This is a genomic window from Actinomycetospora chiangmaiensis DSM 45062 (assembly GCF_000379625.1).
GTDB classification, from domain to species: domain Bacteria; phylum Actinomycetota; class Actinomycetes; order Mycobacteriales; family Pseudonocardiaceae; genus Actinomycetospora; species Actinomycetospora chiangmaiensis.
Window position 1 is genome coordinate 114,533 of record NZ_KB903248.1, and the last position, 56,137, is coordinate 170,669.

The window sequence follows — 56,137 nt, forward strand, 5'->3', positions numbered from 1 at the left end:
GAGCACACTGTGCCAGAGCGCACGCGCCGCGACATCAGTCTCTCGGGAAACCGGGCTCCGCGCGTCGTCACCGACGCGCCGCCGTCCGCGCGCCTAGCATCCGACCATGCCGCGCGACACCGCCCCGGGGACCGCCCGCACGGTGCTCGACGGCCGCTACCGCGTCGGCGAGGTGATCGCCCGCGGCGGGATGTCCACCGTCCACCGCGGCACCGACCTGCGCCTCGACCGTCCGGTGGCGGTCAAGATCATGGACCCGTCGCTCGCGCAGGACCCGGTGTTCGTCCGCCGCTTCGAGCGGGAGGCCCGCGCCGCGGCCCGCCTCTCCCACCCCGGGATCGTCGCGGTGCACGACCAGGGCCGTCACGCCGACGGCACGATCTTCCTGGTCCTCGAGCTGGTCGAGGGCGGCACGCTGCGCGACGTCATCCGGGAGCAGGTCCGCCTCGCGCCCGCGACCGCCCTGACCGTGGTGGAGCAGGTGCTCGCGGCGCTGTCGGTGGCGCACCGGATGGGCATGGTGCACCGGGACGTCAAGCCGGAGAACGTGCTCGTGTCGAGCACCGGGGCGCTCAAGGTCGCCGACTTCGGGCTGGTGGCGGCCGCCTGGGACGGCGCCGCCGACGGCTCGCTCGACACCGGCGGCTCCACCTCCGACGACCTCATCCTCGGCACCGCCGCCTACCTCGCGCCCGAACAGGTCCAGCACGGCCGCACCGACGAGCGCAGCGACGTCTACGCAGCCGGGGTCGTGCTGTTCGAACTGCTCACGGGCGTCCCGCCGCACGGCGGGGACACCGCCCTGGCCGTCGCGTACCGCCACGTGAACGTCGACGTCCCCGCGCCGTCCACCCGCGCCCCGGGCATACCCCGGGCGCTCGACCGGCTCGTCGTCGCGGCCACCCGGCGCGACCCCGACGACCGGCTCGACAGTGCGGCGGCGTTCCTGGAGCAGGCCCGCCGGGTGCGGCAGGAGGAGTCGCTGCCCTTCGCTCCGGTGGGCGCGCCGCGCAGACGCCGGACCGCGGCCGCGCCGCCCCCGCACACCGGGACCCGCGTGTTCACCGGACCCACGCCGCGGGCCCCGGTCGACGACCCGCCGCCCCCGGCCCGGGAGCCGGAGCCCGACCCGGACGACGAGCCGGACCCGCCGTCGCGAACGGAGACCCGCAACGCGGACGTCGTCGACCGCGTGGAGCGGCACGCCCGCCGCCGGGACCGCATCCGGTCCCGACGCATCTTCGTCGCGTGGGTGTTCGCCGTGACCGCCGTCAGCGTCGCGTCGGGCATCGTCGGCTGGGGGCTCGGCACCCCCTGACCGCCGGCACGCCCTAGTTGCGCAGCATCTCCGCGATGAGGAAGGCGAGCTCGAGGGACTGCTGGGTGTTCAGGCGGGGGTCGCAGGCGGTCTCGTAGCGGCCGGCGAGGTCGGTGTCGGAGATCTCCTGGGCGCCGCCGAGGCACTCGGTGACGTCCTCGCCGGTCAGCTCGACGTGGATGCCGCCGGGGTGGGTGCCCAGCCGGTGGTGGACCTCGAAGAAGCCCTGCACCTCGTCGACGACCTGGTCGAAGTGGCGGGTCTTGAACCCGGTGGTGGCCTCGTAGGTGTTGCCGTGCATCGGGTCGCACTGCCAGATCACCTGGTGCCCGGAGGCGGTGACCTTCTCCACGATGCCCGGCAGCACGTCGCGGACCTTCCCCGCACCCATCCGGGAGATCAGGGTGAGCCGGCCGGGCTCGTGGTTCGGGTCGAGCCGCTCGACGTACTCCACGGCCTGCTCCGGGGTGGTGCCCGGCCCGATCTTCAGCCCGATCGGGTTGGCCAGCAGCTCCGCGAACGCGATGTGGGCGCCGTCCAGGGCCCGGGTGCGTTCCCCGACCCACAGGAAGTGCGCGCCGAGGGAGAACAGCCGCGGGTCGTCACGGCGGGTCGAGTCCAGGCGCAGCATGGCCCGCTCGTAGTCCAGCACCAGCGCCTCGTGGCTGGCGTAGATCTCGGTGGCGTGCAGGGAGTGGTCGGTGACCCCGCACGCGGACATGAACCGCAACGCCCGGTCGATCTCGGCGGCGACGGCCTCGTAGCGCTCGCCGGCGGCGGAGTTCGCGACGAACTCCCGGTTCCAGTCGTGGACCTCGTGCAGGTCGGCCATCCCACCCGAGGTCAGCGCCCGGGTCAGGTTCATCGCCGCGGAGGCGTTGGCGTAGGCCCGGATCATCCGGCCCGGGTCGGGGATCCGCAGCTCGGCGTTCGCGGCCAGCGAGTTGACCATGTCGCCGCGGTAGGACGGCAGGCCGAACGCGTCGACCTCGCTCGAGCGGGGCTTGGCGTACTGCCCGGCGATCCGCCCGATCTTGACCACGGGGGTGGAGGCGCCGTAGGTCAGCACCACCGCCATCTGCAGCAGCGTGCGGATGTTGCCGCGCAGGTGCGGCTCGGTGTTGTCGGCGAAGGTCTCCGCGCAGTCCCCGCCCTGCAGCAGGAACGCCTCACCCCGCGCGACCGCCGCGAGCTGGCCGCGCAGCCGGTCGATCTCGGCGGGCACCGTGATCGGCGGGACGTGCTCGAGCACGGTCCGCGCGTCGGTCACCGCCGAGGCGTCCGGCCACGCCGGCTGCTGCGCCGCCGGCTTCGACAACGCCGCGTCCAACCGCTCCCGCATCTCGGCGGGCAGGGGCGGCAGGCCGGGCAGGGCATCCACGGGCAGGTCGACGGACCACACGAGACATCACCCTACTGTCACGCGACGCGGTGCCGGATCGGTTCCCCTCGGACGAAGCGGCCGACGTTCGTCACGAACTCCCGGGCCATGCCGGCGTAGGACTGCTCGGTGATGCCCCCGACGTGCGGGGTGACCAGCACGTTGTGGTCGAGCAGCTCGTCGTGCGGGTCGATCGGCTCGACCCACGTCACGTCCAGGCCCGCGCCGGCGAGGCGTCCTCCGGCCAGGGCGGCCAGCAGCGCCTCGCGGTCGACGACGGGGCCACGGGCCACGTTGACCAGGTGGCCACCCGGATTGAGGGCGGCGAGTGCGGCGTCGGACACGACGCCGCGGGTCTCCTCGGTGAGCGGGCACGCCACGACGAGGTCGTCGCAGCCCGCGAGCGCCGCCGCGAGGTCGCCGCGGCGGTACTCGTCGATCACGGCGGCGGCCGCCGGGTAGTCCGCCGCCTCCCGGCGCCCGATGCCGACGACGTGCACCCCGAAGGCCCGCAGCCGGACGGCCACCTCGACGCCGATGTCGCCGGTGCCCAGCACGGCCACCGTGCGGCCGCGGAGCATGACGCCCATCGGCGAGCCGACCGCCTTCTCGGCGACCCCGGCCCGCGCCTCCTCGTAGCGGCGCAGCAGGGCCAGCAGCAGGAGCAGGGCGATCTCGGCGACGGCCGTGGCGTTGCCCGAGCCGCCGCCGGGCACGTTGGCCACCGGGACGCCCCGCTCCCGGGCCGCGGCCAGGTCGACCCCGGACACGCCGACGCCGAACTGCTGGACCAGCCGTGCCCCGCACGCGTCGATCAGCGGGCCGTCGACGGTGCTGCCCAGCGGGGCGAGCACGTCGGCCGGGGCGGGCGCGGCGTGCGGCACGTCGACGAGTTCCGCCCCGTCCAGCTCGGGGATCGCGAGCTCGGCCAGGGCCGCGGTGAGGCACCGCCGGACCTCCGGGAAGCCGCCGCCGACCAGTCCGATGCGCAAGGTGCCTCCGGCCCGTGAGTGCGGCGGTGATCGCCACCCAACGTACTCACGGGCCGCGGCGACCTACACGGGCTCGGCCACGAACACCGGGATCTCGCGGTCGGTGGCCTTCTGGTAGTCGGCGTAGGGCGGGTACGCGGCGACCGACCGCTCCCACCACGTGGCGCGCTCCTCGCCCTCGACGATGCGGGCGCGGTAGGTCTTCGTCTCGCGTCCGTCCTGGATGGGGAACTCCGGGTTCGCGACGATGTTGTGGTACCAGGTCGGGTGCTCGTCCGCCCCGCCCTTGGACGCGACGATGGCGTAGTCGCCGTCGTGCTCGACGCGCATCACCGGGGTGTGGCGCAGCTTCCCGGTCTTCGCGCCGCGCAGCGTCATGAGGACGATCGGCGACCCCTTGACAGTGATGCCCTCCGTGGTGCCGGTGCGCTCGATCTGCTCGATCTGCTCGCGCACCCAGTCGGTCGGGTTGGTCTCCACCTGCTCGCTCATACCGCGAGGGAACCCGCCCCCGCGGGCGATCATTCCGGCGCGCCCATCCGTGCGCGCCAGATCTCGTCGATGACCTTCCACTTGACGAGGTTGTGTCGGGCGTCGGCGAGCGCGTCGTGGGCGTCCGGCGGCGCCGGCGGGAGCTCGGGGCGCCCGACGTCGTCCCACCGCTGGCGCAGGTCCCGGGTGAAGCGCGGGAGGTTCCGCGGCAGGTCGGGCATGGCGCCCCACAGCTGCGCGACGACCACGTGGTCGTACGGCGCGTTCCACGCCCAGAGCTCCACCGGACCCGGACCCGCCGTCACGAAGGCGTGGAAGTCCTCCCGCAGCTGCAGGCGGCTGCGCCAGGCCGGGTCCGACGACGGCGGGAGCTTGTCCAGCACGTGCTTGCGGACCCAGGGGCCCGCCTTCATGGGGTCGAACGCCCGCGAGATCGCGTAGAACTCGCGGCCGTCCTCGTCGACCGCCCCGAGGGAGACGAGGTCGATCGTCGTCCCGTCCTCGATGAACTCGCAGTCGTAGAAGATCCGGGCCACGACGCCCGATTCTGTCAGGCCGCGGTGGCGTCGCCCGCGCTCTCCTTCGCCTTCGACGCGTAGACGTCCACGTACTCCTGGCCCGAGAGCTCCAGGATGGCGTCCATCACCTCGTCGGTGATGGCGCGCTCGACCTGGCGGTCGTCGGGGATCCCGGCGTAGCGCGAGAAGTCCAGGGGCCGGCCGATGACGATCGTGATCTTCACCGGACGCCACAGCCGGGAGCCGACCGGGTTGGCGCGGTCGGTCCCGATCATCGCCACCGGGACGACGGGCACCCCGGCCTCGAGCGCCATGCGGGCCACGCCGGTGCGCCCCTTGTAGAGCCGGCCGTCGGGCGAGCGGGTGCCCTCGGGGTAGATGCCGAACAGCCGTCCCTCGCGCAGCACGCCGATGCCGGTGTCGAGGGCGGCGCGGGCGGCGCGGCCGTTGCCGCGCTCGATCGGGACCTGGCCCATCCCGGTGAAGAACCAGCGCTGCAGGGTCCCGACCGGACCCGGCGTCGTGAAGTACTCCGCCTTGGCCGGGAACGCCATCCGCCGGGGCACCATCAACGGCAGCACGAAGGAGTCCAGCACCGCGAGGTGGTTCGACGCGACGAGCGCACCCCCGGTGCGGGGCAGGTTGTCCGCGCCCCGCACCTCCGGCCGGAACGCCATGCGCATGAGCGGGCCCATGAAGACCCACTTCATCAACCAGTAGAGCACCGCTCCCCTTCCGGAGGACCCCTCGGATGTCGCAGCCTAGGCAGCGGCGTGTCGGGCGACAACGACAGCGCGTCAGGACCGTCCACCGACCGGCCACCGACGACACCACCGGATCGGGCACCTGCACGTACCGCCGAGGTGTGGGACGTGCCACGATGGGAGCCGGGCGTCGCCGCGCCCGAGATCCCCGTCGTGGAGGCACGTGTGCCGGTGATGCCCGGGGCGGAGCCCTTCTCCGCCGACCCCGAGGGTGCCGAGATCGGCGTCGTGCTCTCGCACGGTTTCACGGGCAGCCCGCAGAGCATGCGGCCCTGGGGCGAGTACCTCGCCGCCGAGGGGATCGCGGTGCGCGGCCCGCGCCTGCCCGGGCACGGCACCCGGTGGCGCGACATGCAGGCCACCCGCTGGCCGGACTGGTACGGCGAGATCTCACGCGCGGTCGACGACCTGCTCGGCCGGTACCGCTCCGTGTTCGTCTTCGGGCTCTCGATGGGTGGCACGCTCACGCTGCGCGTCGCGGAGGAGTACGGCGACCGGATCGCCGGCATCTGCCTGGTCAACCCCTCGGTCACCACGCTGCGCCGCGACGCGGCCTTCGCCCGCTACCTCGCCCGGCTCTGGCCGTGGGCGCCCGGCGTGGCCAACGACGTCGCCAAGCCCGGCGTCACCGAGCTCGGCTACGACCGGGTGCCGCTCAAGGCGTTCGTCTCCCTCACCGAGCTCTGGGCCGTCGTCCGCGAGGACCTCCCGCGCGTGACGAGCCCGGTGCTGCTCTACCGCTCGACCTCGGACCACGTGGTGGAACCGGTGAACGCCCGCCTCGTCCTCGACGGGGTCTCGGCCACCGACGTCTCCGAGGTCGTGCTCCACGACAGCTTCCACGTGGCGACGCTCGACCACGACGCCCCCACGATCTTCGCCGGCAGCACCGAGTTCACCCGCCGGCTCGATGCCGCCAGAGCCGCCCGCGCCGAAGCAGGGAACCCCGCATGAGCACTCCCGACCCCGAGGACGCCGCCCGCCGGGACGAGACCGCCTCCGGCCGACCGGCGGACGCCCGACAGTTCTCCGAGCCGGCCGACGTCGACGCCGCCTTCGCCGCCATCGTCGCGGACTGGGCCGCCTCCGACGCGCCCCGCTGGCCCGTCGTGCCCGACGACGGGCCCTCGTCCGGGATCGGGCTCGCCACGCCCCCGCAGGGTCAGCCCTCCGCTCACCCCGAGCGGCCCGCCGACGAGCTCTTCACGCCCGCCGCCGAGCCGGAGCCGGTGCGCCCGACGCCGCCGGCCGCGCACCGTCCGCACCCGACGCCCGCCGAGGACGACCACTTCGTCCCGCCGGAACCGCCGCCGCTCCCCCGGATCGGCCTCTCCAGCCTGTTCGGGCTGCTGCTCCTCGTCGCGGGTGTCGTGCTGCTCGCCCTGCCGGCGCTCGTCGGCGGAATCGCCGGCCTGGGCATCGTGCCGGGCCTGCTCGCGATGGCCGCCGGACTGGGCTGGCTCGTCGTCGGGATGCGGCGGCCCTCGGAGCGCGACGACGACGGAATGCTCTGACCCCGGTCGTCGCGCCCGACCGGTGCCGCTGCCGGCGCGGCCGCTACCGACCGGTGGCCGTCCGAGCGGTGGCAGTCCGAGCGGTGGTCGTCAGAGTGCCCGCTCCCCCGCGTCCAGCGCGGCGCCGATCATGCCGGCGTCCCCGCCCAGGACCGCGGCGCGCAGGTCGGCCAACCGGCGGTGGCCACGACCCGTGACCTCCTCGGCGTAGACCCGGCGCGCGTCGTCGAGGTACAGCGCGGACGACGCCGAGACCTCGCCGCCGATGACCACGACGTCGGGGTCGAACGTGTCCGCCACGAGCGCGAGCCCCCGGCCCAGCCATGCCGCGAAGCCGGCGACGACCCGCCGGGCGAGGGCGTCCCCGCCCTCGGCGGCGTGCGCGACGTCGCGGCCGGAGAGCGGCAACCCCCGCTCCCACGTCGCGCGCAGGATCGAGAAGTCCTCGCTCGCCGCGACCAGCTCGTCGGCGCTCGCCCCGAGCGCGGTGCCGCTGCAGTAGCGCTCCAGGCACCCGCGCTTGCCGCACGGGCACGGCCGGCCGTCGGGCACGACGATGACGTGCCCGAGCTCCGGAGCGACACCGAAGGCCCCGCGGAACACGTGGCCGTCGATCACCAGCGCGGCGCCGATGCCGGTCCCCAACGCCACCAGGACCGCGACCCGCGCATCCCGGGCCGCCCCCACCCGGTGCTCGGCGAGGCCCGCGGCGTTGGCGTCGTGCTCCAGGGTCACCGGCAGCCCGAGCCGCTCGGTCATCCGGTCGACGACGGGCTCGTCCCGCCACGGCAGGTGGGCGCCGAAGGACACCGCACGGCGGTCCGGGTCGACGAACCCGGCGACCGCGAGTCCCACCGCGGCCACCTCGCGGCCGGTGGCGCGGGCCTCGTCGGACAGGTGGCCGACGAGCTTCGCCACGGTCTCGTCCAGCTCCGCGGACTGCCGCGGTGTCGCGGCGACCCGGCTCGCGAGCAGCGTCCCGTCGCCGTCGACGAGGCCCGCCTTGACCGTCGTGCCGCCGATGTCGACCCCGACCGTCAGCACGGGCGCGGCCGGCGGCGGACGGTGATGCGCTGCACGCCGCGGCGGGTACCGCTGCGGGTCGCGTTCCCGTTCCCGACGACGGGTGCGGTCGCCGCGGCCGGGACCGGGGGCTCGGGGGCGACGTCGTCGGCCGCGGCACTCGGGGCAGCGGCGGTCGAGCCAGCGGCGGTCGAGCCAGCGGCGGTCGAGCCAGCGGCGGTCGAGGCAGCGGCGGTCGAGGCAGCGGCGGGAGCGGCCGCCGGGGCGACGTTGTGGCGGGGGCTGGGGCGCGGGCCCCGGCGACCGGTGGGCCGCTCGGCGGGCCGGGGGTCGGCGTCCGGGACGGGTTCGGGGGACGGACCGGCAGGGACATCCGGGGCCGGCCCGGCGACGGTCGTGGTCGGGCTCATGGACCGACCCGTGGTCCGGCTCGCGGGGGCCGGGTCGAACGTCGCGTGGGGCGCGACGTCCCAGGGGACGTCGGCCGGCCAGGTCGGCGCACCCCACTCGGCCGGCCAGGCCGGCGCGGCCGACGAGCTGGTCGGTGCGGGTTCCGGGGCCGGCGCATGGTGGTCGTGACTGCCGGACGCGTGTGCCTGAACGAGCATGCGCAGCAGCACCAGCAGGCCGGAAGCCTGCTCGGCGAGCGTGGCCGTCAGCTCGGGCTGCTCGCCGCGCAACGCGGCGACCAGCGCGCACACCGGGCACCAGGAGCAGGGACCGGCGCTCTGCCGGGGCCGCCCGGCGCCGTCGGCCCGGGTGCCCTCGACACGCGTGCCGACCCAGTCGAGCAGCGTGGTCGCGGTCTCGCGGGCCTCGCGGGCGAGGCGCTCGCGAGCCGCCCGGTCGGCGTCCGTCGTCATCGTGGCGTGCCCCCGATCCCCCGCGCCGTCATCGCATCCAGACCGCGGGGTCCGGGCGGAAGGCGACCGAGAGGACGTCGTCGTCGAGCTCGGCCCCGATGACCTCGCACCGGCGCAGCACCGGCGGCAGGGCCACCGTGCGCCGACGGCCCCCGACGGTCACCGCGAGCTCGTCCCCGATCCGCGCGAGGTCGACCTCGCCGTCGCCGATGCCGGGGACCTGCAGGTCCAGGGCGTACTCGCTGTCGACCGAGGTGCCCTCCCCCGCGGTCCGGCGCAGCTCCATCAACGGGCGGGCGCAGACGCCCTCGAGCGGGTCGTCGTCGCCGTAGAGGTCGTCGGCGAGCTCGCCGAGCTCCGCGACGCCGACCGGTTCCCCGGCCCGGTGACCGACCGTCCGCACGCCGACGCCGGTACCCGCGGTGAGCTCCGCGAGCTCGGCGAGCACCTCGTCCTGCTCCTGCCGGCGGACCCGCAGCCACTGCACGGCCGCGCTGCGCCCGGCGCCGGGGTCGGGCACCAGCCGGTTGGCGATGAGGCCGTCGACGTGGAGCTCGTGCAGCGCCAGGGCCGTCACCGTGCGGCGGGTCTCCGCCGCGACGACCCGCTCCGGGGTGAGGACGAGCCGGATCGTGGTGGTGCGCCGGTCGGCGAGCATCGCGCGTAGCCCGGAGAGCTGCTCGGCCAGGCGGGACAGCGACGCCGCGGCGGCGTCCCACTTCGCCACCGTCGCCCCGCTGCCCGCGAGACCCGCGAGGACACCGCGGACCGCGCGGCGGTGGGCCGGGAACAGCCGCTCGAGATAGCCGCCCAGGGCCTCGGGCAGGCTCAGCAGCCGCAGCGTCTCCGCCGTGGGGCCGCAGTCGACGACGACGACCTCCCACGGCCCGTCCTCGGTCGCGCGGCGGACCTGCTCGAGGGCCAGCAGGTCCTCGACCCCGGGCAGCACGGTCAGTTCGTCGGCGACGATGTCGTCGACGCCCGCGCCGGACAGGAGCGTGCGCAGCTGGGCCCGCAGCGGCTCCCAGGCCTCGTCGACCAGGGCGCGGGTGTCGACGTGCGCCGCGAACAGGCCGGGCAGGGCCACGCCGTCGATCTCGGTGGGCTCACCGCCCAGCGGGACGTCGAACGCGTCGCCGAGCGAGTGCGCCGGGTCGGTCGAGAGCACCAGGACCTTGCGACCCGAGCGTGCGAGCGCGACCGCCGTGGCCGCCGCGGTCGTCGTCTTGCCGACCCCGCCCTTGCCGGTGAAGAGCAGGACCCGCACTAGCCCTCCACGCGCCGCTTGAGGCCGGACAGCGCGGTGTCCATGATCCTCTTCTCGGCGCGGCGCTTGATGAGGCCGGGCATGGGGACCGCCAGGTCCACCGACAGCGTGTAGGTCACGGTCGTCTCCCTCTCGGAGCCCTCGAGCCGGTAGCGCCCGCGCTGGCCGCGTTGCATCTGCCCGGACACGAGGTCCCAGGTGACGCCGTCGTCGACCCAGTCGTACGCGAGCACGTAGGTGTCCTTGAGCGGACCGGCGTCCAGGGTGAACCGGACCTGTTCGGGGCGGCCCTCGTCGTCGTGCGTGAGGACTTTCGCGGAGGTGATCGAGTCCGCCCACTCAGGGTAGGCGGGGAAGTCGGAGATCACGTCGAGCACGGCCGTCGGAGCGGCCGCGATGATGATGGACTGCGTGGACTCGTCCGCCATGGCGCCGAAGGTTACCGTCGTCCCCCCGCCGGGCTCGCCCCGCCGTCATCCTCGCCACGCCCGGGGTACCCGTGAGGCGCGCGTGATGTCGTGTGGGTCACCATCGGGCCACCGCCGGGGTGCCCCGGCGCCGGAAGTGGCCGACGTTGAGGCACTCGGTCGGACCGATCCGCGTGCGCGCCGTGAGCGGGGCGTGCACGTGCCCGTAGAGGGCGAGCCGGGGGCGGGTGGCCCGGATCTGCTCGAGGAGGGCGGGCGAGGTCAGCTCGTGCGTCCGCGCCACCACGTCGTAGGCCAGCTCGGCGACCGCGGGCGGGGCGTGGCTGCACAGTACGTCGACCGGGCCGAGCGCCTCGACCGCCGCGGTGAACTCGGCCGCCCCGCGCATGTAGGAACGGAACGCGCCCGCCCGGGGCTCCACCCCCGCGGGCAGCGGCACCCCGCCGACGAACCCGACGCGGGTGTCGCCGATCTCGACCACCTCGCCGTCGACGGCCCGCACGTTGGGGTGGGCGGCGAGGAACTCCGGCCACATCGCGGGCACGTCGACGTTCCCGGGCATCAGCCACACCGGGACCCCGACGGCGCCGAGCGCGGCGAACATGCGCCCGTACTGCCGGTGCACGGCCTCGTCGACCCGGGCGCGCGGGTCCGCCACGTCGGCCCACAGCCGCTTCGTGAACTCCCGCAGCGCCCCCGGCCCGCCCTGCGAGCGCAGGCGGGCGAACTCGACGGTGGCCGCCGGGCCCAGGATGTCGGCGAGGATGCCGTTGGTGGGCTCGTCGTAGTCGACGAAGTCGATGAGGTCTCCCAGCACGACGAGGACCTCGGCCCCCTCGGCCGCCCGGGCCAGGTCCTCGCTGTTGCCGTGGACGTCCGAGACGACGTGCACCCTCATGCGCGGGCCGGCGTCGGCTCACCCGGACGACGGGTCCACCCGGCGCCCCCGGACGGTTCCCCCTCGAGGCGCGCCTTGAGGTCGAACGCGACGGCCTTGGCGGCGCGCTGCCGGCGCAGCGCCTCACGGGCCGGGCCGCTCCGGCCGCGCAGCGACCGCCGCGCGGACCCGCCGTCGGGACCCGGGGCGGGATCGAGCCGGAGGAACCAGTGGACCACCGTGCCGTCGCCGACGGCCTCGCACCAGACCTCCGCGCTCCCGACCCACCGCCCGGTCACCGACCAGCGCAGCCCGGCGGGGCCGCGGTCGGCGAAGACGTGCAGCTCGAGGTCGGGCCAGAGCCGGGGCCAGTCGGCGGGGTCGGCGAACGCGGCGGCCACCACGGCGGGCTCGGCCAGCACGAACGTCTCGTCGATCACGTCCAGCGCGGCCACCGCGACAGCGTGCCCGACGCCTCCGCCCGTCGCAGCGTCGACCTCCGCCCCGATGTCCGATCTGACCGTTTGATCCGGGATACCGCCGGGTAGTGACGGCGGGCCGTCCGCGCCCTAGGCTTCGCGCACGCCGGTGTCGCAGGAGATCCCGGTCGAGGTGGAAGGGTGTGTGCGGGGTGCAGGAGTACAGCGTGCCGGCGGCGGCCAAGGTCGCCGACGAGGACCGTCTCACCGACGCGGTCTGGGCGAACGCCACCGAGCACCCGGGGGACACCGCCTACCTGCGGCTGGTGGACGACGCCTGGCGCCCGACGACCTTCGGCGAGTTCCGGGACGAGGTCGTGGCCGTGGCCAAGGGCTTCATCGCCGCGGGCCTGCAGCCCGGCGACCGCGTGGGCATCGTCGCGCGGACCCGGTACGAGTGGACCCTGCTCGACTACGCGCTGTGGACCGCCGGCTGCGCGGGCCTCCCGATCTACGAGACCTCCTCCGCCTCGCAGTACGAGTGGTGCCTCTCGGACTCCGGCGCCCGCGGCGTGGTCATCGAGACCGACGAGCACCGCCGGACGCTGGAGAAGGTCCAGGAGAAGCTCTCCGACCTCGACCACGTGTGGCAGATCGACGGCCCGTCGCCCGCCGTCGAGGCCCTCAAGGAGGCGGGCCGGGACGTCCCCGACGCCGACGTCGAGGAGCGCCGGACCGGCGTGCGCGCGGACGACCTCGCGACCCTGATCTACACCTCGGGCACCACGGGCCGCCCCAAGGGCTGCGAGATCACGCACCGCAACCTGCTGTTCGAGGTCCGCGCGGCGGGCGAGACCTTCGGCTCGATGATGCAGGCCGGGAACTCGACGCTGCTGTTCCTGCCCCTCGCGCACATCTTCGCCCGCGTCGTGCAGATCGCCGCGCAGGAGCAGCGCTACGTGGTCGGACACTTCGCCGACACCTCGAAGCTCTCCGCCGAGCTCCCCCGCTTCAAGCCGGACTTCCTGCTCTCGGTGCCCCGCGTGTTCGAGAAGGTCTACAACTCGGCCAAGCAGAAGGCCTACCAGAGCGGCAGGGGCCGGATCTTCGACCTCGCCGAGGCCACGGCCGTCGAGTACTCGAAGTCCCTCGACGCGGGCGGTCCCGGCCTGCTGCTGCGCGGCAGGCACGCGCTGTTCGACGCGCTGGTGTTCTCCAAGCTGCGGGCCGCCCTCGGCGGGCAGTGCCGCGGCGCGGTCTCCGGCGGCTCGGCGCTCGGCGCCCGCATCGGCCACTTCTTCCGCGGTATCGGCGTGCCGATCCACGAGGGCTACGGCCTCACCGAGACCAGCGCCGCGATCACGGCGAACGGCGAGGGCGACATCCGCGTCGGCACCGTCGGCCGCCCGCTGCCGGGCATCACGGTCGCGATCGCCGACGACGGCGAGGTGCTCGCCAAGGGCGACGTGGTGTTCCACGGGTACTGGAACAACGCCGAGGCGACCTCCGGTGCGCTTGAGGACGGCTGGTTCCACACCGGCGACATCGGCGTGCTCGACGACGGCTTCCTCTCGATCACCGGGCGGAAGAAGGAGCTCATCGTCACCGCCGGTGGCAAGAACGTCGCCCCGGCCGTGATCGAGGACCGCATCCGCGCCCACCGGCTCGTCAGCCAGGCCCTCGTGGTCGGCGACAACCGGCCGTACGTCGCGGCGCTGATCACCCTCGACGAGGAGGCGCTGCCCGACTGGGCCTCCGAGCACGGCAAGTCCGGCACCACCGCCGCGGACCTGGTCGACGACTCCGACCTCCGGGCGGAGATCCAGTCGGCGATCGACGACGGCAACGACGCGGTGTCCAAGGCCGAGTCGGTGCGCCAGTTCCGCATCCTCACCTCGGACTTCACCGAGGACTCCGGCGAGCTGACCCCGACGATGAAGCTCAAGCGCAACGTCATCGCCGACCAGCGGGCCGACGAGATCGAGGCGGTCTACGCGCAGCGATAGCTCGTGATCGAACGGCACTGTCGCGCACCTCGATGCTGCGACGGTGCCGTTCGTACGTTCCGGGGACTACTCCGGGCGGGCGAGGGTGGCCAGCCGGCGCGCCCGCGAGGACCAGGTCCACTCCGCCTGCATCCACCGGCGGCCCGCGGCACCGGTGCGGACGGCCTCGTCCGGGTCGGCGAGCAGGTCCGCGACCACGTCGGCGACGTCGGCCGGGTCCCGCCCGTCGGTGAGGCGGCCCGTGCGGGTGCCGGTGGGGCCGCCCCGCACCGTCTCGGGTGCTCCGCCGGAGCGGCCGGCGACCACCGGGACACCGCTCGCGGAGGCCTCCAGCAGCACGATGCCGAGGCCCTCGACGTCGAGCCCACGCCCCAGCGTCCGGCAGGGCAGGGCGAAGACGTCGAGCGCCGCGTGGTGGGCCGGGATCTCGTCGTGGCGCAGCGGGCCGGTGAACACGACCTCGTCCTCGACCCCCGCACGGCGGGCGACCCGACGCAGCCGGTCCCGGTCGGGTCCGTCCCCGGCGACGAGCAGCGCGGTCCCCGGCACCCGGCGCCGGATTGCGGGCAGCGCGCGGATCAGCACGTCCTGACCCTTGCGCCGGACCAGCCGCGACACGATCCCGACGACGGGCCGCTCCCCCAGCCGGTACCGCGCCCGGACCTCCTGCCGGGCGCCGGCGTCCGGCCGGAACCGGGTCGTGTCGATCCCCGACGGCAGCGGTTCGAGCGCGGCGTCGGGTCCGAGCGCGGCGGCGATGCGCCCGCGGGTGTAGCGGCTGACGGTGGTCACCACGTCCGCCTCGCGCCCGATGCGGTGCAGCAGCTGTCGGCTGCCCGGCAGCATCGACCAGCCCACCTCGTGGCCGTGGGTGCTCGCGAGCACCCGCCGGGCGCCGGCGCGACGCAGGGCGGGCGCCATCAGCCCCAGCGGCGCGGCCGCCCCGAACCAGACCGTGTCGTGGCCCGGGACGAGCTCGACCGCCCGCCGCGTCGCCTCCGGGGTCGGCAGCATCATCGTCGTCGGCAGCCGGTGCACGGCGAAGGGCTGCGCGGCGTCGAAGGCGGCGCACTGGCCCTCTGTGTCCGCGGCGTCGGGCCACGTGGAGGCGAGCACGGTCAGCGTGCCCGGCGGCAGGCGCACCGCCAGCTCGTGCAGGTAGGACTGGATGCCGCCCGGTCGCGGCGGGAAGTCGTTGGTGACGAGCAGGATCCGGCCCGCCGCCGGCGCCGTCACGGCGCGGAGATGCGGCGGATCGACGTGAAGCTCCGCACCGGGGCGACCTTGACGACGTCCCCGGACTGGGGCGCCTCGAGGAACCGCCCGCCACCCACGTAGATGCCCACGTGGTAGGCGGGGTCGCCGAAGAAGATGAGGTCACCGGGCTGGACCTGGGACGGGTCGACGGGCTGCCCCACCTGCTGCTGGGCGGCGGCCACGCGGGGCATCGCGACCCCGACCTGCCGGTAGGCCCACTGGACCAGCCCGGAGCAGTCGAAGGTGGTCGGGCCGGTGGCACCCCAGATGTACGGGGCGCCCTGGCGGGTGAGCGCGGCGCGCAGGGCGGCGATCCCGAGCGTGTCGCCCGCGATGTCCGTCGGATAGTTGGTGATCCCGCCGCCGCGCAGCAGGGCTCGGTCGCTGCGCGAGAGCCGGTCGAGCGCGGCGGTGGCGGCGGCGACGTCCCGGTCGGCCTGGGCCTTCGTCCGCGCCGCGTCGTCGGCGGTGCGCGCGGCGTCGTCCGCTGCTCGGCGGGCGTCCGTGGCGCGGGCGTCGGCGTCGCGCTGCGTCGACTCCGCCGCCGTGGAGGCGTCGAGGTAGCGCTGCAGCACGGCCCGGTTCGCCGACGAGACGGTGTCGAGCAGCTCGACCTTGTCCAGGTACGCCTGCGGGGTCGGGCTGGAGAGCAACGCGCTCAGCTGGTCGAGGTCGCCGCCCTGGTAGGTGGTGCGGGTGAGCTGGTCGACCGCCACGTACGCCTGGTCGAGGGCGCGGCGGGCGGTGTCGACGGCGCCCCGGGCGTCATCGGCGGCCCGCTGCGTGCGATCGGCCTCCGCGCGGCGCACCGGCAGCTGCTCGCGCGCCCCCATGGCCGCCTCGTTCGCCGCCTCCGCCCGGGCGTTCGCCTCGGCGAGGGCCCGCACGATGTCGTTGGCCCCGGGCGGGACGATCGGGTCGGCCAGCGCCGTCATCGCCGTCCCGGGCACGACCAGACCCGCGAGGGCGAGCAGCAGCACGACGAGCACGGGCGTCGGCGTCCGACGGCCGGGGCGCACGTCGCGGCGGTGCGGTCGGGGCGTCACGGGGCGGGGAGGTCCCTTTCTCGGCCAGGGCTGCCTCCCGAGGGACCGGGATGCGGGGAGCAGGCTCCGCAGGAGGTGACGGGACGGTAACCGACCGCCGACGCGCCCCTGCAGCGTGGTCGCCCCCGGCGGTCATCCCGCGTCCCGGCGCCGCGGCCGCCCGGCCGGCCGGGCGGGCGGCTGGTCGGCCGCCCCCGGCACGAGCCGCAGCCGCGGGATCAGGCCGTGGTCGGCGAGGACCTCGAGGGCCCGGCGCTCGACCGGGCCGAAGTCGAGCGGCAGCGGGGCACCCGGCGCGGCCGGCTCCCGGGGCCCCTCGTCGCGGACGGGCACCTCGGGCACCCCGAGCAGCACCCCGACCACACAGTCGTCGCACGCCTGGTGCCGCACCACGCAGGTGTCGCAGTCGATGAGCATCGCGGCCTCCGCCGATCGACCCCGGCATCTCCCGGGGAGTCGGGGCGGACGGTAGGAGGGGGGTCCGACAGTCACGGGCCGCGCGGACGACCGGTGTGACCGGCGTCTCAGATCCGCGCGAGCCGCTCCAGCAGCACGCTCGACGGCACGGGGTGGGCCCCGCGACGCCGCACGGAGTCGACCACGGCCCGGTCGGAGGTGACCACCACCAGCGGCCGCCCCTCCGGCTCGGCGTCGACGAGGGTGCGGATGAGGTCGTCCGCGATGACGCCCGGTTCGGAGAACAGGACCCGCACCCCGCGGACCGATGCCGTCGGCACACCGGAGATCCCCGCGCCGTCGAACACGAGGGTGGTCTCGGCGTGGGTCCGGGCGGCCAGGGGCGCCACCGCGGCGACCAGCCGGTCGCGCTGCGCCGCGAGCGACAGGGCCGGCCACCCGGTCTTGGTGACGTTGTAGCCGTCGACGAGCAGGTGCACCTCGGGCAGGGCGAGCAGCCGGTCGAGCGTCGCGGGATCGGTCACGCGCGCCATCGGGGCCCGGGCCGCCGACCCGACCAGCTCCGCCGGCCGCGGGCCGACCCGCGGGTCGTCCGCCCGCAGCCCCAGCTCGTGACGCAACCCCGCCGCCGCGCCCGCGACGGTGTCCACCAGCAGCGCCAGCCGCGCGTCGTCCGCGTGCCGCGCCTCGTGGGCGGCCCGACGGGCGGACTCGAGCTCGGCGGTCGCCCGCCGGGCCCGCGCCTCGGCCGCCACCACGGCCTCCTGGTCGCGGACGCGCTCGCGCCGCAGTTCCTCGAGCTCACGCACCAGGTGTCCCTGGCCCTCCTCCAGCCGGCGGGCCGCCTCGGCGGCGTCCAGCTCCGCCCGGCGGACGCGCACACCCTGCTCGCGCAGGCGCGAACGCAGCTTGGCCACCTCGTCGGTGAGGTCCGGGGTGGCCGCGCCGATCTCGGCGCGCGCCGCGTCACGCTCGGCCGTGACGCGGTCGAGGTCGGCCGCCAACCGGTCCGCCCGGGCGACCGCGGCGTCGCGCTCGGTCCGCAGCTTCCCGACGTCGGCCCGTTCCCCGGCGTCGCGCAGCAGCTCCCCCGCGGCGTCGCCGTCACCCGCGAGCACCGCCACCGCCGCGGCGTGCACCGGCTCGGCGACCGGCGGGTCCCACTCCTCGGGCCGGTGCTCGCGCCACCAGGCCACGACGTCGTCGGCGAACCCGTCCGCCGACCCCAGCGCCGCGAGCAGCGGCGCGGACCCGACCTTGGCGCGCTTGGCGGGCGCGAAGCGGGCGACGGGCCGGACCGGCGCGGGCAGGTCGGCGGCCGGCATCTGGCCCACGGCCCGGCTCACCAGCTCGGCGACCCGGCTCCGCACGGTCTCCGGGGCGGCCTCCAGGAGGGCGGCACGCAGGGCCGCGCCGTGCGGTGCCGACACCTCCCCCGCTGCCATTCGCCCAGGCTAGCGGCCCGGCGACACGCGGGACCACGAGACTGTCGGGGGGTCGATCTAGCGTGCGGCGGCGTGGAGGCACCGCGCCCGGTGACGGGACCCGACCCGCAGCTCACGTTCGAGGAGCTGGGCACGCCGCTGCACGCGACCACGTTCGTCGTGCTCGACCTGGAGACCACCGGGGGGCCGCCGGCGGGGTCCGACGCGGGCGACGGGCCCGACGCGATCACCGAGATCGGCGCGGTGAAGGTGCAGGGCGGCCGGGTCGTCGGCGAGTACGCCACGCTGGTCGATCCGGGCCGTGACGTGCCGCCGCAGATCGTCGCGCTCACCGGGATCACCACGGCCATGGTGTCCGCCGCGCCCCGGCTCCCGGCCGTGCTGCCGGGCTTCCTCGAGTTCTGCGCCGGGGCGGTGGTGGTGGCGCACAACGCGCCGTTCGACGTCGGGCACCTCCGGGCCGCGTGCCGGCGGCACGGCTCGGTGTGGCCGCGACCGCCCGTGGTGTGCACCGCGCGGCTGGCCCGCAAGGCGCTCAGCCGGGACGAGGCGCCCTCCTGCCGGCTCTCGGCGCTCGCCGCGCTCTTCCGGTCCGGCACCCGGCCGGTGCACCGCGCGCTCGACGACGCCCGCGCCACCGTGGACGTGCTCCACGCCCTGCTGGAGCGGGTCGGCGGCCAGGGTGTGTCGTCGCTGGAGGACCTGCTCGCCCTGCAGGTGGAGGTCACGCCGGCCCAGCGCAGCAAGCGTCACCTCGCCGACGCGGTGCCCCACGCGGCGGGGGTGTACCTGTTCCGCGGGCCGGCCGACGAGGTCCTCTACGTCGGGACGTCGAACGACCTCCGTCGTCGGGTGCGGTCCTACTTCACCGGCTCGGAGAAGCGCGCCCGCGTGAAGGAGATGGTGGGTCTCGCCGAGCGCGTCGACTGGGTCGAGTGCTCGCACGCGCTGGAGGCCGAGGTCCGGGAGCTGCGCCTGCTCGCCGGGCACGCTCCCCGGTACAACCGGCGCTCCCGCTACCCGCACAAGGGGTGGTGGGTGACGCTGACCGACGAGCCGTTCCCGCGCTGGTCGGTGGTCCGCACACCCCGCACCGACGCGATCGGGCCGTTCGGCCGGCGCCCCGACGCGGTCCGCGCGGTCGAGGCCCTCGTCGATGCCGTGACGCTCCGGCCGTGCACCCAGCGGATCCCGGCCCGCGGGGGCCGCGGCAGCCCCTGCGCCCTGCACGGCCTCGGTCGCTGCGGGGCTCCGTGCGCCGGCCTGCAGAGCGCGGCCGACTACGCGACGGCCGTCGACGGCGCGCTCGCCCTCGTCCGCGGGGGTTCCGACGACGGGTTGGTCCGGCTGCGCGAGCGGGTGGCCGACCTCGCGGCGGGCGAGCGGTTCGACGCGGCCGCCGCCCACCGTGACCGTCTGGCCGACCTCGCCGGTGCCCTCGGTCGGGTGCAGCGGCTGTCCGCGGTCGCGGGCACCGAGGAGCTCGTCGCCGCGCGCCCGGACGGGGTCGGCGGCTGGGACCTGGCGGTCGTGCGTCACGGCCGGCTGGCCGCGGCCGGCACGGCCCGCCGCGGGGTGCCGCCCATGCCCGTGGTGGAGACGCTGGTGGCGGCCGCCGAGACGGTGCGGCCGGGCGTCGGGCCGCTGTCCGGGGCGCCCCCCGAGGAGGTGGGGGTGATCACCCGGTGGCTCGAACGGCCGGGCACGCGGATGGTGCGCACGAGCCGGCCGTGGGCGGTGCCGGCGCACGGGGCCGGGTCGTGGTCGGACTGGGTGGAGCGGGCCCGGGACGCCGCGCGGGCGACGGTCGACCCCTCGGACGAGCCGGTCGGGCGGACCACCTGGTCGGGAGGCGGGGCGGGGCGTCGGCCAGCCTCTAGAGTTCCGGCCGAGCACGCCGGACCGCCCCACGCGGGCCGGACCCGCCGAGCCAGGGAGCCACCGTGATCACGGCCATCGTCATGATCCACGCGAACGCCGACCGGATCCCGGAGACCGCCCAGGCGATCGCCGAGCTCGCCGGGGTGACCGAGGTGTACTCGTGCGCGGGCGACGTCGACCTCATCGCGATGGTGCGGGTCCGCGAGCACGACGAGTTGGCCGACGTGATCGCGGGCGGGCTGAGCCGGGTGCCGGGGGTGCGGGACACCTCCACCCACATCGCCTTCCGCTCCTACTCCGCGCAGGACACCGACGCGGCCTTCGCCGTCGGCCTGGACTGACCCCTCCCCGCCCGCTGCGGGTGGATCATGGGGCCGTGGCGAGCGTGGTGGTGATCGGTCCGGGCGCGATCGGTGGGGTCCTGGCGGCCCTGGCGGCCGAGCGGGGGCACGAGGTCGCGGTGGCGGTCCGGACCCCGTTCGACTCGCTGCGGGTGCGGTCGGGAGCCGACGGCCCGGAGCGCGAGGCCCCCGTCACGATCCACACCGACCCCGCGACGCTCGGTCCGGCGGACTGGGTGGTCGTCGCGACCAAGGCCCAGCACACGGCGGCGGCGGCCGGGTGGCTCGAGGCCGCCACGGGGCCGGGGACGGTCGTCGTGGTGGCGCAGAACGGCGTCGACCAGGAACGCCGGGTGGCCGGGCTCGTCCACCCGGAGGCCGTCGCGGTCCCCGCCGTCGTCGTGCTCGGCGCGGAGGCCGTCGAGCCGGGGCGGATCGTCCACCACGGGTACGGGCGGCTCACGCTGCCGGCCGGGCCGTGGGTGGAGGGCCTCAGGGCCGTGGTGGGCGGCGGGGACGACGGGGTCGAGGTCGTCGGCTCGGACGACATCCGCACCGACACGTGGCGCAAGCTCATCAGCAATGCGGTCGCCAACCCGATCACCGCCCTCACCCTGCGCCGCGGCGACGTCCTCGGCGAGGACACGAGCGCCGACCTCGTGGTCGGACTGGCCCGCGAGGTCGTCGCCGTCGCCCGGGCCGAGGGGGCGGCCGTCACCGACGCCGACGTCACGGCCCTGCGCCGCCACTACGCGACGATGCCCGCCGGGACGGGGACCTCGATGCTCTACGACCGCCTCGCCGGGCGGCCGCTCGAGCACGAGCACCTCACCGGCACGGTCGTGGCCGCGGGCGAGCGCCACGGCGTCCCGACCCCGCTCAACACCGCGGTGCTCGCCCTGCTGCGCGCGATCCGTCCCTGAGGCGGACGGCCGCCGACCACCCGCGAGGTGCACGTCAGGCATCCCGACGCACCCGCCTGACGTGCACCTCGGCGACGCGGATGCCACCGGCACCCGGACCCGTCGTCGGGGGTCAGCCGCGGAGCCGGAGTGCCGTCGTGACCCAGTGGTCGAGCAGGGCCGCGGCCGAACCGTCGTCGACGGCCGCGGCGGCCCGGTCGCGGCCCGCGGCGACGGCCTCGTGCAGGTCGGTCCGCCCCCGCCCGAGCGCCTCGTCGTAGGCGGCGAGAGCCGCGCCCGCGTTGAGGAGGACGGCCTCCCGGACGGGTCCGGGCTCCCCCGCGAAGAGCGCCCGGGCCACGGCGGCGTTCACGCCGGCGTCGCCGCCGCGCAGGTCGCCGGCGACGGACACCGGGATACCCATTCGGGTGGGGTCGAGCGTCTCGACGGACACGCCGTCGGGACCGGCCCGCCAGACCGTCGTGGTGGTCGTCGTGGTGATCTCGTCGAGGCCGTCGTCGCCGCGCACGACGAGGGCGGTGTCGCCGCGGTCGGCGAGGACCGAGGCGAGCAGCGGGGCGAACCGGGCGTCGGCGCAGCCGATGAGGGCGGCGGCCGGGCGGGCCGGGTTGGTCAGCGGTCCCAGGAGGTTGAAGGCGGTGGGCACGCCGATCTCGCGGCGCACCCCGCCGACGTGGCGCATCGCCGGGTGGAAGGTCTGGGCGAAGCAGAAGCCGATGCCCACCTCCGCGACGCTCGCCGCGACCGCCTCCGGGCCCAGGTCGACGGGGACGCCGAGCGCCTCGAGCAGGTCGACCGACCCGCAGGCCGACGACGCCGCCCGGCCGCCGTGCTTCACCACGCGCGCGCCCGCGGCCGCCATGATCACCGCGGCCATGGTCGAGATGTTGACCGTGTGGGCCTGGTCGCCGCCGGTCCCCACGATGTCGACGACGACCCCGTCGACCTGCACCGCCCGGGCGTGGGCCCGCATGACCTCGGCGAGCCCGCCGATCTCCGCGGCCGTCTCGCCCTTGGCGCGCAGCGCGACCACGAACGCGCCGACCTGCGCGGGCGAGGCCTCCCCGGACATCATCCGGTCCATCGCCCAGGCCGCCTCGGTCCCCGCGAGGTCCTCCCCGCGCAGCAGCCGCCCGAGGAGCGCGGGCCAGGTGGGGGCCGTGCTCATCCCTGGCGCGCCGGCACCCCGGCCCGCAGGACGTCGGCCACCGTACGGGCCGCCGTCACCGGGTCGAGGGGCTGGACGAGGACGGCGTCGGCCTGCGACCAGGTCGCGAGCCAGCGGTCGTCCTCGCGGCGCACGACCACGATCACCGGGGCCGGGTCGTCGCTCTCGCTCTTCAGCTGCCGGCAGACGCCCATGCCGCCGGTCGGCTGCGCCTCGCCGTCGAGCACCGCGAGGTCCAGCTCGCCCGCGTCGGCGGCACCGAGCACGTCGGCGATGCCGTCCGCCTCGTGGAACCGCAGTCGCGGCAGGTCCCGCGCGGGGCGGCGACCGACGGCGGCGATGACCGCCTCGCGCACCTCCGGGCGGTGGCTCATCACCACGACGTCGAGCGTGTCGGTGCTCATCTGGGCGGGCCCTCCCGGCGGTGTCCGGACTTCTCGCGCGAGAGCCTAGTCACCGACGCCGCCGGTCCGCCCGGACCCGTCGTCGGGAACCCCGACTACGAGGCGACGTACGACGGTCAGTAGGAGAATCCGCAGGTAGATGGCGATGCAGGTCGCAGGCGTGATCACGGCGGCTCGCCCCACCCGGCTGATGTCAGAGGGAGGTGACATGATGACGCCCGTGACGACCGCTTCGAGTGCGCCGGCGCCCTCCTTCAGCGCGCGGATCCACTCCCTGAACCGGCCCAACGTGGTCAGCGTGGGGACGATCATCTGGCTCTCGAGCGAGCTGATGTTCTTCGCCGGGCTGTTCGCGATGTACTTCGTGGCGCGCGCCCAGAACGTCGGGGAGTGGCCGCCGCCGCCCACCGAGCTGGACGTCCCGTACGCCCTGGTGAACACGATCGTGCTGGTGGCCTCGTCGTTCACCTGTCAGTACGGCGTGTTCGCGGCCGAGCGCGGCGACGTGTTCGGCCTGCGCCGCTGGTACGCGGTGACGTTCCTGATGGGCCTGTTCTTCGTGCTGGCCCAGGTGAACGAGTACCACACGCTGGTCACCGAGCACTCCACGACGATCGCCTCCAGCGCCTACGGCTCGGTCTTCTACATCACCACCGGGTTCCACGCGCTGCACGTGACCGGCGGTCTCGTGGCCTTCGTGCTCCTGATCGCGCGCACGTTCCTGAGTCGGTTCACGCCGGCGCAGGCCACCGCCGCGATCGTCGTGTCGTACTACTGGCACTTCGTGGACGTGGTCTGGATCGGCCTGTTCGCGGTCATCTACTTCATCCGTTAAAGCCAGGCGACGAGAGAGTCAGGGGTAGGCCACCACATGAGCGACCGGACGCCACGCCCGCGCAGGAGGCTGTGGGCGCGTGCGGGCACCAAGACGCGTCGTCGCGTCGCGGGCTTCCTCGCCCTCGGCGTCGCGCTGCTCGCCGTCGGCGGGCTGTACACCGTCTTGCAGCCCGAACCGGAGACCGCCCACGCGCAGGACGCCGCGCTCGTCCGCGAGGGGCAGTCGCTGTACGACAACGCCTGCATCACGTGCCACGGCGCGAACCTGCAGGGCGTCGTCGGGCGCGGCCCCAGCCTGATCGGCGTCGGTGAGGCGTCGGTCTACTTCCAGGTCTCGACCGGCCGGATGCCGCTGAAGGTGCAGGAGGCGCAGGCCCCCCGCAAGAAGCCGGACTTCGACCCGGCGCAGATCGACGCGCTCGGGGCCTACATCCAGGCCAACGGCGGCGGCCCGGTCGTGCCGTCCGCGCCCGACGCGGCGCTCGTCGGCTCCGACCTCGGTCGCGGCGGCGAGCTCTTCCGCCTGAACTGCGCCCAGTGCCACAACTTCACCGGTCGCGGCGGGGCGCTCTCCTCGGGCAAGTTCGCCCCGGTGCTCGACCCGGCGACCCCGCACCAGATCTACGCGGCCATGCTCGTCGGCCCGGGCAACATGCCGACCTTCGCCGACTCGCAGCTCTCCCCCGAGGAGAAGCGCGACATCATCGGCTACATCAAGTCCGTCAGCGGCGACTCCGGCGCGGTGAACCCCGGCGGCAACGGCCTCGGCGGCTTCGGGCCGGTCCCCGAGGGCCTCGTCGCCTTCTTCGTCGGCCTCGCCGCCCTGATCGGTATCTCCCTCTGGATCGGATCCCGCCAGTGAGTGCACCCCCCGAATCCCAGTACAGCGACAAGGCCGGGTCGCAGCCGGACTCGAACCAGCTGCACATCCCGAGCGACGCCGAGCTCGCCGAGATGAGCACCGACGACCTGGTGCGTCTCGGCAACCGGATCGACGACATCGAGATCGTCTCGGACCGCCCGCGCTTCCCCGTCCCGGGGACCCGCGCGGAGAAGCGGGCCGAGCGTCAGGTCGCCGGCTGGTTCATCCTCGCCGCGGTGATGGGGCTGGCGTTCATCGTCATCTTCATCGCCTGGCCCTGGGAGTACGTCCCGCCCGGGCAGGACGGCGACTACCTGTACGCGCTCTACACGCCGCTCATCGGCGTCACGCTGGGACTCTCGGTGCTCGGCGTCGGGATGGGCATCATCGCCTACTCCAAGAAGCTGCTGCCCGAGGACCTGGCGATCCAGCAGCGGCACGACGGGCGCTCCTCGGAGGTCGACCGCCGTACCGCCGCCGCGCGCCTGGTGCAGACGGGTCAGCAGAGCGGTCTGGCCCGGCGCAAGCTGATCTTCCGGTCGCTCGGTGCCGCCGGCGGCATCCTGACGGCGGGGATCGCGGTCGCGGCCTTCGGCGGGCTCGTCAAGAACCCGTGGAAGGAGGGCGACGAGTCGCCCCTCCTCGTCACCGACTGGCGCTCGGACAACGGCGAGCGCGTCTACATGCGGAAGTTCAACGGCGACCCCCAGGACGTCGTCCTCGTGCGCGCCGGCGACCTCGAGCCGGGCTCGATGGAGACGGTCTTCCCGTTCAAGGAGTCCGACCGCGGCAACCTCGAGAAGATCGCCGAGGAGGTCCGCTCGTCCGACTCCCCCGTCATGCTCATCCGGCTGCGTCCCAACGTGACCGTGATCAAGCGTGCGGGGCAGGAGGACTTCAACTACGGCTCGCTCTTCGCCTACTCGAAGATCTGCAGCCACATGGGGTGCCCGACCTCGCTGTACGAGGACCAGACCAACCGCATCCTCTGCCCGTGCCACCAGTCGCAGTTCCAGGCCAACGAGTACGCCCGTCCGGTCTTCGGTCCGGCTGCCCGCCCACTGGCGCAATTGCCCATCGCCGTGGACGATCAGGGGTATCTGTACGCCCGCAGTGACTTCATCGAGCCGGTGGGGCCCGGCTTCTGGGAGCGTCGTTCATCATGAGTGCGATCACCACACCCACTCGCAGCGGTAGCACGGCGATGAAGCTCGTCGGCACGGCCGCGGACGAGGTCGACAGCCGTATCCACCCGGCCGGTGGCCTCCGTCGTCAGATCAACAAGGTCTTCCCCACGCACTGGTCGTTCATGCTGGGCGAGATCGCGATGTACAGCTTCATCGTCCTGCTGCTGTCGGGGACGTGGCTGGCGATCTTCTACGACCCCTCGATGGCGGAGACGACCTACGAGGGCTCCTACGCGGGCCTGCGCGGCGTCACCATGTCGATGGCCTACCAGTCGACGGTCAACATCTCGATCGACGTCCGCGGCGGTCTGTTCATCCGCCAGGTGCACCACTGGGCGGCGCTGCTCTTCGTCGCCGCGATGATCGCGCACATGATGCGGACGTTCTTCACCGGAGCGTTCCGCCGCCCGCGCGAGACCAACTGGGTGCTCGGCGTGGTCCTCCTGCTCTCGGGCATGATCGAGGGCTTCATCGGCTACTCGCTCCCGGACGACCTACTCTCCGGCACCGGCATCCGCACCGGGCTCTCCGCGATCGTCATGTCGATCCCGGTCGTCGGCACGTGGCTGCAGTGGGCGATCATGGGCGGCGAGTACCCGGGCACGATCATCATCCCGCGCCTGTACATCGTCCACGTCTTCCTGCTGCCGGGGATCATCCTCGCGGTGATCGGCGTGCACGTGGCGCTGGTGTGGTTCCAGAAGCACACCCAGTTCCCCGGCCCGGGCCGCACCGAGCGCAACGTCGTCGGCGTCCGGATTCTGCCGACGTTCGCCGCGAAGGCCGGCGGCTTCATGGTCGTCTCCGTCGGGATCATGGCGATCATGTCCGGCGTCTTCCAGATCAACCCGATCTGGAAGCTCGGCCCGTACGACCCCACGCAGGTGTCCGCCGGCTCGCAGCCCGACTTCTACATGGCGGTCTTCGACGGCGCGGTCCGTCTCTGGCCGTCGTGGGAGATGTACCTCTTCGGCCGGTACACGATCCCGGCGATCTTCTTCCCGGCCGTGATCGGCATGGGCATCCTGGTCAACCTGCTCGTCGCCTACCCGGTGATCGAGCGCAAGCTGACCGGCGACGAGGCACACCACAACCTGCTGCAGCGCCCGCGCGACGTCCCGGTCCGCACCGCGACCGGCACGATGGCCCTGTCGTTCTACTTCTGGCTCGTCCTGGCCTGCGGTAACGACATCTTCGCCTACACGTTCGACATCTCCCTGAACGTGATGACGTGGATCGGCCGCATCGGCCTCCTGGTGATCCCGCCGGTCGTCTACTTCGCGACCTACCGGATCTGCCTGGGCCTGCAGCGCTCCGACCGCGAGGTCCTCGAGCACGGCATCGAGACCGGCCACATCAAGCGTCTGCCCCACGGTGAGTTCATCGAGGTGCACCAGCCGCTCGGTGGCGTGGACGACCACGGCCACGCGATCCCGGTCGCCTACCAGGGCGCGACGGTGCCGAAGCGGATGAACGACCTCGGCTTCGCCGGCAGCCCGGTGAAGGGCGGCTGGTTCCGCCCCGACCCGGCCGAGGAGCAGGACGACGTCCTCGGTGTCCACGGCGGCACCGGGACCGACCCCCTCCAGGTCGAGCCGACCAGCGGGCGCGAGCTCGCCGGCCGTCCCGACGCCGGCCGCCCGCGCGACGTGCGGGACTGACCGAGCACGACCACGAACGGGGCGGGGAGCCGATCGGCTCCCCGCCCCGTCGTCGTTCCGGGGCTTCCCCGACGACGGGTCGGGGAGCGCCCGCTCCGCGAGGCGGAGAGCCGACTGGTCCGCCGGGTCATGTGTTCGACCCCTATGACCGGCCCCCTGCTGTAACGGCCTCGCGAGTGCTACGCCAGGCAATCTCAGGGCCCGCAGAACCTGCCTGACGTAGACCTCGCGCAGCGGCTCCTGCCGTCAGAAGCGGCGGGCGCTGCATGCGACGCACACCGGCGGCAGGGGCCGGCCCGGACTCGCTCCACACCGCGGCTGCCGCGACCCATGGGACGGGCGCTGTACGCCACCCACACCTGCCGGCGACGCCTGAAGCCTCTGCGGCTGCCCCGACCGGTAGGACGGGCCCGAGCCCTCCCCCGGCCCGCGAGGGTGACGTCAGGCCGACCCCGCGGCCTGCAGAACATGCCAGGCGTGCACCTCGCGCAGCTGCCCCTTCATCGGGGCTGCGTGGCGCTCCACGCAGGACAAATCAGGCTGTGGACCGCTCGCAGCGGCGGCCCACTCCCTGGGACGGGCCCGCCCCTCCCCCGGCCTCGCGAGTGCTACGTCGGGCATCCCCACGGCCCCCAGGACCTGCCTGACGTACACCTCCGGCCCGCCAACCCCCAAGAGGGGACGGTCAGGCATCTCCACGGCCCGCAGATCGGGTCAGGCGCCCCGAGCCGAGCCGACACCTGCCGTCGGGACCCCGGAACGCACGAAGGGCCCCTCCTGCCGTGGCAGGAGGGGCCCTCAGCGTGGCGGGGACTCAGTGGGCCTCGGGGCCCGCGTGGTACTCGAAGACCAGCCCGCAGATCGCGATGATCATCGCGATGCCGGCGAGGACGATGAGCCACCACTGGTAGATCGCGAGGCCCAGGCCGGTGAGGGCGACGCCGCCGGCCACTCCGAGCGGCCAGTAGCTCCCGGGGCTGAAGAAGCCGATGTCGCCGGCGCCGTCGGACACCTCGGCCTCCGGGTTGTCCTCCGGGCGCTCCTCGAGGCGCCGGGCGACGAACCGGAAGTACGTGCCGACGATGAGCATCAGACCGCCGGTGAGCGTCAGCGCGACGATGCCCACCTCCTCGCCCGACAGCACGCCGTAGACGATCGCGCAGACGAAGCAGAAGACGGTCAGGATCTCGAAGATCCGGGACTCGACCTTCATCGCCGGGTACTCCTTCCAGCTGCTGCCACGACCATCAGAAGGCGAGGCGGGCGGTCGGGTTCGGGTTGAACGGCCGCGTGGTCGTCGCGGTGGGCGAGCAGAGCTCCCCGCAGTTCATCTGCTGCAGCGCCTCGGCGGCCGAGTACGGCTGCCGCGTCTGCGGGTTGAGCGACTGGCGCAGCTGCATGTACTGGTCGAACAGGTTGCCCGGCAGCGCGCGCACCTCGAAGTTCATCATCGAGTGGTACGAACCGCAGTACTCCGCGCAACGTCCGACGAAGGCACCCGGCCGCTCGATCCGGTCGATAACCCAGGTGTTCTTCTGGTCGTTCTTCTCGGGGTAGGGCATGACGTCGCGCTTGAACAGGAACTCGGGGATCCAGAACGAGTGGATGACGTCCTCGGCGTGCTGCGTGAACGAGATCGGCCGGTCGGTCGGCAGGACGAGGAGGGGGACCTCCTCGGTAGTGCCGACGGTGGCGACGGGCGTGCCGTCCGGCGTCCGCGACGTGGGGTAGGCGAACTCCCAGTTCCACTGGAAGGCGACCACGTCGACGCGGAGCTCGTTGCCCGCGGGCTGGCGGTCGACCACGTTCTGGACGACGACGGTGAAGTAGAAGAGCACCGCGACGATGACCAGCGGGATGACCGTGAGCACCAGCTCGAGCGGAAGGTTGTACTGGAACTGCCGCGGCAGCTCCGACGCCCCGGCCTTGCGGCGGTGGAACGCGACGGTCCAGGCCGTCATGCCCCAGACGATCACACCGACGACCAGCGCGGCGATCGCGGACCAGGTCCACAGGGTCCGCATCATCGTGGCCTCGGGCGTGACCCCGACGGGCCACCCGAAGCGGATCGCGTCCTGCACCGAGCAACCGGTGGTCATGAGCGCCGTGACGACGCCGAGACCGGTCAGCTGTGCGGCACGCGTCAGACGTCGCCGCCGGGGGGTCGGCACCTCCCCGGCCTGGGCAAGGCTCCCTGCTCGGCGCACTGCTGGCTGCCCTCCTGAAGGCCGTGCGACCTGGGTGTTCTCGGCGTTGAGGCCGACCCGAGGTCCGGACACGCGGAGCCTAGCCGAGCTGACTCCTACGCGCTGTCGGAGGGGCGGCGGGACACGGGACGCGGCGGCACCGGTCCGTGGGCTCGGGCGGGTCCGGGACCGTCGGACCCCCTCGCCATACTGACGGTGTGTGCGGGCTGATGGGGTGGATCACCACCGAGCGGACGGGAGCACGACACGCCCAGGATCTCGAGGCGGCGCTGCCCTGCATGCGCCACCGGGGTCCCGACGAGGCGGGGACGTGGTCCGACGAGGACGTCGCCCTGGGCTTCGCGCGGCTGTCGATCATCGACGTCGAGGGGTCGCACCAGCCGCTGGCGTTCCCTGCAGACGTGGCGCAGCGGAGCTCGACCGGCGAGACGGGCGGGCGCTACCGGATCGTCTTCAACGGCGAGATCTACAACTACGTGGAGCTCCGGGCGGAGCTGGCGCGCGACCACGGGATCACCTTCGCCACCGAGGGCGACACCGAGGCGATCGTCGCGGCCTACTCCGTGTGGGGCGCGGACGCGGTGCCGCGCCTGCGGGGCATGTTCACGTTCCTCATCTGGGACACGGTCGAGCGCGTGCTCTTCGGGGCGCGCGACCCGTTCGGCATCAAGCCGCTGTTCTTCGCCGCCGGCGCGCAGGGCGTGGCGTTCAGCAGCGAGAAGAAGTGCCTGCTCGAGGTGCTGGGGTCCCTGGGCGCCTCCGACGCGGCGCCCGACCCCGAGGCCCTGCAGCACTACCTGACGCTGCAGTACGTCCCGGAACCGGCGACGCTGCACCGCTCCGTGCGGCGGCTCGAGTCGGGCTGCACATTCACCATCTCCCCCGGCGAGCCCATCTCCGTGCAGCGGTACTTCACCCCGCGCTTCCTCGAGCGGCCCATCCCCCGCGGTGACGCCGCGGAGGAGACCCGCCGCCACGAGGAGATCACCGAGGTGCTGCGCGACTCGGTCGCCAAGCACATGCGGGCCGACGTCACCGTGGGCGCCTTCCTCTCCGGCGGCATCGACTCGACGGCGATCGCGGCGCTGGCCCGCGAGCACAACCCGGACCTCATCACCTTCACCACCGGGTTCGAGCGGGCCGGGTACTCCGAGGTCGACGTCGCCGCGGAGTCGGCGCATGCCATAGGCGTGCAGCACGTGGTCAAGACGGTCACCGCGCAGGAGATGATGGACGCCCTGCCGTTGATCGTCTGGTACCTCGACGACCCGGTGGCCGACCCCGCGCTGGTGCCGCTGTACTTCGTGGCGCGCGAGGCCCGCAAGCACGTCAAGGTGGTGCTCTCCGGCGAGGGCGCCGACGAGCTGTTCGGCGGCTACACGATCTACAAGGAGCCGCTCTCGCTCGCGCCCTTCGAGGTGCTGCCCGGGGCGGTGCGCAAGCTCGCGGGGGCGCTCTCCGAGCGGCTCCCCACGGGCATGCGCGGCAAGGACCTGCTGCGACGCGGGGCGCTGCCGCTCGAGCAGCGCTACTACGGCAACGCCCGGAACTTCTTCCCGGCACAGCTCGCCGACGTCCTGCGGTCCTACGACGACGAGCTCTCCCACGTCGACGTGACGTCCTCGTTCTACGAGGGCTCGCGCGAGTGGAGCCCCGTGGCCCGGATGCAGCACGTCGACCTGTTCACGTGGCTGCGCGGCGACATCCTCGTCAAGGCCGACAAGATGACCATGGCGAACTCGCTGGAGCTACGGGTGCCGTTCCTCGACCCCGAGGTGTTCCGGGTCGCGTCCGCGCTGCCGACCGACCAGAAGATCGCGCACGGCACCACGAAGTACGCCCTCCGGCGCGCCATCGAGGGCATCGTGCCGCCGCACGTGCTGCACCGGCGCAAGCTCGGGTTCCCGGTGCCGATCCGCCACTGGTTGGCCACCGACATGCTCGACTGGGCCCGCACGATCGTCCGGGAGTCGCAGACCGACGCGATCCTCGACAAGGCGGCGGTGCTGCGCCTGATCGACGAGCACCGCAGTGGCCCCGTCGACCACTCGCGGCGCATCTGGACGCTGCTCGTGTTCATGCTCTGGCACGGCATCTTCGTCGAGAAGCGCATCCGTCCGGAGATCCCGGCGCCGGTCTATCCGGTGTATGCGTGACGTGGGCAGGGCAACGATCGGGCTGTCGGACCCCGGCGTGTCACCTACGGTGATGCGTTGATCCGTAGCGAGTAGTCAACCGAGAGGATTCTCCGGCCCGATGGACGTACTGGGGATCGGCAACGCGATCGTCGACGTGCTCACGCAGACCGACGACGACACCATCACCGCCTTCGACCTGCCGAAGGGGGGCATGACGCTCGTCGACCAGGACCAGGCCGAGTCGCTCTACGCGAAGGCCGGGGAGACGACGGAGCGCTCGGGTGGGAGCGTCGCCAACTCCATCGCGATCGCGGCCGCCCTCGGCTCCGACGCGGGCTACGTCGGCAAGGTCCACGACGACCAGCTCGGCAGCTCGTTCACCTCGTCGATCCGCAGCCACGGGGTGAGCTTCACCACGCCCGCGCTCTCCGAGGGCCCGTCGACGGCGCGCTGCCTCGTGCTCGTCACGCCCGACGGCGAGCGCACCATGGGTACCTACCTCGGGGCCTGCACGGCGCTCGGCCCGTCGGACATCGACCAGGACGAGGTCGCCGGCTCGGCGGTCACGCTGATCGAGGGCTACCTCGCCGACACCGAGCACGCGCGCGAGACGATCGGCAAGATCATCGACGCCTCGGCGAAGAGCGACGCGAAGGTCGCGCTGAGCCTGTCCGACGCCCTGTGCGTCGAGCGCCACCGCGAGTACTTCCGGGAGCTCGCCGCGGCCAACGTCGACATCATCGTGGCCGACGAGGACGAGGTCGCCGCGCTGGTCGGCGACGACGGCATCGAGTCGCTGCTGAAGGACCACGGCGGCAACGTCGAGATCGTCGCGGTCACCCACGGTGCGAACGGCTCCACGATCTACGGCGTGGGCGGCGTGCGCCACGAGATCGAGACCCGGCCGGCCGACGAGCTGGTCGACACCACCGGGGCGGGCGACGCCTACGCCGGCGGGTTCCTCCACGGCATCACCCACGGCCTCGACCTGGACGTCGCGGGGCGCATCGGATCGGTCGCCGCGTCGCACGTGGTCGCCCAGCTCGGTGCGCAGCCGCCCGAGAACCTCAAGGCCAAGGTCGCCCAGGACGTGCCGCAGGCCGGCTGACGGTCCCCCCGAGGCGAACGAGCGGCACTTTCGCGCCCATCAATGCTGTGAAAGTGCCGCTCGCTCGTGCGGACCGGCCCCACACACGACGAGAGCCCCGGCCCCGCCGAAGCGGGACCGGGGCTCGTCGTCGGGACCGATCAGTTGAAGCTGTCGCCGCAGGCGCACGACCCCGTGGCGTTCGGGTTGTCGATGGTGAAACCCTGCTTGTCGATCGTGTCGACGAAGTCGATCGTCGCGCCCTGCACGTACGGCGCGCTCATCCGGTCGACGGCCACCTTGAGGCCGGCGAAGTCGCGGAAGAGGTCGCCGTCGAGCGTGCGGTCGTCGAAGAAGAGCTGGTAGCGCAGACCGGCACAGCCCCCGGGCTGCACGGCGATGCGCAGGTGCATGTCGTCACGGCCCTCCTGGTCCAGCAGGGCCTTCGCCTTGCTCGAGGCGGCCTCGCTGAGCTCGACGCCGTGCTCCTCGGTCTTGGTGGGGTTCTCGACGGTCATGGTTCTCCCTGAGCTCCCGATGCGTTTCGCGCCGTGCAACCTCGCCGGGCGGCGGGATGTTCCCACCCGGCACGGCCCCGTCGTCGCGTGAGGATGCCCCCGACGACGGCGGGACGCGGCTCGCCTGCGATCTCCATGGTGTCACATCGCGCGCGCCGCATCACGGCGTCAGGAGGTCCCCGTGGCGGGCGGCACGGCGATGCGTCGCCCGCGCAACAGCGCGTAGGCGCCCACGACGAGCAGCCAGATCACCTGCCAGGCCGTCCCGAGCACCACGGCGGGTACCCCGGTCACGACGATCAGCAGGACGAGTCCGTCGACGTCGTCCATGACGCCCCCTCACTCCGGGGAGTCGTGCTCCCCGGGTCGCGGCCCCGGCACGAGGGGCTCCGGGCGCGGGGGCGGCAGCACCTCCGGACGCAGGTCCGACCGGCCACGACGGCCACCCCAGTGGACCGCGATCCCCTCGGCCAACGCGGTGAGGGTGCCCGACGGATCGGCCATCGACGCCTCCACCGAGCCCGCATTCGCATCAGTGGCGTAGGCCCCGTGGATGCCGGCCTCGAAGGCGACCCGCGCCCCGACGTGGACCTGGCCGGCGAGCACCACGCACGGGACCGACCGGGCCATGGCGGCGGCCGCGAGCGCGGCGACGGCGGTGTCGCGCAGCGACCGGAACTCGAGGCTGCCCTCGCCGGTGACGACGAGGTCGGGCAGGTCGTCCTCCGGGGCCAGTTCCAGGGACCGGGCCGCCTCGCCGACCGGGGACCGCCGGATCTCGTCGGCGGTCGCCCCACGGGTCCAGCCGTCCGCGATCGCCGTCGCGGCCTGGTCGCCCGTGAGCGTGCCGCGGAACGCGTCCGGCGCGATGAGCACGCGCATGCCACGACCGTAGGTCGCGGAGGTGCGGGCCGCGAGAACGGTGCTGTGAGGTGTCCGGATGCTGCGCCGGGTGTCCTATCCTGGGACCGTGAACTTCCTGCGTCGTGGCTCGTCCGCCCCCGAGAGCGCCGTCTCCGACGAGCCCGCCGAGGCCGAGGACGTCGTCACGGTGGGGGGTGCGCGGCGCAACCAGACCGCAGGCAAGGGGCGCCCGACGCGTTCGCGGCGCGAGGCCGAGGGCCGTTCCCGGGGGCCGGTCGCGCCCGCGCCGAAGACGCAGCGCGAGGCCATGAAGCGCGCGAAGACGCTCCGCGGTGACAAGACGGAGCGGCGCCAGGCCAGCGCCGAGCGCCGCAAGCGGATGATGGCGGGCGACGATCGGGTGCTCCCGGTGCGCGACCGCGGCCCGGTCCGGGCCTACGTCCGCGACCTCGTCGACTCGCGGCGCCACCTGATGGGCCTGTTCATGCCCCTGGCGGTCCTCATCTTCATCACCGTGGTGATCCCGATCCCGGGCATCCAGAACATCGGCAGCCTGCTCTGCCTGTGCATGCTGGCCGCGATGGTCGTGGAGGGCACGCTGCTCGGCCGCCAGATCACCGCGCGGGTGCGGGCGAAGTACCCGGACGAGGACATCAAGGGCCTCTCGGTCGGCTGGTACGGGTTCACCCGCGCCACCCAGATCCGCAAGCTCCGGATGCCGGCGCCGCGGGTCTCCCCCGGCACGGCGATCGCCTGAGCACGCTCGTCCTCGGCGGCACCCGCTCCGGCAAGTCGGCCCACGCCGAGGGCCTGCTGCCGGCCGACCACGCGGTGTACGTCGCGACCGCCCGTCCCGTCGACCCCACGGCCGACCCGGAGTGGGCCGAGCGCATCGAGGTCCACCGCCGTCGTCGCCCCGCTGGCTGGGAGACCGTCGAGGACGTCGACGGGTCCCGGACGGCCGAGGTGGTCCGGTGCCGGCCCGCGCCGGTGATCGTCGACGACCTCGCCACGTGGGTCACCGGGCTGCTGGACGACGCCGGATGGGCCCGGGACGCCGCGTCCGTGGCCGCCGCCCGCACGGCGCTCGTGACCGCGGTCCGCGACCGGTCCGGCCCGCTCGTCCTGGTCTCGGCCGAGGTCGGTCTCGGCGTGATGCCGTCGACCTCCGCGGGGCGCCGGTTCCGGGACGAACTGGGCCTGCTCAACGCCGAGCTCGCCGCGGTGTGCGACGACGTGGTGCTGCTGGTGGCCGGGTTGCCGGTGCCGCTTAAGGTGGCCTCCGGCCCCGTGAGCACTATTCCGTGCCAGGGCACGGAATAGTGCTCACAAGCGACCGAAGGGAGCACCCCGTGCCACCGGTGGCACCACCTGACGAGGCCGCGCGTGCCGACCTCCGCCGCCACCTCGACCGTCTCCCGCTGCCGACGCACGCCCTCGGCCGCCTGGAGGACGTCGCCGGATGGCTCGCGGCTTGTCAGGCCCGCTCGCCCGCCCGCCCGCCGGCCGCCCCGCGGGTGGTGCTCTTCGCGGCCGAGCACGGCATCGCCGCCGCCGGGGTGTCCGCGTTCGACGCCGGGGAGACCGGGAAGCGGCTCGCGGCGGTCCGGAACGGCACCGCACCGACCAACTCCCTCGCCACCGTGGCGGGCGCCGACGTCCGGGTCGTCGAGGTCGGGGACGGCCCCAGCGGCCGCATCGACCGCGAGGACGCCCTGAGCGCGGACGGTCTGCAGGACGCGCTCGCCGCCGGCGTCCAGGCGGCCGACGAGGCCGTCGACGAGGGGGCCGACCTGCTCGTGCCCGGCGAGCTCGCGGTCGGTGTCTCCACACCGGTGGCCGTGCTCGCGGCGGCGCTCTGCGCCCGGGAGCCGGTCGCGGTCGTCGGCCGCGGCTCCGGCATCGACGACCTCGCGTGGATGCGCAAGGCCGCCGCCGTCCGCGACGCGCTGCGCCGCACGAAGACGGTCGGGCGCGACCCGGAGGCGCTGCTCCGCGTGGCCGGCGGCGCCGACCTCGCCGCGCTCGTCGGGTTCCTCACGCAGGCCGCCCGCCGCCGGACCCCGGTGCTGCTCGACGGCGCCGCGGTCTGCGTCGCCGCGCTCCTCGCCGACGCCCGCAGCCCCGGCGCCCGGTCGTGGTGGCTCGCGGCGACCCGCGACACCGAACCCGCGCAGGCCCTCGCGCTCGAGGTGCTCGGCCTCGACCCGCTGCTCCTGCTCGACCTCCGGGCCGGCGCCGCGACGGGCGCGCTCGCCGCGGTGCCGCTGGTGACGATGGCAGCGCGGGTGGCCGCGGGCTCGTGACGGCGGGAGCCCCGGGTCCCGACGCCGGGTCGGGTCGGGGTGGGGCGGTCCGGCTCGCGGTGTCGCTGTTCAGCGTGGCCCCGGTGCGGGCGGACGTGGTGGACCGGCGGACGGCGGGCCGGGCCCTGGCGCTCGCCCCGGTGGTGGGGCTGGTGCTCGGCGCGGTGGTCGGCGGGGTGGTGCTGGGGCTGCGGACCCTCGGCGCCCCGGACCTGCTCGCGGGCGCGGTCGGCGTGGCGACCGGGGCGCTGCTGACCCGGGGCCTGCACCTCGACGGGCTGGCCGACCTCGCGGACGGGCTGGGTTCCTACGGCGACGCCGCGCGGATGCTCGCCGTCATGAAGGATCCCTCGACCGGGGCGTTCGGGGTGGTCACGCTCGTCGTCGTCCTCCTCGCCCAGGCGACCGCGCTCCCCGCCGTCGGCCCCGTCGGGACCGCGGTCGCGTGGGCGGTCGGCCGGGCGTCGTTCACCTGGTGCGCCCGACGTCGGGTGCCCGCCGCGTCCCCGGGCGGGCTCGGCGCGCTGGTGGCCGGCACGCAGCACCCGCTGGTCCCGGCCGCGTGGCTCCTCGTCCTCGCCGGGGCGGCCGTGGCGGCGACGCCGACCCGGCCGTGGCAGGGCCCGGTGGCCGTGCTGGTCGCGGCGCTCGCCGTCGTGCTGCTCGCCCGGCACGCCGCCCGACGCCTCGGCGGCGTCAACGGCGACGTGTTCGGGGCGGTGTGCGAGGTCGCGGTGACCGTCACCCTCGCCGGGCTGGCGCTGGGCGGCACCTGATCGGCCGAGCTGGATCAGCCGAGTCGGGCCATCCAGCCGTGCGTGTCGGGCGCCGCGCCGCGCTGGATGTCGGTGAGCCGCTCGCGCAGGCGGGCGGTGACCGGGCCGGGCGTGCCGTCGCCGATCTCGAAGGACCCGCCGTCGTACTTGACCGACCCGACCGGCGTGATCACCGCGGCCGTGCCGCACGCGAAGACCTCGGTGAGGCCGCCCGAGGCGACCTCCTTCTCCCACTCGTCGGTGGAGATTCGGCGCTCGGTGACGGTGGCACCGTCCTCCCGGGCGAGGTCGAGCAGGGACCGGCGCGTGATGCCGGGCAGCAGCGACCCGGAGAGCTCCGGGGTGACGACCTCGTGGTGGCCCTGCCCGTCGGTGAAGACGAAGAACAGGTTCATCCCGCCCATCTCCTCGACCCACCGGTGCTCCAGTGCGTCGAGCCACACGACCTGGTCGCAGCCCTGCGCGGCGGCCTGGGCCTGCGCGGCGAGCGACGCGGCGTAGTTCCCGCCGCACTTCGCCTCGCCGGTGCCGCCCGGGACGGCCCGCACGTAGTCGGTGGACAGCCACACGCTCACCGGCGCGAGCCCGCGCGGGAAGTACGCGCCGGCCGGCGAGGCGATGAGCAGGTAGAGGTACTCCTCGCTGGGCCGCACGCCGAGGCCGGACGACGACCCGATCATGAACGGCCGCAGGTAGAGCGACTCCTCGCCGCCCGCCGCCGGTACCCACCGGTGGTCGACGGCCAGCAGCTCCCGGATCGAGTCGAGGAACAGCTCCTCCGGCAGCGGCGGCATCGCGAGCCTCTCGGCCGAGCGCGCCATCCGCTCCGCGTTGGCCCACGGCCGGAACGAGGCGATCGAGCCGTCGGGCTGCCGGTAGGCCTTGAGCCCCTCGAAGATCGTCTGGCTGTAGTGCAGCACCACCGACGCCGGGTCGATCTGCAGCGGCGCGTAGGGCTCGACCTTCGCGTCGTGCCAGCCGCGCGCGGCGTCCCAGCGGATGGTGACCATGTGGTCGGTGAAGTACTTGCCGAAACCGGGCGCGGCGAGTACCTCCGCCACCCGCTCGTCCGTCGCCGGGGAGGGGTGCGGGAGAACCTCGAAGGCCGTGCTCGACATGGCGCTCACTCTAAACCGCACCCCCGACGGCGGACACGCCCTCGACCTCGCGGGTGGCCCGCGACCGGTCAGACGTCCGGACGCCGGGCGTACGCGGGCCAGTCCCGGAGGTTGACCTGGTCGCACTCGGCGGCCATCGCGTCGATCTCCTCCGCGGACGCCCCGCGCGCCAGACAGTCCGCGAGGCGGCGGAAGTACTCCTCGCGCGGCGCGCCGGGCACGAACAGGATGAGGAAGCGGGCGACGTCGTCACCGACGGCCTGGAACGCGTGCACCCCGTTGACCGGCACGTGCGCGAGGTCGCCCTCCCCGAGGGTCCGCCAGGTGTCGTCGCTCATCACCGCGAGCCGCCCGGAGATCACCCAGAACGACTCCGAGAACCCCTGGTGGTAGTGCGGCACCGCGCCGATCCGGCCGGGTGCCGCGGCGGACTCGAACAGGCCGAAGCCGGCCCCGACGACGTCGCCGGGGGCGATGAAGCGGGCCGGCCCGGCGACCTCGGCGTCGTCCCGGTAGCGGTAGACGCCGGGGTCGGCGGGCGGGACCTCCGTCGGGAAGCTCACCGGACGTGGGACGCGACGAAGGGCGGCGCCACGACCTCGCACTCGAGGGCGCGGCCGCGGACGTCGATGCTCACCAGATCACCCTCGGACAGGCCGGCGGCGGTGTCCAGCAGCGCCAGCGCGATGCCGGTCCGCAGCGTCGGCGAGAAGGTGCCCGACGTCGTCTCCCCCACCGGGGACCCACCGAGCTTCACCGTCATGTGCGCGCGCGGGACGCCGCGCCCGGAGGCCTTCAGGCCCCACGCCCGCCGTCGGGGGCCCCGCTCACGCTCGGCGAGCAGCGCCTCCCGGCCCCAGAACTCCTCCTTCTTCCAGCCGACCGCGAAGCCGACGCGCGCCTGGACGGGGGTGATCTCCGGTCCCAGGTCCTGCCCGTGCAGCGGCAGTCCGGCCTCGGTGCGCAGCGTGTCGCGGGCGCCGAGCCCGGCGGGCAGGCCGCCCTGCTCGGCGACGACCGCCGCGAGCGCGTCCCAGAGCGTCTCCGCGACCTCGCTCGGGGCGATGAGCTCGTAGCCGTGCTCGCCGGTGTAGCCCGTGCGGCAGACCCGGACCTCCCGGTCCTCCCACGTGCTGTCGACGAAGGCCATGTAGTCCAGGTCGACGTCGCCGGTGTCGGGGAGCACGCCGGTCTCGGCGAGGACCGTGCGCGAGCGCGGGCCCTGCACGGCGAGCACGACGTGCGCGTCGTGCTCGTCGGTGACCGTGATGCCCTCGGGGGCGACGTCGGCGAGCAGGCGGCCCACCCCCGCGGAGTTCGCGGCGTTCGGCACCGCGAACACCTCGTCGTCGCCGACCAGGTAGAGGATGAGGTCGTCGACGACGCCGCCGTCGGTGGCACAGCAGAGCGTGTACTGCGCCTTGCCCGGGACGATCCGGCCCAGGTCGTTGGTGAGGCACCGGTTCACGAACGCCGCCGCGCCCGGGCCGGCGATGCGCACCTTGCCGAGGTGGCTGACGTCGAACAGACCGACCGCCTCGCGGGTGGCGGTGTGCTCGGCGACCGTGCCGGAGTACTGGACCGGCATCTCCCACCCGCCGAACGGCGCGAACGTGGCGCCGAGGGCCTCGTGGCGGGCGTGCAGAGGGCTTCGTCGCAGGTCCGGTCGCGGTGCGCTCACGGGTCCGGGACCGTACGGCACGGCAGGCTGTCGGGGGTCGGTCCTAGCATGCGATCACACCCGCCCGCAGCACCCCGGAGGCGCACCGATCGTGACTACCCTGCCCGACCTCGAACTCAGCGACGCCCAGGCGGCGGCCGCGATCGTCGACGTCCTCGTCGTCGGTCTGCGCCCCGGTGCCCCGGCGGAGGGCGGCGGCTCCGACGAGCCGGTCGCCCCGGTGCTGGTCGGCGCGCAGGGGGTCGACGCGGCGTTCGGCGGCGAGCTGGCGTCGCTGCTCGCGCTGACCGGGGCCACCGGGAAGGCCGAGGAGGTCGTCAAGGTCCCGACGCGCGGTGCGATCACGGCGCCGGTGCTGCTCGCGGTCGGCCTGGGGCCGGAGTCCGCGCCCGCGGGTCTGCAGGGCGGCCCGGACGTGGCCGAGCAGGTGCGCCGGGCCTCGGGTGCCGCCGCGCGGGCCCTGCCGAAGAGCGCCACGACGGTCGGGAGCACCCTCGCCGAGCTCGACCTCGCCGCGGCGGTGGAGGGCACGGTGCTCGGGGCGTACTCCTTCACCGAGTACCGCACGGCGGAGGACGGGCCGACGCGGTCGGTGTACTTCCTGGGCGCCCCCGGTGGCAGCGGCGGCGCCCCCGAGCGGGAGCGCGCCACGCTCGCCGACGCGGCGATGACGGCGCGGGCGGTCTGCGCGGCGCGCGACCTGATCAACACCCCGCCGAACGACCTGTACCCCGCCGAGTTCGCCCGCCGCGCCACCGACCTGGCGGAGGCCGTGGGGCTCGGCGTGGAGGTCCTCGACGACGCGCAGCTGGCCGACGGCGGGTACGGCGGGGTGCTCGGGGTCGGCGGCGGCTCGTCCCGGCCGCCGCGGCTGGTGCGCCTGACCCACACCCACCCCGACGCCACCCGCACGGTGGCCCTGATCGGGAAGGGCATCACGTTCGACACGGGCGGCATCTCGATCAAGCCGGCCGCGAACATGGACCACATGACCTCGGACATGTCCGGGGCCGCCTGCGTCGTCGCCGCGACCTGCCTCGCCGCCGAGCTGAACCTCCCGGTGAACGTGACGGCGACGGTGCCGATGGCCGAGAACATGCCGTCGGGCACCGCCTACCGGCCCGGCGACGTGCTGACGATGTACGGCGGGAAGACCGTCGAGGTCCTCAACACCGACGCCGAGGGCCGGCTGATCCTGGCCGACGCGATCGTGCGGGCCTGCGAGGACTCCCCCGACTACCTCGTCGAGACCTCGACGCTCACCGGCGCGCAGGTCGTCGCCCTGGGCTCGCGGACGGCCGGGATCATGGGCCAGGACGCGTTCCGCGACCGCGTGACGGCCGCCGCCACCGCGGTCGGCGAGGGCGCGTGGGCCATGCCGCTCCCCGAGGAGCTGCGCGGCGACCTCGACTCGCGGGTGGCCGACATTGCCAACGTCACCAACCACCGCTTCGGCGGCATGCTCGCGGCCGGGCTGTTCCTGCGGGAGTTCGTCGCCGACGGGGTGCCCTGGGCGCACGTCGACGTGGCGGGCCCGGCGTTCAACACCGGCGGGGCGTACGGCTACACGCCGCGCGGGGGCACCGGGATGCCGGTGCGCACACTCGCCGCCGTGCTCGCCGACGTCGCCGCCCACGGATAGAGACGATCACCTCGGCAGCTGGTTTGCCTGCGGTGGAAGGATGGAGAACAGGGACCGGCTCCGACACGGGTTTCCGACGGAGCCGGTGGTTCCCCGGCGGGCCACCGCCTGCCGTCGGGAACGCCGCACGCCACACGCCGACGCGGGAGAAGTGAGTTGAGCGAGAGCGACACCTACGACGTCCTCATCCTGGGCGGAGGCTCCGGTGGTTACGCCTGCGCGTTGCGCGCGGCGCAGCTGGGGCTCTCGGTCGCCCTCGTCGAGCAGGACAAGCTCGGCGGCACCTGCCTGCACCGGGGCTGCATCCCCACCAAGGCGCTGCTGCACGCCGCCGAGGTCGCCGACAAAGCCCGCGAGGGCGAGCAGATCGGTGTGAAGAGCTCGCTGTCGGGCATCGACATGAGCGGCGTCAACTCCTACAAGGACGGCGTCGTCGCGAAGCTCTACAAGGGCCTGCAGGGGCTGATCAAGTCCCGCAAGGTCACCATGATCGAGGGCCACGGGCGCCTCGTCGGCCAGGACACCGTCGAGGTCGACGGCCAGCGCTACACCGGCCGCAACGTCGTCCTCGCCTCCGGCTCGTACTCCAAGACGCTGCCCGGGCTCGAGCTCGGCGGCCGTGTGATCACATCCACCGAGGCGATCAACCTCGACTACGTGCCCGACCGCGTCGTCGTCCTCGGCGGCGGCGTCATCGGCTGCGAGTTCGCGAGCGTCTGGAAGTCCTTCGGCTCCGAGGTGACGATCGTCGAGGCCCTGCCGCATCTGGTGCCGAACGAGGACGAGTTCCTCTCCAAGCAGCTCGAGCGCCAGTTCCGCAAGCGGAAGATCGGCTACAAGATCGGCACCAAGTTCACCGGTGTCGAGCAGACCGCCGACGCGGTGACGATCAGCCTGGAGAACGGCGAGCAGATCGAGGCCGACCTCCTGCTGGTCGCCGTCGGCCGCGGGCCGAACACCGCCGACCTCGGCTACGAGGAGCAGGGCGTCACCCTCGACCGCGGGTTCGTGCGTACCGACGAGCGGCTGCGGACCGGTGTCGGCAGCGTCTACGCGGTCGGCGACATCGTGCCGGGCCTGCAGCTGGCCCACCGCGGCTTCCAGCAGGGCATCTTCGTCGCCGAGGAGATCGCGGGGCTCAACCCGCCGGTCATCGACGAGAAGGGCATCCCGCGGGTCACCTACTGCGAGCCCGAGATCGCGTCGGTCGGCCTCACCGAGGCGCAGGCCAAGGAGGCCTACGGCGAGGTGGTCACCACCACCTACGACCTCGCGGGCAACGGCAAGTCGCAGATCCTGCGCACCGCCGGTGCCATCAAGCTGGTCAAGGGCGGCACCGGTGACGACGCCCCGGTGGTCGGCGTGCACATGATCGGCGCCCGGATCGGCGAGCTCGTCGGGGAGGCGCAGCTGGTCTACAACTGGGAGGCTCTGCCGGTCGAGGTCGCGAACCTCGTCCACGCCCACCCCACGCAGAACGAGGCGTTCGGCGAGGCGCACCTGGCGCTCGCCGGCAAGCCCCTGCACGCGCACGGCTGATCCGCCCACACCGCTTCGACGAGGGAGTACCGAGCACGATGGCCTACACCGTCCAGATGCCTGCTCTCGGTGAGAGCGTCACCGAGGGCACCATCACCCGGTGGCTGAAGCAGGAGGGCGACCACGTCGACGTCGACGAGCCCCTGCTGGAGGTGTCGACGGACAAGGTCGACACCGAGATCCCCTCGCCGCAGGCGGGGATCCTCCAGCGGATCGTCGCGAACGAGGACGACACCGTCGAGATCGGCGGTGACCTCGCGGTCATCGGCGACGACGACGGCGGCGACGCCGGCGGCTCCGGGGGCGGGCAGGCCGAGGCGCAGTCCGAGCCGGCCCAGCCCGAGCCCCGGCAGTCGGAGCCGGAGCCGGAGCCGGCGCAGCAGTCGTCCGGGGGCAGCAGCTCGGGTGGCTCCGGGGGCGGGTCCGGCACGACGATCGAGATGCCGGCGCTCGGCGAGTCGGTCACCGAGGGCACGATCACCCGCTGGCTCAAGCAGGTGGGCGACGCCGTGGAGGTCGACGAGCCCCTGCTCGAGGTGTCCACCGACAAGGTCGACACCGAGATCCCGTCGCCGGTCGCGGGCACGCTGCTCGAGATCAAGGCGAACGAGGACGACACCGTCGAGGTCGGCGGCGCGCTCGCGGTGGTCGGCGACGGGTCGGCCGGCAGCGGTTCGGGTGGTGGCTCGGCGCAGCCCGAGGCCCGGTCCGGTCCCGACGCCCAGACCGCGTCCGACACGCAGGCCGAGCCCGAGCCGCGGCAGGAGCAGCAGCAGCCCGAGCCCGAGTCGCAGCCGACGGCCTCGGACGGGTCGAACACGGCCGAGAGCTCGAACGGCGCCGTGGCCGCCTCCGGGGCGGACGACTACGTCTCCCACGAGACCGAGCAGCCCGCGGGCCCGAGCGGCCCGGCGAACGCGGGGGCGCTCGAGTCGGGCGGCGCGCCGTCGAACGGCACGGGTGGTGGCGAGGCGGCCGGGTCCCCCTACGTCACGCCGCTGGTGCGCAAGCTCGCCCAGGAGCGCGGGGTCGACCTGTCGTCGGTCTCGGGCACTGGGGTCGGCGGTCGCATCCGCAAGCAGGACGTGGTCGCCGCCGCCGAGGAGCAGGAGGCCGCCAAGCAGGCGTCCGCCGCCCCGTCGACGAACGAGCCGGCCGCGACCCCGTCCGACGGGTCGCAGGGCGCGGTGCACGGCGGCGAGGTGCAGAAGCCCGCGGGAAGCCGCAGTCCGAACATCCCGACGCCGGACGACTCCGGCCTGCGGGGCACCACGCAGAAGCTCTCCCGGCGCCGCGCGACCATCGCGAAGCGCATGGTGGAGTCGCTGCAGACCTCCGCGCAGCTCACGACGATCGTCGAGGCCGACGTCACCCGGATCGCGCGCCTGCGCGACCGGGCGAAGGCCGACTTCGAGCGCCGGGAGGGCGTGAAGCTCTCCTTCCTGCCGTTCATGGCCCTGGCCACGGTCGAGGCGCTCAAGGCGCACCCGGTGGTCAACGCCATGATCGACACCGAGAAGGGCGAGGTCACCTACCACGGGTCTGAGCACCTCGGGATCGCCGTGGACTCCCCCGCCGGGCTGATCGTGCCGGTCATCCACGACGCCGGGGACCTCAACCTCGGCGGGCTGGCCCGCAAGATCGCCGACGTGGCGCAGCGGACCCGGGACAACAAGATCTCCCCGGACGAGCTGTCGGGCGGGACCTTCACGATCACCAACACGGGCTCGCGCGGCGCCCTGATCGACACCCCGATCATCAACCAGCCGCAGGTCGGCATCCTCGGCACCGGGGCCGTCGTCAAGAAGCCCGTGGTGGTCACCGACGGCGAGGGCGGCGAGTCGATCGCCATCCGCTCGACGGTGTACCTCTGCCTGTCCTACGACCACCGCATCGTCGACGGTGCCGACGCCGCCCGGTTCCTCGGGTCGGTGAAGGCCCGGCTCGAGGCCGGTGCGTTCGAGGCGGACCTCGGGCTCGGGTAGCTCCCCACCATCCCGACCACAGGGCCCCTTCGCGCGAGTAGCTCGTGCGGAGGGGCCCTTCGGTCGTTCCGGGGCGGCCTGCTCCGCAGCCTGAGGGGAGGATCCGAGCGCTCTTGTGGCACGAGGGTTCCCCTCGCGCGGGCGGGGCCGGGACGAACCGGACAGCGTGTCCGGGTCGCGCCGCACCCCGGACTCCGCGACGATCACTGCCATGCGCGTCGTCATCTCCGGGTCGTCCGGCCTCATCGGCACCGCCCTGGTCCCCCACCTGCGTGGTCGGGGACACGAGGTGATCCGCCTCGTGCGGCGGACCCCGCAGGCCCCCGACGAACGCGGGTGGGACCCGCCGTCGGGACGGATCGACGACGGCGCCCTCGACGGTGCCGACGCGGTGATCAACCTGTCGGGCGCGGGGATCGGCGACAAGCGCTGGTCGGGCGCCTACAAGCAGGAGCTGCGCGACAGCCGCACCATCCCCACCGACGTGCTGGCCCGGGCCGTGGCCGCCCACGGCATCCCGACCTTCCTGAGCGGCTCGGCCGTCGGGTTCTACGGCGACACCGGCAAGGTGGCGGTCGACGAGTCCGGGGCGCGCGGCCGCGGGTTCCTCGCCGACCTCGTGCGGGACTGGGAGAACGCGACCGCCCCGGCGGCGGAGGCCGGCGCCCGCGTGGTGACGATCCGGACCGGCCTGGTGCTCTCGCACTCCGGGGGCCTCATGGGCCGCATCAAGCCGATCTTCACGTTCGGGCTGGGCGGGAAGCTCGGGTCCGGCGAGCAGTACTGGCCGTGGATCTCCCTCGACGACGAGGTCGGGGCCATCACCCACGCCCTGGAGCACGACACCGTGGTGGGCCCGCTCAACGCGACGGGGCCGGCGCCCGTGACGAACGCCGAGTTCACGAAGGTCATGGCCGCGACCGTCCACCGCCCGGCGCCCTGGCTCGTGCCGGGCTTCGCGCTGCGGGCCGTCCTCGGGGAGTTCGCCGACGAGGGCGTGCTGGTGAGCCAGCGCGTCCTGCCCGGGGTGCTCGAGCGCGAGGGCTACACGTTCCAGCACCAGACGCTGCAGTCCGCCCTGGCCGCGGTGCTGGAGTGAGCGGGGGGACCCGGAGCGCAGCGGAGCCGGACCGGAGCGGCGGCCTGCCGGACGCGGTCGACGTCCTCGTCGTCGGGGCCGGGCTGGCCGGGCTGAACGCGGCACGGACGGTGGCCCGCTCCGGGCGGTCGGTCCTGGTGTGCGAGGCGTCCGACGGGGTCGGCGGCCGGGTCCGGACCGACGTCGTCGACGGCTTCCTGGTCGACCGCGGCTTCCAGATCCTCAACACGTCCTACCCGGCGTTGCGCGCGGCGGTGGACCTCGCGTCCCTCGACCTGCACCCCTTCGTGCCGGGCGCCGCGGTCCGCACCGACGACGGCAGGCTGCACCGGGTGGCGCGGCGTCCCACGTGGCTGCCGCGCTCCGCCCTGACGCGGCTGATCTCGCTGCGGGCCAAGCTGGGCATCGCCGGGTTCACCGCACGGTCGGTGCTCGTGCCCCCGCAGCGCCAGGCCGCGGCGCCGGAGCGCACGGCCCTCGAGGACCTCGCCCGCTTCGGACTGAGCGGCCGCGACGTCGACCGGTTCCTGCGCCCGTTCCTTGCCGGGGTGCTCGGCGACGGGGACCTGCAGACGTCCTCCCGCGTGGTCTCCCTCTTCTGGCGCACGTTCGCGCTCGGCGACCTCACGCTGCCCGGCCGCGGCATCGGCGCGATGACCACCCACCTCGCGGCCCGGCTCCCCGCGGGCACGGTGCATCTCGACACCCCGGTCCGCGAGGTCCGGCCGGGTCGGGTCACCACCGACGCCGGGACCGTGCGGGCCGGGGCGGTGATCGTCGCGACCGAGGGCGGGGACGCCGCGGGTCTGCTCGGCGACCGCATCGAGGCACCGCGCCCCTTCGCCCTCACCAGCCACTACCACGTGACCGACCGGCCCCCGACCCGCCAGGGACTGCTCCACCTCGACGGCACCGGCGGCCCGATCGTCAACACGATGGTGCTCACCGCCGCCGTTCCGTCCTACTCCCCCGACCACCGCCACCTCGTCGTCTCGACCGTGCTCGGCGGCGAGGCGCTGCCCGAGCCGCGGCTGCGCGCCGAGCTCGAACGCATCTGGGGCACGGGCACCGCGCACTGGGAGCACCTCGCCACCCGCGAGATCCCCCGGGCCCTGCCCGCCACGCTCCCGCCGACCCCGCCCGGCCTGCGTCGCCCGGTCGACCTCGGCGACGGGCTGTTCGTCGCCGGCGACCACCGCGACACCCCGTCCGTGCAGGGCGCGCTCGTCTCCGGTCGACGCACGGCCCAGGCGGCCGTGGCGACCCTGGGCTGAGCCCGCCGTCGTCGGGTGGCATCGACGACGCGTTCCTGCCACCCGGGAGCGGAGTAGGTTCGACGCCATGGGGTCCCACCGCGCCAGCAGCGAGCCGGTCGAGGTGCTCGACCTCGGCACCGTCGAGTACACCGCCGCGTGGGACCAGCAGCGCGCCCACCACGCCGCGCGGGCCGACGGCACCGGGCCCGACGTGCTGATGCTGCTCGAGCACCCCAGCGTCTACACCGCCGGGAAGCGCACCCAGCCCGAGGACCGGCCGACCGACGGCACCCCCGTCGTCGACGTCGACCGCGGCGGACGGATCACCTGGCACGGTCCGGGGCAGCTCGTCGGCTACCCGATCCTGAAGCTCGGCCAGCCGTTCGACGTGGTGGACCACGTGCGCCGCCTCGAGGAGGCCCTGATCGCCGTCTGCGCGGGCCACGGTCTCGCGACCGGCCGGATCGACGGCCGCTCGGGTGTGTGGCTCGCGGCGGGCGCCGGCCGCCCCGAGCGCAAGATCGCGGCCATCGGGGTGCGGGTGGCACGCGGGGTGACGCTGCACGGGTTCGCCCTCAACGCCGACCCGGACCTGACCGCGTTCGGCGCGATCGTCCCGTGCGGGATCACCGACGCCGGGGTCACCAGCCTGACCGCCGAGCTCGGTCGCCGCGTCGGGGTGGCCGAGGTCCGCTCCGCCGTGCGGGACGCGATGCTGGCGGCGTTCGCCGGCGAGCTGCCTGTCCGTGACCATCCGGTCGCCCGTCCGGCGGTCACGGATACGCTGAAGGTCGGTAACGTCAGCGTCCAGATGTTGTAATCTGCCGACCGGTCGACCTCGCTGGGTGACCGCTCGTCGCGCGTCGCGTCGGGAAACGCTGTGCGTGGTCGACCCGCGACGGACGGTGAATGGCATGACTTCCGACGACACCGCCCGCCCGGGGCGCCGCTCGGCCGCCGGCCTCGTCGCGGCCCTCGTCCTCGCCGGGCTGACCCTGCTCGCGCCGGCCGCGTCGGCCGCGGTGACCCCGACGCAGGCGGCCCAGCTCAACCAGGTGTTCGCCCTCACCAACCAGTACCGCCAGCAGGCCGGGTGCCAGGCGCTGATCCGGAACAGCTACGCCGAGAAGGCCGCCCAGGGACACGCCGACTGGATGAACTCGACCGGCACCTTCTCCCACACCGGCGCGAACGGCTCCAGCTTCGTCGACCGGATGAAGGCGGCGGGCTATGCGAGCCCCGGCGGGGAGAACATCGCGTACGGACAGCAGAACGCGCAGGCCGTCATGACGGCGTGGATGAACTCGCCCGGCCACCGGGCCAACATCCTCAACTGCCGGTTCACCAGGATCGGCCTCGGCCTCGCCGGGACCCGCAACTACTGGGTCCAGGACTTCGGCTACTGACCCTTCCCGACAGAGCAACCGAGCACGCCGATAGGGGGTGCGGGCGTCCGGGCCAGTCGGCTGGCCCGGACGGCCGCACCGCTCGTCGACCGCTCCGCCCCGACCGGCCGTTCGCCGCCCCGAGGGCCCGTGACCTTCCCGTGATCTGACCGCCCTGTCAGGTTCGTCCCGTGGGCCTCCATCGCTTCGAGCACGACTCCCGCCGCCGTCGGCTCGCCCTCGGCGTCGGCGCCGCGGCCGTCGTCCTCGGCGTGGTCGCCACCGTGGTCACCCTGCGGCCCTCCGCCGACGCGGTGCAGGACACGAGCGCCGCCGCCACCCTGCCGGTCGCCGCCGCGCCCGCCGTCCCCCTCGCCGTGCCGCCCCCGCTGCCCGCGCTCCCGCCCCCGGCCCCGGCCCCGACCACGACGACCACCACCACCACCACCACCACGACGGCCGCGACGCGGACGACGACCAGCACCCGGCGCAGCGCGACCAGGGCGGCCACCCCCGCCGTCGGGAACGGGCCCACCGGGCGGGTCCTCGCCCTCGTCAACACCGAACGCGCGAAGGCGGGCTGTGGCGCGGTCGCCGGCAACGCGGCGCTGGACCGGGCGGCCGCCGACTACGCCGCTCTCATGGCCCTCACCGGCACCTTCTCCCACACCGGGCCGGACGGGTCGGACTTCGAGCAGCGCGTGCGGGCCGCCGGGTACGACGACCCCGGCGGCGAGAACATCGCGCAGGGCCAGACCGGTGCCGACGAGGTCATGACGGACTGGATGAACTCTCCCGGGCACCGTCGCAACATCCTCGACTGCTCGTTCCGCACCCTCGGCGTCGGCGAGGCCGACGACTACTGGGTGCAGGAGTTCGGCCGCTGATCCCTCAGAGCCCGCAGGCCCGCGCCACGAACCGCAGGTGGTCGAGATCGGAGAGGTCGAGCACCTGCAGGTAGACCCGGTCGACGCCCACCGCGGCGAACCGCTCGAGGCGTTCGGTGATCTCGGCGGCCGTGCCCGCGATCCCGGCCGCGCGCAACTCGTCGGGCTCGCGGCCGATCGCCGCCGCCCGGCGGGCGACATCGGCCTCGGTCTCCCCCGCGCACAGCACCTGCGCCGTCGAGTACCGCAGCGTCGCCGGGTCGCGCCCGATCACCGCGCACGCCTCGCGGACCCGGCCGATCTGCTCCGCCACCTGCTCCACCGACGCGAACGGCACGTTGACCTCGTCGGCGTAGCGGGCCGCGAGCGCGGGCGTCCGCCGGTGCCCGGAGCCACCGACGATCACGGGCGGGTGCGGGTCCTGGACCGGCTTGGGCAGCCCGGGGCTCTCGGTGAACCGGTAGTGCTCGCCGTGGAAGGTGTAGCTCTGCCCCACCGGCGTGGCCCACGCCCCGGTGAGGATCTCCAGCTGCTCGGTGAGCATGTCGAAGCGCGCACCCGTCGTCGGGAAGGGGACGCCGTAGGCGTGGTGCTCGGCCTCGTACCAGCCGGTGCCGATGCCGAGCTCGACCCGGCCGCCCGACATGTGGTCGACCTGCGAGACCGCGACGCCCAGCGGGCCGGGCAGCCGGAACGTGACCGAGGTCATGAGCGTGCCGAGGCGGATCGTCGACGTCTCCCGGGCGAGCGCGCCGAGCGTCACCCACGCGTCGGTGGGCCCCGGCAGGCCGGTCGAGTCGCCCATGGCGAGCAGGTGGTCCGACCGGAAGAACGCGTCGAACCTGCACTCCTCGGCGCAGCGGGCGACGCGGAGGAGGTCGTCGTAGGTCGCGCCCTGCTGCGGTTCGGTGAAGATCCGGAGGTCCATGACGTTGATCAGCCTCTCGGGGGAGCGGGCGTAGTCTGGTACCCGTGACCACGAGCGCTGACCCCACGGCCCCGGCCGGACGCAAGCTGCTCCGCCTCGAGGTCCGGAACTCGCAGACGCCGATCGAGCGGAAGCCCGACTGGATCCGCACCCGGGTGCAGACCGGTCCGAACTTCTCCGAGCTCAAGGGCATGGTGCGCTCCGCCGGCCTCGCCACGGTGTGCGAGGAGGCGGGCTGCCCCAACATCTACGAGTGCTGGGAGGACCGCGAGGCGACCTTCCTCATCGGCGGCGAGCAGTGCACCCGGCGGTGCGACTTCTGCCAGATCGACACCGGGAAGCCCGCGCCGCTCGACGTCGACGAGCCCCGCAAGGTCGCCGAGTCGGTCCGCCAGATGGGCCTGCGCTACTCCACGATCACCGGCGTCGCCCGGGACGACCTCGCCGACGGCGGCTCGTGGCTCTACGCCGAGACCGTCCGCCAGGTCCACGCCCTCAACCCCGGTACCGGCGTCGAGCTGCTGATCCCCGACTTCGACGACCGGGACGACCAGCTCGGCCCCGTCTTCGACGCCGCCCCCGAGGTCCTCGCGCACAACCTCGAGACCGTGCCGCGCATCTTCCGCCGCATCCGCCCGGCGTTCCGCTACGAGCGGTCGCTCGACGTGATCCGCAAGGCGCGCGCCGCCGGCCTCGTCACGAAGTCCAACCTCATCCTCGGCATGGGCGAGACCCCCGAGGAGGTCACCGCGGCGATGCAAGACCTGCACGACGCCGGGTGCGACCTGCTCACCCTCACCCAGTACCTGCGGCCCTCACTGCGCCACCACCCGGTCGAGCGCTGGGTGAAGCCCGAGGAGTTCGTCGAGCACCGCGACGCGGCCCTGGAGATGGGCATCGCCGGCGTCATGGCCGGGCCCTTGGTGCGCTCGTCCTACCGCGCCGGTCGGCTCTACGCGCAGGCCAAGCTGCACCGCGGCGAGGCCCTGCCCGAGGGCATGGAGGAGCTCGCCGCCGAGGGCGAGGCCCGCCAGGAGGTCGGATCGGTCCTCGCGCGCCGCGCATAGGCACCCATCCGGCAGAATGGACGGCATGGCCAAGGGCACTGCCGGTAAGGCGACCAAGGAAGAGAAGAAGGCCGCCAAGCAGGCTGCGCGCGCCGACCGCAAGCAGCGCTGGACGCAGATCTGGCAGGCCTTCCAGATGCAGCGCAAGGAGGACAAGCTCCTCCTGCCGCTGATGATCGGCGCCGTGGTCGTGACGGCCCTGATCTTCCTCGTGATCGGGCTGCTCATCGGGCAGTCCTGGTACCTCGTGCCGATCGGGGTCATCCTCGGGCTCGCGATCGCGATGATCGTGTTCGGGCGCCGCGTGCAGAAGAACGTGTACGCGAAGGCCGACGGGCAGCCCGGGGCCGCCGGCTGGGCGCTGGACAACATGCGCGGGCCGTGGCGCGTCACCCAGGCGGTGGCCGGCACCACGCAGCTCGACGTCGTGCACCGGGTCATCGGCCGGCCGGGCGTCATCCTCGTGGCCGAGGGCGCGTCGCACCGCACCAAGGGCCTGCTCGCGCAGGAGAAGAAGAAGGTCTCGCGCGTCGCCGGTCAGGTCCCGATCTACGAGGTCGCGGTGGGCAACGGCGAGGGCGAGGTCGAGCTCTCCAAGCTGCAGCGCCACATGGCGAAGCTGCCCCGTAACATCGACCGCGAGCAGATGGACACCATCGAGAAGCGGCTCGCCGCCATCGCCGGCCGCGGCGGCCCCGCGATGCCGAAGGGCCCGGTGCCCAAGGGCGCGCAGATGAAGGGCATGCAGCGCACGGTCCGCCGTCGCTAGCCCGTTCCCGACGCCGGGTCCTCCCGCGAGATGCCCACCAGGCATCCCGCGGCGGTCCGCGACCTGCCTGACGCCACCCTCGCCGCGGAGTACCGCGAGCAGCGCCGCTCAGCGGGTGCGGATCACGACGGTGCGGCTCACGCGGTCGTGCAGGCCCCGGCCGTCGCGGTCCATGATCGCGGCGGGCACCACGAAGAACAGCGACACGGTCCGGGCGAGCGCCCAGAGCCCGACCCGGGGGGCGCCGTCGACGCGCAGCACCCGCATCCCGGTGAGCACCATCGCGGGCGTCTGGCCGATCACCGCGACCGGGAGCGTCACGAGCACCGCCCAGACCACGAGGCTCAGCGTCGCGGGGGCCGGGAAGCTGATCGCCGCCGCGACCAGGCCGCCGACAAGCAGGTCGAGCACGAACTGGCCGAGGCGCAGCGGGGGGCTCGCGACCGCCCCGGGGCCCGACTCCGGCAGACCGAGGTCCTTGCCGGGGTACCCGTCGTCGGGATCCGCGGGGCGCACGTCGCCGCGCACCGACGCAGGACGCCCGTTCGGCCGATCTGCGGGGACGCCCCGTGTCGGGATCGCGGCACGAACCGGACGTCCGCGCCCTTCCGGGTCACCACCAGGCGCCCGATCAGGCCCGTCGTCGGTGAGCCATTCACGAAACCACGACACTCTGACAGGCTACGGTGCCGCACCGTCGTGGGGCGTCACGGCAGCGTCGCCGAACGGGCCTCCAGCGACCCGGGCGACATTGTGAGGCGCGCCCGTTAACTGCTGCGAAACAACGGTGCGACGAGCGAGAAACCTGCGCCGCCTAGCGTCCGGGTCACCCGAAACGGTGAGGCGAGCCCGGCCGGGCGGGGTGACTCGACCGTGTTGACAGTGCCAGAGAAGGAGCCAGCGAGGGTGTTCAGCAACAAGGACGAGGTCTTCAAGTACATCTCCGACGAGGGGGTGCAGTACGTCGACGTCCGGTTCTGCGACCTCCCCGGCCAGATGCAGCACTTCACCGTGCCCGCCTCGGAGTTCAGCGACGCCGTCTTCGAGGACGGCCTCGCCTTCGACGGATCGTCGGTCACCGGGTTCCAGACGATCAACGAGTCGGACATGACGCTGCTGCCCGACGTGGCGACCGCGCGCATCGACCCGTTCCGGGCCCAGAAGACCCTGAACATGAACTTCTTCGTCCACGACCCGCTGACGCTCGAGGCGTACAGCCGCGACCCGCGGAACGTGGCCCGCAAGGCGGAGAACTTCCTGTCGACGGTCGACGTCGCCGACACGTGCTTCTTCGGCCCCGAGGCCGAGTTCTACATCTTCGACGAGGTCCGCTACGAGTCCTCGATGCGGACCCAGTACTACGCGGTCGACTCGATCGAGGGCGCCTGGAACACCGGCCGCGACGAGCCGGGCGGCAACAAGGGCTACAAGATCGCCGCCAAGGGCGGCTACTTCCCGGTCGAGCCGACCGACCAGACCTCCGACCTGCGCGCCGCCATCGGCACCAACCTCACCAACTCGGGCTTCGAGCTCGAGAAGCTGCACCACGAGGTCGGCACCGGCGGCCAGGCCGAGATCAACTACAAGTTCAACACGCTGCTGCACGCCGCGGACGACCTGCAGCTGTTCAAGTACATCGTCAAGAACACGGCGTGGCAGGCGGGCAAGACCGTCACGTTCATGCCGAAGCCGATCGCCGGCGACAACGGCTCGGGCATGCACTGCCACCAGTCGCTGTTCAAGGGCGGCGAGCCGCTCTTCTACGACGAGAACGGCTACGCCGGGCTCTCGGATCTCGCCCGCCACTACATCGGCGGCATCCTGCACCACGCGCCCTCGCTCGTGGCGTTCACCAACGCCACCGCGAACTCGTACCACCGCCTGGTGCCCGGCTTCGAGGCCCCGATCAACCTGGTCTACTCGAACCGCAACCGCTCGGCCTGCGTGCGCATCCCGATCACCGGCAACAACCCGAAGGCCAAGCGCCTCGAGTTCCGGTGCCCGGACTCGTCGGGCAACCCGTACCTGTCGTTCGCGGCCATGATGATGGCGGGCCTCGACGGCATCCGGAACAAGATCGAGCCGCCGACGCCGGTCGACAAGGACCTCTACGAGCTCCCGCCGGAGGAGGCCGCCAACATCGCGCAGGTGCCGGCCAGCCTCGACGCCGCGGTGAACAACCTCGAGGCCGACCACGACTACCTGCTCGAGGGTGGCGTCTTCACGTCCGACCTGATCGAGAAGTGGATCGAGCTCAAGCGCGACGACGTCACGGGGCTGCGGCTGCGCCCGCACCCGTACGAGTTCGAGCTGTACTACAACTGCTGATCACCTGATCACCTGATCGGCTGAGTCGACGGTCGAGCTCCGCTCCGCTGCGTCTCCCCGGACGGCCCGGTCCCCTCGCGGGGGCCGGGCCGTTCCGTGTTCCCGGCCTCCGCCCCGCCTCCGGCGACGACAGGGCCTACCGCCGGTCGCGCAGGTCCTCCCGCGGGGAGAGCGCCGCGGCCGCCACGTACTGGTAGACGTACCGGATCTCCTCGCCCTGGCTGATGGGCACGCAGACCCACCCGACCCACTCCCCCGTCGTCGTCCGCCGCCAGCCGAGGAGCTCGCCGGGGACCCGGCTCTGCAGGTCGACCCCGTCGGGCACCGACCGGGGCGGACGCCCCGCCGGCCGCGGGTAGGCCACGGCGAGGTCCACCCAGACCCGCCGCACCTCGGTGCGCTGCAGGGCGCCCGAGCGGTCGTTGCGCCGCTGCGCCGGCCCACGCTCCTCGAACACGTGTTCGATGATGACGCGTCCTCCGGTCACCACGCCAGCCGACCCGCACACGTCACTCCTCGTAGTGATCGACGGAGTGTCACCATTGTCCGCGAGAAGCGTCGTTTTTCGACACAACTCCGCGCGACAGGCGCCCAAGGCTTGCCTCCATACGCACGCTGTGTGACTCTATGGCGGTCCACACAGGTGAAGCACTCGCTCACCGGACACCAATAGGTCACTCAGTGTGAGGAGCCCGCGATGCGTCCGTCCCTGCCGTCCTGGAAGTCCACCCTCGCCGCCGTCGCGGTCGCCGGTGCCGCGCTGCTCGCCACCGCACCCCCAGCCCTGGCCCAGGATGGTGGGGGTGGCCCCGATCCGACGCACGCGCCGATCGCGGAGAAGGTGAGCGGCGAGGTGCTCCCCGCCGTCGACCGCCTCCAGATCACCTCCGCGGCCGGCCTCCTCGTCAACCCGAACACCGGCGAGTACGCCCGCGTCGACGCCTTCTCGGTCGGCTGCACCGGCTTCACCGTCTCCTCCGACGGCTGGATCGCCACGGCCGGCCACTGCGTCGACCCGGCCATGATGGCCATGCAGGCCCGCATCACCGTCGCCAACCGGTACGGCGCGGCCGGCTACGACGCCAACGCCGTCTACCAGCAGCTGCAGGACTTCGTGTTCGTCGACGGCACCGGGAACGCCGCCCCGGCCATCACCGTGCAGCTGCTGCCCGCCACCGCCAACCCCGGCGACAAGCCGATGGACGCCAAGGTCGTGGACTTCCAGGCCTACAACAAGGGCGACACGGCGCTGCTCAAGGTCGACGG

Annotated in this window: 57 protein-coding genes (1 of these 57 only partly in view); 29 read left to right on the top strand and 28 right to left on the bottom strand. The window is 73.9% G+C overall.

Translation table 11 applies throughout. The features are described from left to right. The first annotated feature begins 106 nt into the window (after window positions 1–106). Window positions 107–1,318 carry a protein kinase domain-containing protein gene (locus A3CO_RS34770; RefSeq protein WP_018335710.1) on the top strand — a complete coding sequence of 404 codons (1,212 nt, stop codon included), beginning with the start codon at window positions 107–109 and terminating at the stop codon, window positions 1,316–1,318. Between the two features lie 13 nt (window positions 1,319–1,331). Here A3CO_RS34770 and A3CO_RS0128685 read toward each other — a convergent pair whose 3' ends face one another. The 5 genes from A3CO_RS0128685 to A3CO_RS0128705 all read right to left on the bottom strand — a co-directional run bounded on the left by A3CO_RS0128685 (window position 1,332) and on the right by A3CO_RS0128705 (window position 5,426). Beyond that, complete coding sequence (locus tag A3CO_RS0128685; protein ID WP_425393433.1) at window positions 1,332–2,660, bottom strand: class II 3-deoxy-7-phosphoheptulonate synthase; 1,329 nt, start codon at window positions 2,658–2,660, stop codon at window positions 1,332–1,334. 77 nt (window positions 2,661–2,737) lie between these two features. Then, window positions 2,738–3,691 (bottom strand): NAD(P)-dependent oxidoreductase, encoded by a 954-nt coding sequence (locus A3CO_RS0128690; RefSeq protein WP_018335712.1) that lies wholly within the window; start codon window positions 3,689–3,691, stop codon window positions 2,738–2,740. Between the two features lie 63 nt (window positions 3,692–3,754). Further along, window positions 3,755–4,183 (bottom strand): nitroreductase family deazaflavin-dependent oxidoreductase, encoded by a 429-nt coding sequence (locus A3CO_RS0128695; RefSeq protein ID WP_018335713.1) that lies wholly within the window; start codon window positions 4,181–4,183, stop codon window positions 3,755–3,757. Between the two features lie 29 nt (window positions 4,184–4,212). Beyond that, a complete protein-coding gene (locus tag A3CO_RS0128700) occupies window positions 4,213–4,719 on the bottom strand; it encodes a polyadenylate-specific 3'-exoribonuclease AS (RefSeq protein WP_018335714.1) in 507 nt (168 codons plus the stop codon). A 14-nt stretch (window positions 4,720–4,733) separates the two neighbouring features. Next, the gene (locus A3CO_RS0128705) at window positions 4,734–5,426 is read right to left on the bottom strand and encodes a lysophospholipid acyltransferase family protein (protein ID WP_018335715.1); all 693 of its coding nucleotides are present in this window, start codon (window positions 5,424–5,426) and stop codon (window positions 4,734–4,736) included. Window positions 5,427–5,630: 204 nt separating this feature from the next. Between A3CO_RS0128705 and A3CO_RS0128710 the strand changes: the two genes are divergently transcribed. Next, on the top strand, window positions 5,631–6,419 hold the full coding sequence (locus A3CO_RS0128710) for an alpha/beta hydrolase (protein WP_026205111.1): 789 nt from the start codon (window positions 5,631–5,633) through the stop codon (window positions 6,417–6,419). Continuing rightward, window positions 6,416–6,979, top strand: a complete 564-nt coding sequence (locus A3CO_RS36430; RefSeq protein WP_018335717.1) for a hypothetical protein — start codon at window positions 6,416–6,418, stop codon at window positions 6,977–6,979. The genes A3CO_RS0128710 and A3CO_RS36430 overlap by 4 nt, the downstream gene beginning before the upstream one ends. A gap of 90 nt (window positions 6,980–7,069) precedes the next feature. Here the strand turns inward: A3CO_RS36430 and A3CO_RS0128720 are convergent, their stop codons facing one another. From A3CO_RS0128720 to A3CO_RS0128745, 6 genes are all read right to left on the bottom strand, one after another. Next, window positions 7,070–8,023: an ROK family protein gene (locus A3CO_RS0128720; RefSeq protein WP_018335718.1), complete on the bottom strand. Its 954-nt coding sequence runs from the start codon at window positions 8,021–8,023 to the stop codon at window positions 7,070–7,072. Next, window positions 8,017–8,865 carry a hypothetical protein gene (locus tag A3CO_RS0128725; RefSeq protein WP_026205112.1) on the bottom strand — a complete coding sequence of 283 codons (849 nt, stop codon included), beginning with the start codon at window positions 8,863–8,865 and terminating at the stop codon, window positions 8,017–8,019. Before A3CO_RS0128725 ends, A3CO_RS0128720 begins: the two co-directional genes overlap by 7 nt. A gap of 28 nt (window positions 8,866–8,893) precedes the next feature. Then, a complete protein-coding gene (locus A3CO_RS0128730) occupies window positions 8,894–10,132 on the bottom strand; it encodes an ArsA family ATPase (RefSeq protein WP_018335719.1) in 1,239 nt (412 codons plus the stop codon). Next, entirely contained in the window at window positions 10,132–10,560 is a 429-nt protein-coding gene (locus A3CO_RS0128735; protein WP_018335720.1) for an SRPBCC family protein, read from the bottom strand. Before A3CO_RS0128735 ends, A3CO_RS0128730 begins: the two co-directional genes overlap by 1 nt. A 97-nt stretch (window positions 10,561–10,657) precedes the next feature. After that, the gene (locus tag A3CO_RS0128740) at window positions 10,658–11,458 is read right to left on the bottom strand and encodes a metallophosphoesterase family protein (RefSeq protein ID WP_026205113.1); all 801 of its coding nucleotides are present in this window, start codon (window positions 11,456–11,458) and stop codon (window positions 10,658–10,660) included. Then, on the bottom strand, window positions 11,455–11,892 hold the full coding sequence (locus A3CO_RS0128745) for a hypothetical protein (protein ID WP_018335722.1): 438 nt from the start codon (window positions 11,890–11,892) through the stop codon (window positions 11,455–11,457). Before A3CO_RS0128745 ends, A3CO_RS0128740 begins: the two co-directional genes overlap by 4 nt. 176 nt (window positions 11,893–12,068) lie before the next feature. Here A3CO_RS0128745 and A3CO_RS0128750 point away from each other — a divergent pair, with 176 nt between their 5' ends. Next, window positions 12,069–13,862: an AMP-dependent synthetase/ligase gene (locus A3CO_RS0128750; protein WP_018335723.1), complete on the top strand. Its 1,794-nt coding sequence runs from the start codon at window positions 12,069–12,071 to the stop codon at window positions 13,860–13,862. 66 nt (window positions 13,863–13,928) lie between these two features. Here A3CO_RS0128750 and A3CO_RS0128755 read toward each other — a convergent pair whose 3' ends face one another. From A3CO_RS0128755 to A3CO_RS0128770, 4 genes are all read right to left on the bottom strand, one after another. Next, window positions 13,929–15,098 (bottom strand): glycosyltransferase family 4 protein, encoded by a 1,170-nt coding sequence (locus A3CO_RS0128755; RefSeq protein WP_018335724.1) that lies wholly within the window; start codon window positions 15,096–15,098, stop codon window positions 13,929–13,931. After that, window positions 15,095–16,165: a C40 family peptidase gene (locus tag A3CO_RS0128760; RefSeq protein ID WP_018335725.1), complete on the bottom strand. Its 1,071-nt coding sequence runs from the start codon at window positions 16,163–16,165 to the stop codon at window positions 15,095–15,097. Before A3CO_RS0128760 ends, A3CO_RS0128755 begins: the two co-directional genes overlap by 4 nt. 132 nt (window positions 16,166–16,297) lie before the next feature. Further along, window positions 16,298–16,582 (bottom strand): hypothetical protein, encoded by a 285-nt coding sequence (locus tag A3CO_RS0128765; protein ID WP_018335726.1) that lies wholly within the window; start codon window positions 16,580–16,582, stop codon window positions 16,298–16,300. Between the two features lie 107 nt (window positions 16,583–16,689). Beyond that, a complete protein-coding gene (locus A3CO_RS0128770) occupies window positions 16,690–18,027 on the bottom strand; it encodes an NYN domain-containing protein (RefSeq protein WP_018335727.1) in 1,338 nt (445 codons plus the stop codon). Window positions 18,028–18,099: 72 nt separating this feature from the next. On the opposite strand from A3CO_RS0128770, the gene A3CO_RS0128775 reads away from it, so the two are divergent. From A3CO_RS0128775 to A3CO_RS0128785, 3 genes are read left to right on the top strand one after another with little or no spacing between them, the layout of a single operon-like run. Further along, entirely contained in the window at window positions 18,100–19,974 is a 1,875-nt protein-coding gene (locus A3CO_RS0128775) for a DEDD exonuclease domain-containing protein (RefSeq protein ID WP_018335728.1), read from the top strand. After that, the gene (locus A3CO_RS0128780; RefSeq protein ID WP_018335729.1) at window positions 19,971–20,249 is read left to right on the top strand and encodes an Lrp/AsnC family transcriptional regulator; all 279 of its coding nucleotides are present in this window, start codon (window positions 19,971–19,973) and stop codon (window positions 20,247–20,249) included. The genes A3CO_RS0128775 and A3CO_RS0128780 overlap by 4 nt, the downstream gene beginning before the upstream one ends. A 35-nt stretch (window positions 20,250–20,284) precedes the next feature. After that, a complete protein-coding gene (locus A3CO_RS0128785) occupies window positions 20,285–21,172 on the top strand; it encodes a 2-dehydropantoate 2-reductase (RefSeq protein WP_018335730.1) in 888 nt (295 codons plus the stop codon). 112 nt (window positions 21,173–21,284) lie between these two features. On the opposite strand, the gene trpD is transcribed toward A3CO_RS0128785, so the two are convergent. Together trpD and A3CO_RS0128795 are read right to left on the bottom strand one after the other, a co-directional pair. After that, the gene (gene trpD, locus A3CO_RS0128790) at window positions 21,285–22,340 is read right to left on the bottom strand and encodes an anthranilate phosphoribosyltransferase (protein ID WP_018335731.1); all 1,056 of its coding nucleotides are present in this window, start codon (window positions 22,338–22,340) and stop codon (window positions 21,285–21,287) included. Beyond that, window positions 22,337–22,744 (bottom strand): hypothetical protein, encoded by a 408-nt coding sequence (locus A3CO_RS0128795; protein ID WP_018335732.1) that lies wholly within the window; start codon window positions 22,742–22,744, stop codon window positions 22,337–22,339. Before A3CO_RS0128795 ends, trpD begins: the two co-directional genes overlap by 4 nt. A 211-nt stretch (window positions 22,745–22,955) precedes the next feature. Here A3CO_RS0128795 and ctaE point away from each other — a divergent pair, with 211 nt between their 5' ends. The 4 genes from ctaE to qcrB are packed head-to-tail and all read left to right on the top strand — an operon-like array spanning window position 22,956 to window position 27,291. Further along, window positions 22,956–23,579 (top strand): aa3-type cytochrome oxidase subunit III, encoded by a 624-nt coding sequence (gene ctaE / locus A3CO_RS0128805; RefSeq protein WP_085942423.1) that lies wholly within the window; start codon window positions 22,956–22,958, stop codon window positions 23,577–23,579. A gap of 36 nt (window positions 23,580–23,615) precedes the next feature. Beyond that, a complete protein-coding gene (gene qcrC, locus A3CO_RS0128810; protein ID WP_018335735.1) occupies window positions 23,616–24,443 on the top strand; it encodes a cytochrome bc1 complex diheme cytochrome c subunit in 828 nt (275 codons plus the stop codon). Next, window positions 24,440–25,609 (top strand): cytochrome bc1 complex Rieske iron-sulfur subunit, encoded by a 1,170-nt coding sequence (qcrA, locus tag A3CO_RS0128815; protein ID WP_018335736.1) that lies wholly within the window; start codon window positions 24,440–24,442, stop codon window positions 25,607–25,609. Before qcrC ends, qcrA begins: the two co-directional genes overlap by 4 nt. Then, window positions 25,606–27,291: a cytochrome bc1 complex cytochrome b subunit gene (gene qcrB, locus A3CO_RS34780; protein WP_084682248.1), complete on the top strand. Its 1,686-nt coding sequence runs from the start codon at window positions 25,606–25,608 to the stop codon at window positions 27,289–27,291. Before qcrA ends, qcrB begins: the two co-directional genes overlap by 4 nt. Before the next feature lie 814 nt (window positions 27,292–28,105). Here qcrB and A3CO_RS0128830 read toward each other — a convergent pair. Continuing rightward, window positions 28,106–28,504 (bottom strand): cytochrome c oxidase subunit 4, encoded by a 399-nt coding sequence (locus A3CO_RS0128830; RefSeq protein WP_018335739.1) that lies wholly within the window; start codon window positions 28,502–28,504, stop codon window positions 28,106–28,108. A 34-nt stretch (window positions 28,505–28,538) separates the two neighbouring features. Then, window positions 28,539–29,462, bottom strand: a complete 924-nt coding sequence (ctaC, locus tag A3CO_RS0128835) for an aa3-type cytochrome oxidase subunit II (protein WP_018335740.1) — start codon at window positions 29,460–29,462, stop codon at window positions 28,539–28,541. A gap of 233 nt (window positions 29,463–29,695) precedes the next feature. Between ctaC and asnB the strand changes: the two genes are divergently transcribed. After that, window positions 29,696–31,654 carry an asparagine synthase (glutamine-hydrolyzing) gene (gene asnB / locus A3CO_RS0128840; RefSeq protein WP_018335741.1) on the top strand — a complete coding sequence of 653 codons (1,959 nt, stop codon included), beginning with the start codon at window positions 29,696–29,698 and terminating at the stop codon, window positions 31,652–31,654. A 100-nt stretch (window positions 31,655–31,754) separates the two neighbouring features. Then, entirely contained in the window at window positions 31,755–32,744 is a 990-nt protein-coding gene (locus A3CO_RS34785) for an adenosine kinase (protein WP_018335742.1), read from the top strand. Between the two features lie 140 nt (window positions 32,745–32,884). Here the strand turns inward: A3CO_RS34785 and A3CO_RS0128850 are convergent, their stop codons facing one another. The 3 genes from A3CO_RS0128850 to A3CO_RS0128860 all read right to left on the bottom strand — a co-directional run bounded on the left by A3CO_RS0128850 (window position 32,885) and on the right by A3CO_RS0128860 (window position 34,123). Further along, window positions 32,885–33,241 carry a HesB/IscA family protein gene (locus A3CO_RS0128850; RefSeq protein ID WP_018335743.1) on the bottom strand — a complete coding sequence of 119 codons (357 nt, stop codon included), beginning with the start codon at window positions 33,239–33,241 and terminating at the stop codon, window positions 32,885–32,887. A 168-nt stretch (window positions 33,242–33,409) separates the two neighbouring features. Continuing rightward, a complete protein-coding gene (locus A3CO_RS38530; RefSeq protein ID WP_018335744.1) occupies window positions 33,410–33,571 on the bottom strand; it encodes a hypothetical protein in 162 nt (53 codons plus the stop codon). A gap of 9 nt (window positions 33,572–33,580) precedes the next feature. After that, window positions 33,581–34,123, bottom strand: coding sequence for a glycerate kinase (locus A3CO_RS0128860; protein WP_018335745.1), 543 nt, complete (start codon window positions 34,121–34,123; stop codon window positions 33,581–33,583). A gap of 88 nt (window positions 34,124–34,211) precedes the next feature. Here A3CO_RS0128860 and A3CO_RS0128865 point away from each other — a divergent pair, with 88 nt between their 5' ends. From A3CO_RS0128865 to cobS, 4 genes are read left to right on the top strand one after another with little or no spacing between them, the layout of a single operon-like run. Then, complete coding sequence (locus tag A3CO_RS0128865; RefSeq protein WP_026205119.1) at window positions 34,212–34,862, top strand: DUF3043 domain-containing protein; 651 nt, start codon at window positions 34,212–34,214, stop codon at window positions 34,860–34,862. After that, complete coding sequence (locus A3CO_RS34790; RefSeq protein WP_051086140.1) at window positions 34,859–35,428, top strand: bifunctional adenosylcobinamide kinase/adenosylcobinamide-phosphate guanylyltransferase; 570 nt, start codon at window positions 34,859–34,861, stop codon at window positions 35,426–35,428. The genes A3CO_RS0128865 and A3CO_RS34790 overlap by 4 nt, the downstream gene beginning before the upstream one ends. 38 nt (window positions 35,429–35,466) lie before the next feature. Beyond that, window positions 35,467–36,411, top strand: a complete 945-nt coding sequence (locus A3CO_RS39245; RefSeq protein WP_018335748.1) for a nicotinate-nucleotide--dimethylbenzimidazole phosphoribosyltransferase — start codon at window positions 35,467–35,469, stop codon at window positions 36,409–36,411. Continuing rightward, window positions 36,408–37,187 carry an adenosylcobinamide-GDP ribazoletransferase gene (gene cobS, locus A3CO_RS39250; protein ID WP_018335749.1) on the top strand — a complete coding sequence of 260 codons (780 nt, stop codon included), beginning with the start codon at window positions 36,408–36,410 and terminating at the stop codon, window positions 37,185–37,187. Before A3CO_RS39245 ends, cobS begins: the two co-directional genes overlap by 4 nt. Window positions 37,188–37,201: 14 nt before the next feature. On the opposite strand, the gene A3CO_RS0128885 is transcribed toward cobS, so the two are convergent. From A3CO_RS0128885 to gcvT, 3 genes are all read right to left on the bottom strand, one after another. Beyond that, a complete protein-coding gene (locus A3CO_RS0128885; protein WP_033415219.1) occupies window positions 37,202–38,305 on the bottom strand; it encodes a branched-chain amino acid aminotransferase in 1,104 nt (367 codons plus the stop codon). Between the two features lie 68 nt (window positions 38,306–38,373). Next, complete coding sequence (locus tag A3CO_RS34795) at window positions 38,374–38,868, bottom strand: cupin domain-containing protein (RefSeq protein WP_018335751.1); 495 nt, start codon at window positions 38,866–38,868, stop codon at window positions 38,374–38,376. Beyond that, entirely contained in the window at window positions 38,865–39,986 is a 1,122-nt protein-coding gene (gene gcvT / locus A3CO_RS0128895) for a glycine cleavage system aminomethyltransferase GcvT (RefSeq protein ID WP_026205121.1), read from the bottom strand. Before gcvT ends, A3CO_RS34795 begins: the two co-directional genes overlap by 4 nt. Window positions 39,987–40,077: 91 nt before the next feature. On the opposite strand from gcvT, the gene A3CO_RS0128900 reads away from it, so the two are divergent. The 8 genes from A3CO_RS0128900 to A3CO_RS40160 all read left to right on the top strand — a co-directional run bounded on the left by A3CO_RS0128900 (window position 40,078) and on the right by A3CO_RS40160 (window position 49,779). Then, entirely contained in the window at window positions 40,078–41,628 is a 1,551-nt protein-coding gene (locus tag A3CO_RS0128900; protein WP_018335753.1) for a leucyl aminopeptidase, read from the top strand. 156 nt (window positions 41,629–41,784) lie between these two features. Further along, window positions 41,785–43,167: a dihydrolipoyl dehydrogenase gene (lpdA, locus tag A3CO_RS0128905; RefSeq protein WP_018335754.1), complete on the top strand. Its 1,383-nt coding sequence runs from the start codon at window positions 41,785–41,787 to the stop codon at window positions 43,165–43,167. A gap of 38 nt (window positions 43,168–43,205) precedes the next feature. Beyond that, window positions 43,206–45,152: a 2-oxoglutarate dehydrogenase, E2 component, dihydrolipoamide succinyltransferase gene (gene sucB / locus A3CO_RS0128910; protein WP_018335755.1), complete on the top strand. Its 1,947-nt coding sequence runs from the start codon at window positions 43,206–43,208 to the stop codon at window positions 45,150–45,152. A 211-nt stretch (window positions 45,153–45,363) separates the two neighbouring features. Beyond that, a complete protein-coding gene (locus A3CO_RS0128915) occupies window positions 45,364–46,251 on the top strand; it encodes a TIGR01777 family oxidoreductase (RefSeq protein WP_018335756.1) in 888 nt (295 codons plus the stop codon). Continuing rightward, window positions 46,248–47,525 carry an NAD(P)/FAD-dependent oxidoreductase gene (locus A3CO_RS0128920; RefSeq protein ID WP_018335757.1) on the top strand — a complete coding sequence of 426 codons (1,278 nt, stop codon included), beginning with the start codon at window positions 46,248–46,250 and terminating at the stop codon, window positions 47,523–47,525. Before A3CO_RS0128915 ends, A3CO_RS0128920 begins: the two co-directional genes overlap by 4 nt. 67 nt (window positions 47,526–47,592) lie before the next feature. After that, complete coding sequence (lipB, locus tag A3CO_RS34800) at window positions 47,593–48,327, top strand: lipoyl(octanoyl) transferase LipB (protein WP_018335758.1); 735 nt, start codon at window positions 47,593–47,595, stop codon at window positions 48,325–48,327. Between the two features lie 94 nt (window positions 48,328–48,421). Next, window positions 48,422–48,913 (top strand): CAP domain-containing protein, encoded by a 492-nt coding sequence (locus A3CO_RS0128930; RefSeq protein WP_018335759.1) that lies wholly within the window; start codon window positions 48,422–48,424, stop codon window positions 48,911–48,913. A 170-nt stretch (window positions 48,914–49,083) separates the two neighbouring features. Continuing rightward, the gene (locus A3CO_RS40160; protein WP_018335760.1) at window positions 49,084–49,779 is read left to right on the top strand and encodes a CAP domain-containing protein; all 696 of its coding nucleotides are present in this window, start codon (window positions 49,084–49,086) and stop codon (window positions 49,777–49,779) included. A gap of 4 nt (window positions 49,780–49,783) precedes the next feature. On the opposite strand, the gene A3CO_RS0128940 is transcribed toward A3CO_RS40160, so the two are convergent. Then, the gene (locus A3CO_RS0128940; protein ID WP_018335761.1) at window positions 49,784–50,707 is read right to left on the bottom strand and encodes an LLM class F420-dependent oxidoreductase; all 924 of its coding nucleotides are present in this window, start codon (window positions 50,705–50,707) and stop codon (window positions 49,784–49,786) included. A 44-nt stretch (window positions 50,708–50,751) separates the two neighbouring features. Here A3CO_RS0128940 and lipA point away from each other — a divergent pair, with 44 nt between their 5' ends. Continuing rightward, a complete protein-coding gene (lipA, locus tag A3CO_RS0128945) occupies window positions 50,752–51,774 on the top strand; it encodes a lipoyl synthase (RefSeq protein ID WP_018335762.1) in 1,023 nt (340 codons plus the stop codon). 25 nt (window positions 51,775–51,799) lie between these two features. Next, complete coding sequence (locus A3CO_RS0128950) at window positions 51,800–52,543, top strand: DUF4191 domain-containing protein (RefSeq protein WP_018335763.1); 744 nt, start codon at window positions 51,800–51,802, stop codon at window positions 52,541–52,543. Window positions 52,544–52,651: 108 nt separating this feature from the next. On the opposite strand, the gene A3CO_RS0128955 is transcribed toward A3CO_RS0128950, so the two are convergent. Further along, window positions 52,652–53,071: an RDD family protein gene (locus A3CO_RS0128955; protein ID WP_018335764.1), complete on the bottom strand. Its 420-nt coding sequence runs from the start codon at window positions 53,069–53,071 to the stop codon at window positions 52,652–52,654. A 378-nt stretch (window positions 53,072–53,449) separates the two neighbouring features. On the opposite strand from A3CO_RS0128955, the gene glnA reads away from it, so the two are divergent. After that, on the top strand, window positions 53,450–54,871 hold the full coding sequence (glnA, locus tag A3CO_RS0128960; RefSeq protein WP_018335765.1) for a type I glutamate--ammonia ligase: 1,422 nt from the start codon (window positions 53,450–53,452) through the stop codon (window positions 54,869–54,871). Between the two features lie 136 nt (window positions 54,872–55,007). On the opposite strand, the gene A3CO_RS34810 is transcribed toward glnA, so the two are convergent. Continuing rightward, window positions 55,008–55,328 carry a hypothetical protein gene (locus A3CO_RS34810; RefSeq protein ID WP_157647902.1) on the bottom strand — a complete coding sequence of 107 codons (321 nt, stop codon included), beginning with the start codon at window positions 55,326–55,328 and terminating at the stop codon, window positions 55,008–55,010. A 240-nt stretch (window positions 55,329–55,568) separates the two neighbouring features. Between A3CO_RS34810 and A3CO_RS0128970 the strand changes: the two genes are divergently transcribed. Next, a protein-coding gene (locus A3CO_RS0128970) for a trypsin-like peptidase domain-containing protein (RefSeq protein WP_018335767.1) crosses the window boundary here: on the top strand, window positions 55,569–56,137 show its 5' portion. Its footprint extends 1,081 nt past the window's final position; 569 of the gene's 1,650 nt are visible here — the first part of the coding sequence; its start codon is at window positions 55,569–55,571; the stop codon falls past the right edge of the window.

Excerpts from the sequence above, each read along its gene's own strand:
- A3CO_RS34770 (WP_018335710.1), top strand. The coding sequence starts at position 107 with ATGCCGCGCGACACCGCCCCGGGGACCGCCCGCACGGTGCTCGACGGC.
- A3CO_RS0128685 (WP_425393433.1), bottom strand. The coding sequence starts at position 2,660 with ATGCGGGAGCGGTTGGACGCGGCGTTGTCGAAGCCGGCGGCGCAGCAG.
- A3CO_RS0128695 (WP_018335713.1), bottom strand. The coding sequence starts at position 4,183 with ATGAGCGAGCAGGTGGAGACCAACCCGACCGACTGGGTGCGCGAGCAG.
- A3CO_RS36430 (WP_018335717.1), top strand. The coding sequence starts at position 6,416 with ATGAGCACTCCCGACCCCGAGGACGCCGCCCGCCGGGACGAGACCGCC.
- A3CO_RS0128725 (WP_026205112.1), bottom strand. The coding sequence starts at position 8,865 with ATGACGACGGACGCCGACCGGGCGGCTCGCGAGCGCCTCGCCCGCGAG.
- A3CO_RS0128735 (WP_018335720.1), bottom strand. The coding sequence starts at position 10,560 with ATGGCGGACGAGTCCACGCAGTCCATCATCATCGCGGCCGCTCCGACG.
- A3CO_RS0128740 (WP_026205113.1), bottom strand. The coding sequence starts at position 11,458 with ATGAGGGTGCACGTCGTCTCGGACGTCCACGGCAACAGCGAGGACCTG.
- A3CO_RS0128765 (WP_018335726.1), bottom strand. The coding sequence starts at position 16,582 with ATGCTCATCGACTGCGACACCTGCGTGGTGCGGCACCAGGCGTGCGAC.
- A3CO_RS0128770 (WP_018335727.1), bottom strand. The coding sequence starts at position 18,027 with ATGGCAGCGGGGGAGGTGTCGGCACCGCACGGCGCGGCCCTGCGTGCC.
- trpD (WP_018335731.1), bottom strand. The coding sequence starts at position 22,340 with ATGAGCACGGCCCCCACCTGGCCCGCGCTCCTCGGGCGGCTGCTGCGC.
- A3CO_RS0128795 (WP_018335732.1), bottom strand. The coding sequence starts at position 22,744 with ATGAGCACCGACACGCTCGACGTCGTGGTGATGAGCCACCGCCCGGAG.
- ctaE (WP_085942423.1), top strand. The coding sequence starts at position 22,956 with ATGACGCCCGTGACGACCGCTTCGAGTGCGCCGGCGCCCTCCTTCAGC.
- qcrC (WP_018335735.1), top strand. The coding sequence starts at position 23,616 with ATGAGCGACCGGACGCCACGCCCGCGCAGGAGGCTGTGGGCGCGTGCG.
- qcrB (WP_084682248.1), top strand. The coding sequence starts at position 25,606 with ATGAGTGCGATCACCACACCCACTCGCAGCGGTAGCACGGCGATGAAG.
- A3CO_RS0128830 (WP_018335739.1), bottom strand. The coding sequence starts at position 28,504 with ATGAAGGTCGAGTCCCGGATCTTCGAGATCCTGACCGTCTTCTGCTTC.
- A3CO_RS34785 (WP_018335742.1), top strand. The coding sequence starts at position 31,755 with ATGGACGTACTGGGGATCGGCAACGCGATCGTCGACGTGCTCACGCAG.
- A3CO_RS0128850 (WP_018335743.1), bottom strand. The coding sequence starts at position 33,241 with ATGACCGTCGAGAACCCCACCAAGACCGAGGAGCACGGCGTCGAGCTC.
- A3CO_RS38530 (WP_018335744.1), bottom strand. The coding sequence starts at position 33,571 with ATGGACGACGTCGACGGACTCGTCCTGCTGATCGTCGTGACCGGGGTA.
- A3CO_RS0128860 (WP_018335745.1), bottom strand. The coding sequence starts at position 34,123 with ATGCGCGTGCTCATCGCGCCGGACGCGTTCCGCGGCACGCTCACGGGC.
- A3CO_RS0128885 (WP_033415219.1), bottom strand. The coding sequence starts at position 38,305 with ATGTCGAGCACGGCCTTCGAGGTTCTCCCGCACCCCTCCCCGGCGACG.
- sucB (WP_018335755.1), top strand. The coding sequence starts at position 43,206 with ATGGCCTACACCGTCCAGATGCCTGCTCTCGGTGAGAGCGTCACCGAG.
- A3CO_RS0128915 (WP_018335756.1), top strand. The coding sequence starts at position 45,364 with ATGCGCGTCGTCATCTCCGGGTCGTCCGGCCTCATCGGCACCGCCCTG.
- lipB (WP_018335758.1), top strand. The coding sequence starts at position 47,593 with ATGGGGTCCCACCGCGCCAGCAGCGAGCCGGTCGAGGTGCTCGACCTC.
- A3CO_RS0128930 (WP_018335759.1), top strand. The coding sequence starts at position 48,422 with ATGACTTCCGACGACACCGCCCGCCCGGGGCGCCGCTCGGCCGCCGGC.
- A3CO_RS0128940 (WP_018335761.1), bottom strand. The coding sequence starts at position 50,707 with ATGGACCTCCGGATCTTCACCGAACCGCAGCAGGGCGCGACCTACGAC.
- A3CO_RS0128950 (WP_018335763.1), top strand. The coding sequence starts at position 51,800 with ATGGCCAAGGGCACTGCCGGTAAGGCGACCAAGGAAGAGAAGAAGGCC.